This is a genomic window from Sulfitobacter sp. SH24, assembly GCF_965641895.1.
GTDB lineage: Bacteria > Pseudomonadota > Alphaproteobacteria > Rhodobacterales > Rhodobacteraceae > Sulfitobacter > Sulfitobacter dubius.
The window spans coordinates 115,344-173,014 of record NZ_CBFFKK010000002.1 but is presented as its reverse complement, the minus strand read 5'-3'; the positions used below and the strand labels follow the sequence as shown (position 1 = coordinate 173,014).

Sequence of the window (57,671 nt, the reverse complement as noted above, 5' to 3'; positions counted from 1 at the left end):
GCCCTCTGCTCATCGGGAGCCGCGTTGAGATTGCCTATGTCTCGCTCCACTGCCCGCCGCGGCGATGGCACTGCCGGAGTTGCCTTGCGCGCATTGAGAACATCCAGCCAGTCTTTGCAAAGCTGTTTTAACCCTTCTACGCGACCGTTTGTCGCCAGCCAATTGATGTTAGTTCGTGTTCGTCCATTACTTCCGAAAGACTGCGGATAATCGTGTGCTGATGGGTTCTGGGTCTGGTCCCATTAGCTTCAACGGTAGCTCAACATCCCTTCTCCTCACCGAAGATCAAGCGTCCGGAGCGCGCGCTGTGGCAGGCTTGCGGCGCCTCCTTCCAGGGCTTTCCTCAGTGGGCGTTTCCAAGGTCTGGGGTGGCGGCATTGACATCTCTTCGGATCGCCTCCCCTTCTTTCGCACGCGCCCCGGAACGCGCATTCACTACGCAGCTGGTTATTCAGGTCACGGAGTTAACCCGACCTACATTGGGGGCCAGTGCTTGGCGGCTTTGGTGCTGAACTCTAAGGACGAATGGGCCAACTCGTCGTTCTGCCGTCGGGAATCTCCCAAGTTACCACCGGAACCATTTCGGACAGTTGGCGGTCGTTTAGTGCGCCGATCGATCATGGGTTGCGAAGCGGCAGAGGATCGAGGAGAGAAGCCACGGCTTCTCTACCGTGTCGGATCCGCGATCCCTAAAACATTCGGCTTACGTATAGGCACGAGGTGAAGCACGCGCCATCTACTAGCAGCAGGAGGCGCGCTCTATAATCTCTACAACATACTCAGGCCGTGCGGCGTTTCTTTCGAAGAGAATCTTTACCCAAGACGGTCTTACGGATCATGCCCCATATCGTGGTGTAACCCGCGGCTGGCCGGGCGCTCAGGGGGCGAGGGTTGGCCGAGACTTGCTCGAAATACCTGACGCCAAGACAACGCCGATCGCCACCATGACGACACCGACCACCTTCAACGGTGTAATGAGCTCGCCCAGAAAGAACGCTCCGCCCAGCAACGCAAGGATTGGAGTCAGAGCTCCAAAGGCGGCAGTCTCGGCCGCACCAAGGCACTGCACGGCGAAGCCGAAGAGGAACATGGCCAGAATGCCACTTGCAAAGCTTTGAACCAGAATCATTATCGTGATGTCGCTGAAACTAGCCGCTGAAAAACTGACGTTTCCGGTTGCCAGAAGCACTGGCGTGCCAAGCAGCGTTCCCCAGAACAATCCGATGACGAGCCCATGCAAAGGGCTCAATCCACTTTGACGAAAAATTACAGAATATACTGCCCAGAGCGCTGATGCGGCCAAAAATATGATGTACCCCTTCCAAGCATGCTCTTCGGCTCCGGCGAAAACCTGCCATAAGTTTATGACAATCGCCCCGGCCAGAATTATCGCCAGTCCCACTCTCCGTCTCGAGCCGGGAACCTCTCCGGTCATGATGTAGACCGCCAGCGCGGTCCAGAATGGCAGAGTGCCCGGAGCCAGAGCGCCGCCGTCAGAAGCGGGCGCGTAGGCCAACCCCATGGACATGGCGAAGGGAAAGACTGCGCTGGCCCCAATCATCAGCATTGCAGCCCTCTGCCAAGACCGCCCACGTGGCATGACACCCAATCGCCACATGAAAGGGGCCATGACCAGAGCGCCAGGGACCAGGCGAAGGATCATTATTTCCTCAACAGTAAAACTGCTCGCCACGCCGAACCGAGTAATCACAAGGAACCCCGCCCAGATCATAACGGTGGCGAGCGCCGCCCAAAGTCCGAGTATTCTTATCCCGGTGAGGTCCATCAAGCTGGCCTTTCAAGAGCTATAGCGTTGGGCTAAGCCGTATTCATTTGCAGGTCTTCCGCAGCGATGTCAGTGGATGCTCCTAGGGGCTTTAAAAATGCCTCGACACCGTTTTCGTTGACATCGATTAGGTTTCCCGGTTTCCACTTTGGCGCGTGATCTTTATCAACCAACACGGCGCGAATACCCTCCGCGAAATCCTCACGGGCCACCATACGCAGGGCCACGCGATAATCATCCCGCAAGATGGTTTCGATCGATTTATTCCGGCCCTCAACCATGCGTTTCCAAGTCACATGAAGGCTAGTGGGCGCGGACCGCATGATCGTCTCATGCGCGGTAGCAAACCAAGCGCATGCAGCAGCAGCCTTTTCGAGGGTGCATAGCATAGCCTCGAAAGTATCCTGACCAAAGATTTCGTTGATCTGGTCCATTTTTTCTTCGAAGGCACTCTCTTTGATCGACGCACAATGGCGACGGATAATTGAATCCACCGCCCCATGATTAAGCCGCGAATCCGCAACAAGATCGCTCTCCAATGACTGAAAAGAAGAAGCGGGAACATGATGTGTCGCAAATCCAGAGAAAATTGCATCCTCGGTCTGCGAGTTTGTACCCGTGAGTGCTAAGAACCGGCCGAGATGTCCAGGACACCTATTTAGAAACCATGTAGCGCCGACATCCGGAAAGTAACCGATTAGATTTTCGGGCATCCCCATCTTGACGTTTTCGCTGACAACTCGATGGGAACCATGTAAAGAAATCCCTAAACCACCCCCCATGGCGACGCCATCTATCAACGAAATGAATGGTTTTTTAAGCCTGTTGATCCGTTGGTTTAATGCGAACTCTTCACCAAAAAATTCGCGGCCCATGGCAATACGGGCATTCGAATTCGAAAGAGTGCCGATCGCCCGCACATCTCCACCTGCACAGAAGGCGCGACTTGACCCACTACGCAGGAGAATGGCGTCAACGTCGCACTCGCCATCCCACTGTTCGATAGCCCGTGCGATACTTCGCACCATTTCAACGTTCAGTGCATTGAGTGCCCTTGGCCTATTCAGCGTGATGATTCCGAGATGTCCTACCTGCTCCGTAAGGACGTAATCTTCAATCTCATTTGCAAACAAAGTGAAATCTCCTGTTACAGGCGCTGCGCAGCTTGATCGCGCAGAGCAGTTGCTTGAAAAGCGCCGCTTGTGACGATAAGGAAATGAACGTTGAAGACACTATGCTTCAACACTGGGCTCGCCATCGCGTACAGCGGTCAGGCCCAAGCTTGCCGATAAAGCTCCTGGATCTCATCAGCCTGCGGAACGCGGGGGTTATTACCAGGCGAGCCGGAAGCGATAGCCTGTTGCGCCATCATGGGTAGCAAGCCCATCCAACTTGATTGCTCAATCCCGTAGGATTGGGGTGTCGGGACGGCAAGATCGAGGTTAATCTCACGTAGCGCTTCCACTAAAAGCTCTGAAGCTTTTTCATCTGAAACATCATTAGCAACGATATTCATGGCCCGGGCGCAGTCGGCATAACGCCCCTTCGCTGATTCCGCAGACCACGCGGTCACAGTGGGCAGTAGCATCGCGTTAGAAAGTCCGTGGGCGACGTGGAAATGAGCTCCGATAGGACGGCTCATGCCATGAACCAGAGCTACAGACGCATTCGAGAACGCAATTCCAGCCTGAAGCGATCCGACCATCATTGCTTCGCGTGCGGAGCGATCTTCGGGGTCGTCATACACGCGGCGCAGGTTCGGCCAGATCGCACGCATGGCAGCAGTCGCTTGTGCGTCTGAGAATGGATTGGCGAGGCGTGAAACATAAGCCTCTAATGCATGTGTCAATGCGTCGATCCCGGTATCGGCGGTAAGCCGTTGTGGAGCGGTGATTGTCAGTTCATAGTCGACAATGGCGAGCATCGGCATGTATGCCATGCCCCCACACAGCATCTTTTCGTCGGTTTTATCGTCAGTAATGATGGTAAAGCGGGTTGCCTCTGACCCGGTGCCTGCCGTCGTCGGGATGGCGACAATGGGCATTCCGGGAGTATTTTCCTGATGCGGTGCTTTGAGCGAGTGCATGCTTCCGCCTCGCGCGACAAGAACGGCTACGGCTTTTGCTGTATCGATGGAGCTACCGCCTCCAAAGCCGACGACACAATCGTGATCACCCTCTGCAACAAACTGGACAGCGGCATCAACCGATGTGGTTGTCGGGTCCGGGACAACTTTGGAAAATACACGGGCATTCATTCCGTAGTCCGCGAGAATAGCGAGTACGCGATCAGCCGCCCCACTCTTTGCAAGAAAGTCGTCCGTAATGATGACAGGCTTTGTAAGGCCCATTTGCGTCAGCGCCTCTGGCAATTCAGAAAGTGCTCCGGCTCCTATTCTCAGCGCACGCGGCAGTAAAATACTAGGCATCAGTTTCTTTCTCCTATGGGGGGCGTCGATTTTGATATTTCGTTAAGATCTCAGGGTATGGGGCGGCGCTGAGCGAGGCTGAAAGAACGCTCAGGGTGATCTGGCGCAGCGTTCTACAGACAACCCTGCACCATGCAATCAGCGCCCTGAGAATGACGGCTCGCGTTTATTCAAGAACGCATCCATGCCTTCCTTCTGACCTTCAGTTGCAAAAGCCGCCTGAAACAACCGGCGCTCGAACCGCACACCATCAGTAAGAGACAACTCCTGTGCCATGTTCACGGCTTCTTTGGCCATCATCACAGAAGGTCCGTTGTATCTGCAGATGACTGTCGCGGCTTCAAGCGCCGTATCGAGAACTTTGTCATCGGTAACTACCCGTGCGACCAAACCGGCTTGTTTGGCTTCGTCAGCTCCAATCATCCGCCCTGTTAGGATTAAATCCATAGCGAGCGATTTACCGACGAGTGCCGTCAGTCGTTGCGACCCGCCAATTCCAGGCAAAACTCCGAGCTTAATTTCAGGCTGGCCAAATTTTGCGCTTTCGCCGCAGATTATGAAATCACACAGCATAGCCAGTTCGCATCCGCCGCCCAAGGCAAAGCCGCGCACGGCTGCGATGATCGGCTTTCGAGCGCGCGCGACAGTGTCCCATGCCCCGAAGTAATCTTCAGAATACATGTCGACGAAGGATTTCGCCTGCATCTCTTTGATATCCGCCCCGGCGGCAAAAGCTTTTTCCGACCCGGTAATCACAATTGCACCAATGTCGGCATCGGCCTCAAACGACGTAACCGCCGCACGGATTTCCTCCGACAGCAATTCGTTTAGTGCGTTAAGCGCTTTGGTCCGATTGAGAGTAATTAGACCGACAGCGCCCCGTGTTTCGACGAGGATAGTATCATAATTCGTAGGAGTCATTGTGAGACCTTTTGAGTAAAGTTGAACACTCGAAATTTGGCCGCAAAAACTTGCCGCGGGTGGCTGAGCCAAGCGCGGTCTGTGACCAAACAAGCGTATTTCCAGTTTTGATTTAGTCAGGCGCTCATTTTGTGCCTCGACGGTCTGCGCAAGCAGCATCTCGTTGGGTGCGCTTGCGCTCCCAACGAGATATCCTTCACTACGCAACTCTTTTGACGGAACCACCCACCGGAATACCGTTCTTTACTGACATCGCGTTAGGGCTGAAGCCGACAGCTGCTTTTTCGACTTCGGCCAACGTGTCGGCATCTGCGTCGCAATCGACCAAAATCTCGTAGTTCAGCCCTGACATTTCGACTTTCGCGTCATCCCGCAAGTTGAGGAAACCGGCAAGATCCAACCCACCGGTCACCTTGATATCTAGTTTGCGTACTTCAATGCCACGAACACTCGCATTTACAATGAAACCGACCATGATGCAGGCCCCAACGCCGGACATCAGGTATTCTTGCGGGGTGGGGCCTTTGCTTTCACCCAAAAGCTGCGGCGGTTCATCCACAACCCAAGTAAAGTTTCGCGGAATTTCTTCCTCGCCAAGCGACATGGGCAAGGCCGAGACCTCTGCACGAACACCCTCCTGCCAAGATAGATTTACTCCATATTTAGCCAGTCCAGCTTCGGGTGTTTCCCGGATCATTTGGCGTGCGCCGTCCAGCGCGTCAACATCGACTTTATTCAGCATTTTTAGCTCCTATGTTTGAGATAATTGTTGCATTTGCGCGGCGTCACAAAAGAGAACACGCCGCGGAAGGCCCGCGCCGGGAGAGCGCGAGAGGGAGGAAACCGATCAGGCTTTGCCAGTAAGACGCATGAACTCGTGCAACACGTCACCGACGCGGCCAGAGAACTCGGGATCCTGTTGCGAGTATTCATCAATAACTTCCATCGAATGTTCTCGAACCTGGGCGATTACATCCTCGTTCAATCGAGAGATGTTCTTTCCCATTTGGCCGGTGAACTCGTCCATGCGCTTAAAGTCCAGATGCCGGAAGTGGCCGCTAGCCTTCGCACTCATTGCACGCACTCCGTTGTGGATGATGCGCTTGTGGTCGTCCCCCAGCTTATTCCACTGCTCCATGCCGACAATAAACTCGCCGTTGGAATGGCTGAGCAGGTCAGGTGTGACGATATGGTCAGTCACTTCCTGAAGGTTCATGCCCCAACCGGTAGATACGCAACCCCAATGAGCACCGTCTACGACGCCGGTCTGAAGACTCTGGTATAACTCGCCGCCTGGAACGAAGACGGGCGTGGCGCCCATTTTCTCAAAGACTTTTGCCGGCGTGCCTGTCGAGCGAATTTTAAAGCCTTGGAAGTCTTCGACAGTTTCGATTGGCTTCTTGGAGTAGACGGCGAGTCCGGCAAACGAGATCGGCCCAGCCTGATAAATCCCATACTGAGCATATGCTTCGCGGATGATGTCGAGCGCTCCCATATCGTAAAAGAAAAGCTGCATCTCTTCATGGTTGTCCCATGTGGCCAGATTGCCATTGAGATGACCGGCTGCAGGGATGCGTCCAATCCAGTATCCCGGAAAAATAAACGCGGCGTCGAGCAGTCCACGACGCAGAGCCCCAAGAACCTCGCCTGTCGGAGCTACGGTATCGGCTTGAAGCGCTTCGACCTGAACTTCACCTGCGGTTGCTTCAGTGATCCATCGTGCGAACTCGGCATAAACGGAGTCGAAGTATTCTACACCAGGTGTCCAGTGACTCTGAATGCGCCACTTGATCTGCTCTTGTGCTAAGACAGCCGGGGCGGATAGAACAGTCGTCCCAGCTGCGATAGCGCCTCCAGTCAAAACTCTCCGGCGGTTGATCGTTGGTATATTCATTCTTAGTCTCCTCCTTGTTGATCTGGATTACGCATGACGACATGGGCTGGCTAAGCGGGCCCCGGTCAGTTCATGATCTGTGTTAGCGTTATCAGGATATCGGGAACGGCGAGCAGAAGCGTACCGGTGCCAAGCATGATGCCGAGGAATGGAAGAACCGAACGATAGATCTCAGTGATAGGTGTGTCCGGACTCAGACTTTTGAGGTAAAATAAGTTGTACCCAAAGGGTGGCGTAATATAGCCGATGCAGAGGTTAAGCTGAAAAACCACGCAGAACCAAATTGGGTCAAAGCCAAGCTCGACAACGATCGGATAGAAGATCGGAAGCGTCAGTAGGATGATGCCCACCGGATCTAAGAACATCCCCAGTACAAGTGCAGCCACTTGCATAAGGACGATGAGCATCCAAGGCTCAAGCTCTGACCCGCGCAATAGGTCGACCATGAAAGAAATACCGCCTCCGCTAGAATATACCGAGACGAAAGCCCCCGCCCCGAAGATAATCCACACGACCATTCCAGTGACCGATGCGGTGTCGTAGCTAACAGCTTTAATGAATTTGAAGGTAAGTTCGCCCCGCAGCCAAACGGCAAACAGGACGGCGGCGACGCCAACGCCAGCAGCTTCGGTTGGCGTTGCGATTCCGAGAAAGATCGTAACAAGTACCGAAAGTACAATCAAAAGTGGCAGCAAGACTGATTTTAGGGCCTTTAGCTTTTCCTTGAAAGGCGCCGCGACGTTCGCTGACGGTGCGAGATCGGGACGTAGATTTGCCTTAATTACTACGTAGATGATGAAAGCAATTAGGATAAACAGTCCGGCAATCAGGCCGCCAAAAAACAGTTTTCCTACTGAAAGACCTGTCATCATTCCAATTATGATAAGCGTAATGGATGGCGGTATCAGGATTCCCAGCGTACCCGAAGCGCCAATCGTACCGAGCACGAAGCGGTCATCGTATCCGTGGCGCTTCATAGCGGGAATGCCAACCAACCCAGTGGTGATTGTCGATGCCGAACAGTTACCGGTCATAGCCGAAAGCACGGCTGCAAAACCCGATGTGCCTACAAGGAGCCCTCCATTGAGTCGGCCTGACCAGAGATAGAAGGCTTGATAGAGGTCCTCTGCGATCTTGGATCGCCCAAGGGCAATGCCTATTGCGATGAACATTGGGATCGCTGAAAGAAGAATCGACCACATGTTACCAAACGTGCTTGATACTACGGAATAGATCCCCGGCAGACCGTTCATAATCACTGCAAAGATGACGGCGATACCACCCATTGCGAAAGATAATGACACACCTAGAATAATCGCGATGATCAGGCCGCCGAACATGCCTATGGTAAGGATTTCAGGACTCATGACGATACACTCCCCGCACCGACTTCGGAGGTGTTTTGGTATGTTGATGGAACTGCAACGGTGATTAGAGAGCGGATCAGACCCGCAATTGCCTGAAGCATGATTAGCCCGGTTGCAATTACAAGGATCAACTTCACGGGCCAAAGGGGGTGGGCTAGGGCGCTGTCGTCTTTTTCCTGCCAAAGGAGTGCTTCTTGATAGAACTCCCATCCGGAATAGGTCAGCGCCGATGTCCAGATCAGCAAAAAAACGTAATTAAGGCTATCAAAAACTCCAAGCGTTCGAGGCCCTCGTCCGATCATTAAGATATCGACCCTGACGTGACCGCCGCGCAGTAGTGTGTATGCGCCGATCAAAATAAAATAAGATGCAAAAATCCTCTGTGTGTATCCGTGCGCCCAGACTGTGGGGCTGCCGAAGCCATAACGTGACACGACCTCCCAGACGAGAACTCCAGCACCGAACCAAACAACGAAGCTAACAGTTCGACCGACGAGCAAATTAATCTTTTCGATCAAAAGTAATATTTTCATGGATCCCCCCAACTCAAAACCACAGCATCCTCCATGCTTTGGCCTCGAATTTCATATGTTGACCATGCTTTTCGAAAATAAACCACTTGTCAAATACTAAATTTCCATCCAAATTCGATACAGGAACACGATTTTGGAGTAGATGATGGCAACCGCCAATCGAGCCAGTTCATACAATGTAGCAACACGCGGCAACTTGCTTGACGCTGCGGAGCGCCTTTTTGCTATTAAAGGTTATGAGGTCGTTACTCTTAAAGAGATTGCCGAAGCGGCTGCTGCGAATGTTGGGCAGATTTCCTACCATTTCGGACAGAAAGATGAACTCATTAACGCCGTTATCCTGCGTCGCGCTGGCGTCATAAGTGAAGAGCGTATCCAGCTTCTCGAATCCTATGAACGTCTCGTTGGCCATAGAGGGTGTCAACTTGAACCTATCGTGCGCGCGTTTGTGGATCCCTATTTCGCTAAGCTCAAAAGTGATGATCCCGGCTGGCGATGCTATGCGCTCTTCATTGGACGAAATGTTTGGGATGCCAAACTCGCAGAAGCGATTACGGAAGGGTATAATCCCACTGCCCATCGTTACATAGAAGCCATCCGCCGCGCCGTCCCATCACTTACGGAAGTAGATGGCGTGCGCGCGTTCCAATTTCTCCTTGCCGGCCTCTACGGATCAACAACAAACGACAGTAGAATCAATGGCTTACTAGGCGATTCCGGGCTCGATGTCGACTATGACGGATACCAGGAGACCCTTGTGCCCTATGTGGTCGGCGGCATCAGATCGATCGGCGCAATGCGAGTTTCTGCTGGAACAACACGATAGATAGGGGAAGAGAATGGCATTTGAAACCATAGCGCTGGACCGTCAAGGTCCTGTCTGGGTATTGACCCTAAACAGGCCATCGCGACTGAATGCAATGAGCCAGTCGATGTTGGCCGAACTGGTCGCTGTTTGCGATGAAGCGGAGTCCAGCCCCTCGTGTCGCGTAATTGTGGTCACGGGCGCAGGCAAGGCGTTCACGCCCGGCTTCGACCTACAGGATCAGGCAGCGCAAGCGCCGAAAGGTCGTGACGAATGGGGCCCCGTCCTTCGCCGTGATTTTGACAGTGTAATGCGCTTTTGGACATTGTCAAAACCAACTATTGCCGCTGTAAATGGTCCCGCCCTAGCTGGTGGCTGCGAGCTAGCGATGGCCTGCGACATCACGATCGCCGCGGAAAACGCGTTTTTCGGAGAGCCGGAGGTCAAGTTCGGCGCAGGCATCGTCGTTATGCTTCTGCCTTGGATCGTGGGACCCAAAAAGGCGAAGGAGATTTCATTTCTCGGAAAGGACACTCTGAGTTCGCAAGAGGCCCTATCGATCGGGATGGTGAATGAAGTAGTGCCGGACGATCAGGCGCTGAACGTCGCTATGGCTTACGCGCGTAGAATCGCCGTAGTCGATCCGATGGTGATCCAGCGTACGAAAGCGCAGATTAACGAGACCATGGACATCGCGGGAATGTCGAGGGCATTGGAAAGATCGCTCGAGATAGACTTGGACCTCGAGGCTGAGGGTAGCCCCGACAAGAAGGCGTTTCTCGAAGCTCTGCGTACAGGTGGCTTGAAAGGCGCCTTAGCATGGCGCGACGAGAGGTTCTGCATTTGAGCCAGGCAGCTGAAACGCAAGACTTCTATGAAGCTATCATGTGCGCCCGCAGTGGCGGAATTCACGATGATACTGGCTTCTTAGAAATGGCCGAGTTGCAAGCTCAAGTCGTCCGCCTCACGCGCGATTTAGAAAGGCGCGATGCCAAATGCGGAGAACCTATCTTAATCGCGATTTGCGGCAATGCGAATGATGTCGTCGGAATACTTGCCGTCATAGGGGCCGGTGCAGTAGCAGTGCCTATCCATCACAAGTCTCACGCCGATTACACTGATCATGTTCGGAAAATCACCGGTGCGCGATTTTATCTTGATGCGTCGGATCCGGAGAGAGCGCGCGAACCACGCATAAAACAGATTTCCAATCGGTCGCCCTCGTATCATTCCCTACTTGATGGTGCCGCCTTCGTGACCTTCACGTCTGGCTCAACAGGAACCCCCAAAGGTGTCGTTCTGGCGCGCGGGCGTGTGTCGGCGAAGTACCACGCTATCCGCACTGCCATTGATCTGCAGTCCGCGCCCGTCGCGCTTGTTCCGCTGCAACTGCTTTTCAGCTTCGGACAATGGGCCACGTTCCTACCTCTGATGTCGGGAGGTACAATTCACATGACGGGCCGATATAGTCCGCATTGGGTGGGACAAAAACTCGAAACATCCGAGATTAATTACCTAGCAGCCGTCCCAACTATGTTACGCATGTTGGCAGGCTCGGCCATTTCGGAACAGTCCTTTCAAGTGCTAACGGGCGGCGAAGCTGTCGGCAGCCGCCTACGACAAACGCTGTTCGAATCTTGGCCGCACGCCACAATCAATAGCATCTATGGCCTGACCGAAACTGGCACATGTGACCTGTTCCGTCGGGATCAGGCTCCCGATAACGGCGGCAACAGCCTCGGATTTCCTTCTCCAAACGTCGAGGTGGCAATCGATCCTGAAAACCGCGAACTACTCATCAGAAGCCCTTACAATATGCTCGGCTATCTGGAGATGCCCGAGCTCTCTGCGGAAACTCTCTGCGAAGGATGGATACATACCGGCGATCAAGCGGAAATCCTTCCGACCGGAGAGGTTGTGTTGGTTGGGCGTATCAAAGAGCTCATCAACAGGGGCGGCAATAAGGTTTCGCCGCTTGAAGTCGAAACCACGTTTCAGCAACACCCGAATGTGTCCGCCGCACTGGCGACAGCCGTGCCCGACAAACGATTTGGTGAGGCGATTCATTTGCTAATCGTTCCTACCGAAGCAACAGAGATAACCACTTCAGAGCTGATGGACTGGGCTACACCTCGCTTGGAAAGGTTCAAACTGCCGGATGTCATCCACTTCGGAAAAGAGTTGCCGTTGGGGAATACCGGAAAGTCGGACCGAAGCGCTTTGGGGCGACTAATTTTGGAGCAAGGGCGGGCGGAATGATAAACGCCACAACATCTCTAGGACGTATCATATCTAATGTTGGCATACTGATCTTCGCCGAAATTGGCGCGATGTCGCTTTGGTTCGTATCCAACGCGATCATGCCGGAATTGACAGCGGGGACAAACCTCGAGCCTTGGCGGATCGGATTGCTCTCTGCAGCCGTTCAGATCGGTTTTGTCGTGGGCGCACTCGGGCTCGCAGCATTTGGGATACCCGACAGGTTCGACCCCCGCCGTGTTTTTGCTATTGGGGCGACTTTGGCCGCGATCTCAACTGCCGCGCTCGCCTTCGCCGCGCCTGCTGGGAACACGCAAATCGCCCTACGCTTTGCAACCGGCCTCTGTCTCGCCAGCGTGTACCCGGTTGGGATGCAACTGGCGGTCAGTTGGACGGAGAAGCGGCGAGGCCTTCTTGTCGGTCTGCTAGTAGGCGCCCTGACGCTGGGCTCCGCAATGCCTCACGGTTTGGCGTTGCTCGGCGGGGCCGATTGGCGGTTTACTGTGGCACTCGCCAGTGCGCTCGCTCTCGGCGCTGCCGGTCTCATCCTGATGATGAAACTCGGGCCGTATTATACCAGAACACCTGCTTTTTCAGTCCGCGACTTAACCCTTGCCTGGACCCTACGTCCGGTTCGATTGGCATTTGCTGGATACCTTGCTCATATGTGGGAACTCTATGCCTTCTGGGCCTGGATTGCCACAGCACTCTTAGTGTCTTTTCAGGAGCGTGGCATCGCGAGCGCGCCGGATATGGCACGACTTGCCACTTTTATCGCGATTTCAATTGGGGGGATTTTCTGCATCCCGACCGGAGCTCTTGCCGACAGGTTTGGCAAAGCAAAGATTGCGGGTGCCACGATGGGGCTCAGTGCTTCATTCGCCTTTTTCACCGCCCTGAGTTTCCATTATTCCCCCGAATTGACCGTCATATTTGCTATCCTGTGGGGAATTTTCATCATCCCCGATAGTGCCCTTTTTTCCGCGCTTGTCGCAGATGCTGCGCCGGCGGGAAAATCTGGCAGTCTGATGACACTACAGACAGCGCTCGGTTTTCTTATCACCGTTTTAACGATTCAGATGGCCCCCATTTTAGCCGCTTCGTTCAGTTGGCCCGCAGCTCTCGCAATCTTTGGCGTCGGACCTCTCGTAGGAATCGAAGCGATGCGCCGACTGGATCGGCTTTTGCTCCAATCCAATCGTAAATCGAGGCTAGCCACCTTAGAGGAGGAACTTCCGATATGACGGATCACTACGATGCATCCGTGATCAAGCTACCAAACGATCACCCTCCCGCAAAACTGCTGCCGAAAGCACTACAAGGCGTCTGCTTACGGGCAACAAAAAAGTCGATTTTTGGGTAGTAGGGGGAAATTAAGATGAAAAGTACTATGCAGAGGGGAGACCTCGGTGTCGCCCGTGCCTTAAGACATGCCATAAAGACAGGTGCGGACACGCCTGTAACATACCAATCTTCAGCCGGTGCGATATTCGATTCACTGCGGTCCTGCGCAGAACGCGCAGCGCGGTTGGGTGTAGCACTGCGAAGTTTCGGACTTGCTCCCGGTACACCCGTTGCCACTTTCTGTGGAACGACCAGAGAACATTTTGAGGCGTTTCTCGGTGTTCCTGCCTATGGGTTTGTATTGCACCCACTCAACATTCGCATGTCGGATGAGGACCTCGCTCGGATAGTCGCGGAAACTAAAGACGAAGTCCTTATTCTCGATTCCGAACTAGCCGAGAGGTTCGCCACACTCGCTCCGAATCTGACGTCGAGCGATCTGCGTCTCATATTAGTCACCGGCAACCAGGATGTTAGTTTCGTAGGTCTCGAACATGTGCAGGTCTTAGACTATCAGCAGTTCTTCTCCGATTTCAAAACTCCAGAACCTTCAGATATTACTGACGTGCCAGAAGACATGGCGGCCACGATCTGTCACACTGGTGGAACAACAGGAAGGCCGAAAGCGGTGGCGTATTCGCATCGCTCGATCTGGCTGCAGGCTCTTAATCTCTGTCTTGCAGATACACTTGGACTATGCCGAGCCGACAGGGCTCTATTGGCCGTCCCCTTCTATCATGTGAACGGGTGGGGGCTACCCTATGCCTGTGTCATCTCCGGGGCGGGACTGGTCTTGCCTGGCAGCTCATTCAGACCCGGAGTGCTGTGTGAACTGATCAACAGGGCATCAGTCACGATCGCCGCGGGCGTGCCTACCATCTGGACGGACCTTCTTGGACACCTGGATGCGCCGGAAACCCAGCTTGCCGCCGGGCTAAAGCGTATTGCCACCGGAGGCGCTGCAGTTCCTGTGCCACTATCACGAGCGCTGGCAGCACTCGATATCACGCCAGTTCAAGCTTGGGGCATGACCGAAACCTCTTCCATGTCGGCAATCGGCCAGGTTGAGGTCGCAACACATAGCCCAATAGGACGACCGGTGCCGGGGCTCGAGTTACGCACCATTGACGATAAAGGCGTTCCTCTGATGCCGGGAGCGTCGTTGCCTGGTGAAGTACAAGTACGCGGCCCCACGGTAATCTCGCATTATCTTGAAGCTGGCGCCGAAGCGGCGGCACCAGATGGCTGGGTGTCGACCGGCGATATCGGTACGATCGATGCATCGGGCGCACTAACCCTGACGGACCGGCTGAAGGACGCCATTAAATCAGGCGGTGAATGGATACCGGCAGCTGCGCTCGAAAACGCTATCTGCGAAGTCAACTGGGTTCGCGATGTCGCCGTAATTGCGCAACATGACGAACGTTTTCAAGAGCGCCCATTTGGCGTTCTGGTTGTCAGCTCAACGGAGGCGGTCGATCTGGCTGCATTACGTGCGCATCTACAAGCTGTAGTACCTTCATGGTGGATACCCAAAGCATGGAGCATTTTGCCCGCTTTGCCGCGCACAACACTTGGAAAACCGGACAAACGTGAGCTTCGGGAGAGGTTGATAAAGGGCAAGTTGCAGAGCGTCCACCTCACCCAAGCCAAAAACCTCAACGAACCACAATCTTGAACCAAAGGAGAAAACTATGAGTGTAGTCGAAACAAAGATCGCAGAGGGCATCGGCTGGATCACCCTGAACCGGCCCCGCAAGCTCAATGCACTCGCAGCAGAAGTCGTTGCTGCGGCCCGCGAAGCTGTAGAGGCTATGGAAAAAAATGACGAAGTAAAGGTCATCGTTCTGCGCGGCGCAGAGAATAACTTCTCAGTCGGCTACGATATCGCGCAAGAGGTAGAAATGGGGCTGTCCCGTCCCGAAGATTGGCACGCCGCGCTTACTAATAATGTTGGCCTTAGCATGGCTGTGTTTTCCTGTACAAAGCCGACGATTGGGGCCGTTGACGGATGGTGTTTGGCCGGGGCATGCGAACTCGCTATGGCATGCGATATGATCATTGCAACAGATCGAGCAAAGTTTGGCGAACCGGAAATCCGCTTCGGTTCCGGTCCGGTTACGCTTCTGATGCCATTCATTCTTGGTCAGAAAAAAACTATGGAGCTTTTACTGACTGGAGACACCGTAGATGCCCAAACCGCGCTTGAAATTGGGCTTATCAATCGTGTGGTAGCCCCAGAAGACCTCGAACAGACAGTCTCCACGCTAGCTCAGAAAATCGCGCTGACCCCCTTAGTAGTACTGCGTTTGACAAAAACAGCCCTCGTCCGGGCTTATGAGGCCATGGGTCTTCGCAATGCCGTGAACGTAAACCTGGATATTGCAGCAACCCTGAACGCAGCGGAGGCTCCGGAAAAGGCTCAGTTTCAAGAGCTTGTGCGCACCGAAGGTCTTCGTGCAGCACTGAATTTTCGAGACGAGCGTTATGGGGCGCTAACAGCCTAAAATATCTGATCTCGATAAACCTACTCAGTCTTCTGTGTCCGGCTTTCAGCTGGGCACAGCACATGAAACTTTCGCGCTAATCACAGACCTTGGGAAGGTTCGGTTTGTGAGGTCGAGCATGCCGCGCAAATCTGTAACTGACACGTTTTGTCACCGGCGATAACGACCGTTTTTTTGCCAGAGACGGATAGCGCTCCCCTCCTAAGGGGGAAGGTCCGCCCTACGTATCACGAGCCGTCGTTATGCGTACACACCTGCATCTACTGCTGCGAGATAATCGAGAACCTGCTGCACCTCATAGTCATTCACGAGCTGCATTGCAGTCAGACGTTCAAGCCCCGGGGGTAATCCCCCCATTTTTAATGGGGTCCAGCCGTAGAATTCAGGCGGCTTTTTTCAGTTTCGTGGCGGGTGTCATGCCGCCGATACCCATGTTGGGTCGCTCGTTGTTGTAAGTCCAGAGCCATTCAGTTGCTTGGTCTTGTGCCTCCTCGATGGTTACGAAGATGTATTGCCCAAGCCATTCGTCGCGAACGGTGCGGTTGTAGCGTTCAATGTAGGCATTTTGTTGTGGCTTGCCTGGCTGGATGTATTCCAGTCGACCATTGCGTTTTTCGGCCCATTCCATCCGCTGCCGGGCAGTCGATACGAAGTATCGATGAGAGGGAGCTTACCACTAATATATTCTGGGCCATAACACCTTCGGAATGATGCTGATTAAGAGGCTATGACTGCCTGCGCAGCCCCCCAAATTGCGCAGCAGGTGGTCATAGCCGTGCCTCAGGTCCCTACAGTGGTTTTGCACTAACCACACTGCAAAGGAGACCGACTATGACCGAGACCAGCATTGCACAGAACGCGATCATTTTGGTGGCGATCGATATCGCGAAAGCGCGTCATGAAGTTTTGATTGCCATTCCTGGCAAGAAACGACGCCGTAGATTGACGGTTCTTAACCAACGGGACGACTTCAAGCGCTTGATCGCTTTATTGGCCAGTTACGGCTTCCCGGTCCAGGTGGCGTTTGAGGCCACGGGCAATTACCATCGCGCCATAGCTTATCATCTGGCTGCAGCAGGCTTTGAGATGAAGTTGGTATCTTCAGTGTCCTTGGCCCGCACCCGCGAAGCCCTACACAATAGCTGGGACAAAAATGATCCCAAGGACGCCCAAGTCATCCTCCACATGATGGAGATCGGGAACACCCAGTTATATTACGACCCATTGGCCTGCGGCACCAATGACATCCAAGAGCTGTCAAAAACCCATGACATTGTATCCAAGTCGAAGACCGAGCTTTGGCACCGCATCCTGACGCATTATCTGCCACTGTACTTTCCCGAGGCAGACCGGTTTCATCGCAGTTCGCGCGGTGACTGGTTCTTTGCCTTTCTGGAACGTTATCCGTCGCCCCACTTGATCTCAGCGATGGATAGGGCGGCGTTCATCACTGAGGCTTGGGACGTCGTGGGTCGCAAAGTTGCCAAAGAGCGTTTACTTACAGATATCTACGAGACCGCCAAAACATCTGTAGGCCTGCCCGTTGGTCCACATTCTGACGCCGTCAGTATGTTCCGCTTGGTTCTTGGAGAAGGGCGCGGTCTGATCGCGCAGCGCAATCAGATTGAAGCCCGCGCCGTCGAACTGCTCCAAGATTTACCTGATTACCAACTGCTGACATCTGTCCCAGGGATCGGCCCGATCAATGCCCTGACCATTCTGGCCGAGGCTGGTGATCTTCGCCGTTTCAACCATCACCGTCAGTTCTTGAAGTTTTGTGGCATGGACCTCGCCACCATCCAATCGGGCACCTTCCGCGGTCAGACCAAGCTCTCAAAATACGGCAACGCACGTTTGCGCCGAACCCTGTGGATGGCCGGGCAAGTCGCCATTCTCCAAAAAACGAACAGCTTCCGTGACAAGTTCGAGCGCTACATCGCCAAAGATCGTCATAACACCCATTTGCGCCGCAAAGCGTACACAGCAATCGCCGCCAAGATGGCCCGAACCGTACACGGGATCATAAAAAGCGGTGAACCATATCGCCCCTTCTTTGAGGGGTGATCAGCAGCAGTAGGACCTTTCTCTGTAAGGGCCGTGGAGGCAGACATCTGACCTCGTAGATAATGTTTAGGCCTTCTGCTCAACGACCGAAGATCTCGTCTTAAGGACGGTGAGAGCCGCAACAGCGTACTCTGTGTTTGTTATGGGAGAGACAGTTCGTTGACCAAAACGCCAAACTGGGCCATGCTTCAAACGTGTCGAGACATCTCGATGCGACAATAACCTGATGCCAAATCAGCCAATCATTCCGCGCATAGGACGTTATCGATGCGAATTGTCTGCGGTTGACCGCGCCATTCGATGATCGGGTTTAAGCTTCTGACCACTCTCTCTGCGGGCAGCGAGAAGTCCACTTCGATGCATAGGCCCTCACGATTGAAGTCATCCAGCACGTTCAATGTCCTGATCGAGTGCCCATCTGCCAGCTGATCCGCCATGAAATCCCCTCTCACACATGCAGGCATGTGTTGCCGGGCAGTGATCGACCATGTCTCATTGGGCTTATCAGGCACAGACAGGGGATCCGGCTTGTCCCGCTTCAAGAGTTTCTTGGGCTTGATACGCAGGTTTAGCTCCAGTTCACAGTAGATCCGATAGACCCGCTTGTGGTTCCAACCGTAGCCCTGGACGTTGCGCAGATACAGAAAGCACAGGCCGAAGCCCCAGGTCCGCTTATTTGCTGTTAGACGTTCCAGCCAATCGGCGATCTCTTCATTCTCATTGCTCATAGCGGGGCTGTAGCTATAGCAAGTCTCGCTGATCTCGAACGCCCGGTACGCCGACGCGATGCTTACGCCGTGTCGTGCGACCGCATTCCTGGCCATCCGTTGACCGGCAGGGCATTGCGCAGCAATGTCCCGGGAGGTTCTCGTCGCAGAGACGGCCTTAACGCTTTTTTCCAAGGGCTTCCTTCAGCAGATCATTTTGCATGCTCATCTCGGCATACATGCGCTTCAGACGCCGGTTCTGTTCGGCCATGTCTTTCATCTCAGATATCAGTGAAGCATCCATGCCGCCAAACTTGGCACGCCACCTATAGAAACTGGCGCTGCTCATGCCATGCTCACGGCACAGCTCAGAGACCGGCACACCGCCCTCCGCCTGCTTCAACACTACCATGATTTGCGCGTCGCTGTATCGTCCGTTCTTCATCGTAAATCTCCTCAGATATCTTGCCGAGAAAATTCTACTTTTGAACACCGCTAATTTTGGGGGGGGATTACCATATCACCACTAAGTCGCCTGTAGTCAGTTGTCAGACAACTTACCTTTGGTTACCATGATTAATGGAGAGATTCGCTATGCCAAAAAAACCATCAATTATACCTATACGCTCCGTAGGCCGCCGCCGGGTTTCGGACGACATCGCAGAGCAGCTGTCCACAATGATCATCGGTGGACGCTTGCCTGTGGGCGCCAAGCTGCCGACTGAAGCAGAACTGGTGCGAGACTTTGGCGCCGGGCGAAGCGCCGTGCGCGAAGCAATTGCACAATTACGTGAGGCGGGATTGGTCGAAAGTCGCCACGGCGTCGGTGCATTCGTCTGCTCGCCGGTGGCCGCCACGGGATTTAAGATTGACCCGAAAACACTTTCTTCTCTCGCTCACCTGCGTCAGTTGCTTGAGCTTAGGATGGAGATCGAAGTGGGAGGCGCGTCAATGGCTGCGCGTCGTCGCACACTGACTCAGCTGCAAAAAATCGAAATCGCTCTTGCGGACGTGAAAGAAGCGCTCGCTCAGGGCGCGGCCGCTTTGCCGGAGCAACGCGCCTTTCATCAAGCTGTAGCCGTGGCGACGAACAACCCCTATTTCCGCGACCTTTTGCAGTTCCTCTACGAGCGCATCGACGCGGGTATTGCGGAAGATCTCGCCAATTCCGTTCTCAGAGGCGATGGCCCTCAATGTATAGGGCGTGAGTTGAACATTGTTTTCGAAGCGATCCGTATCGGAGATCCAGATAAAGCGCGCCGTGCGGCGTGGAACCATTTGCTGCGCACAGCCGACCGGCTTGGATTGCGTGGCTTGCAAGGCTGGGAGGAAAGCCGGATGACCTCATTGGGGGAAGTCAAAATACCATTCTGTGAAGCGGCAGATCTCGAGCCCTATGCGCCGCAGTTCACCCCGCCACCGGGAGCTACGGACTGTCACGCACATATCTTTGGGCCAGATGCAAAATATCCCTATACCCCGCATCGGACTTATACCCCGCCTGAAGCCAGCGAGGAACAATATTTCCATATGCTCGACAGACTTGGCCTCTCGCGCGGCGTCATCGTGCAGCCTTCGGTGTATGGGCAGGATAATCGCTGCACCTTGGATGTTGTACGCAGGCATCCCGACCGGCTGCGCGCCGTCGTCGTTGTCGATGAGAGTGTTTCAGAAAAAGAGCTTGAGCAGATGCATGATGCTGGGGCTCGAGGGGTACGGCTCAATCTTCTGTTCCGTTCCGGCGTCGAAGTGTCCGACGTGCGCCGGATCGCAGACAAGATCGCGGCTTTGGGCTGGCATCTGCAAATGCTCATTGACGTCTCTGAATTCGCGGACATCCGAGACACGTTGGGTCGGCTGCCCGTGGAAACGGTGTTTGACCATCTGGGTCACATGCCCACTTCCGCTGGCACAAACCACCCGGGCTTTCAGGAGATGCTATCGCTTGTAGCCGATGGGAAGTCTTGGGTGAAATTGTCGGGCAGCTACCGAATTACTGGCGAGAATGAGACGCCTTATTCCGACATCGCCCCGTTTGCCCGCGAGATCATTCGTGCGAACCCAGAGAGGGTTCTTTGGGCTACGGATTGGCCGCATCCATACATCAACGTCGACATGCCGAATGACGGCGCATTGCTCAATATGCTTGACGATTGGGCCCCGGATGCTGCCACGCGGGACCGCATCCTCGCGGATAACCCGGCGCGGCTCTACGGCTTCGACACGACGCAAATTTGATCATCTTTAGGGAGGAAACCACGATGATGACTCTAAGAAAAACTGCCATTGCTACGCTCTCCGCTGCCTTTCTGAGCGCGGCTGCCTTGCCCGCAACCGCAGCGGACACGTTGCGTGTTGGCTGGACGACATCCGACAGCGCCCAAGATCCCTATGCAATCATGGCGCACAACTTGAAGGCCGAGCTGGAAGAGCGTCTGCCAGGCAAGTTCGGCGTGCAGATGTTCCCTAACAATCAGTTGGGTGACGAGAAACAGATGCTCGAAGGTCTGCAATATGGCACGCTTGACGTCGGCATTATAACCAATGCTACGATTGCCAACCTCGATCCGGTGTTTCAGCTCAACGATATGCCATTCCTTTTTGCAGATGAGTCCCAAGCTCACAGCGTTCTGGACGGCGAAATTGGCCAAGAAATGCTCAGCAAGCTTTCAAGCAAAGGCATGATTGGCCTTGGTTTCGCGGAGGGGGGCTTCCGCCACATGATCAACAATACCCGACCAGTCGCGGCGCCAAATGACGTTGAGGGTGTGAAATTTCGCACGATGCAGAACCCTGTCTTCATCGGCATGTTCTCCTCATTGGGCGGCAACCCGACCCCGATGGCATGGTCGGAAACCTTCACCGCGGCGCAGCAAGGTACCATTGATGGGCTTGAGATACCGCTGGCGGTGATCGCTGCGAATAACTACCCTGAGGTCACGAAGTACCTATCGCTGACGAAGCATACCTATTCCGCGCTTGGTATCATCGTGTCAGAGCGGACTTTCGGCAAACTTTCCGAAGAAGAGCAGGCTGCATTCAAGGCAGCCACATCGGCCGCAATCGAAAAACAGCGCACTCAGGTCGCCGAAGCCTCTGCTGCATTGATTGAGCAATTGAAGGCGGCCGGCATGACCGTCAACGATATCGAAGACCCCGCGGCATTCCGCAAAGAGGTTCTCCCAGTCTATGACGAGTTCAAAGGCGCGATCGGCGAAGATCTCTTCGACAAGGCACTGGCGGCCGTTCAAGGCTAAGTCGTTCGGCCAGCGCCTCGCAGAGTCGCGGGGCGCTGAAACCGCACTCCATTACAAACAGCATGACGCGAGGGCCAAGCATGATTCATTTGCTCGACAGACTGTCTTACTGGACGGCGCGGGCCACCAACTGGGTGGTTATTGCGATGGCCGTGGTCATGATGTCCGCCCTCATCATGCAAGTATTCTCACGCTACGTGCTGGGCTCATCACTTGTCTGGTCGGAAGAGCTGGCCCTGATGCTGTTTACATGGACAACCCTTCTGGCCGCTACCAGTGTTCTGCGCGATATGGCACATGTGCGATTGGATGTGCTCATTTCCTATTTACCGCATGGCATTAAGGCGGTTTGGAACCGTCTGATTAGCCTCGTCATCCTGTTCTTTTGCATCGCGCTTGCCGCATCGGGATACGAATACACTGTCAGCACCGTGGGGCAGGTGTCGGCTGCAATGCGGCTGCCCATCGAGGTCCTCCATCTTGCCGCCCCCGTTTGTGGGCTTCTGGGGGCGCTGCATGCACTGGCCCGCTTATTCAAGCCGGTCGAAGAGACCAGTACGCCCAAGGAGATCATCGGATGAGTGCCGTTGCCATTGCCATTCTCGCGACTTTCCTCATCTCCATGTTTGGAGGGGTGCCGATTGCGTTCGGCCTCGGCATCGCTTCGGTTTTGGGGCTCTACATGGCGGATTTCCCGCTGGTGATTCTTGCACAACGTTTGATCGCAGGGACCCAAAGCTTTTCGATCCTCGCGATCCCGGGGTTCATTCTCGCCGGTGATTTAATGATGCATGGCGGTCTCTCGCGACGTTTGGTCAAGTTCTGCCAGTCCCTCGTCCAGCACGTAACGGGCGGTCTTGGCATGGTCACCGTTCTATCGGCAACCTTTTTCGCAGCGATCTCAGGCTCGGCGCCCGCAACTACCGCCACGATCGGCGGGATCATGATCCCAGAGATGGAGCAGCGTGGATGGAAACGTGATTTTTCTGCCGCGCTCTCCGCCGCTTCTGGGCCAATCGGCCAGATGATCCCGCCTTCTATCCCGATGATCATCTGGGGGGTGGTGGCAGAAGAGTCGATTAACCAGCTTTTCCTTGCAGGGATCATCCCTGGTCTCCTAATCGCTCTCGGCTTGATGCTGGTATGCTGGATTGTCGCACGCCGCAGCCCAAATATCCCTCGCGAACGACGCGCGACACGGAAAGAGCTGGGGCAAAGCCTTTGGGACGGGAAATGGTCTCTTCTCGCGCCGGTAGTTATTTTGGGCGGCATCTATGGGTCTGTATTCACCCCAACTGAAGCTTCGGCCATCGCCGTATTCTATGCGCTCATCGTCGGACTTTTTATCCATCGCGAAATCAAGTTCGCCGAGTTGCCGGCCATCATCATAGCTGCGATGCGGACCTCCGCCATTGTCTGTTTCATCATCGCCATTGCCTCCGCGTTCGGCTGGCTCGTGGCGATCGAACAATTGCCTTCAGCAATCGCAAACGGAATCATGTCGATCTCGACCAATCCGATCGTCATCTTGCTAATTCTAAATTTGTTTCTGCTGTTCATCGGTGCGATCATGGATAATATCGCGGCGATGATCATACTTGGGACCACCTTGTCCTCCATCGGTGCCCAATTGGGTCTTGATCCGATCCATCTGGGCGCAATGGTGGTCATCAATCTTGCGATCGGGATGGCGACGCCACCCTTTGGATACTCACTCTTTGTCGCGTCAGCCATCAGCAACCAGTCGATTGAACGGTTGAGCCTTGCACTGTGGCCAATGCTATTGGTGTCCTTCGTGGTGCTGATGCTGGTGACATATGTGCCGACGGTGACCTTGTTATTGCCCTCCTTTATCCGCTGAGCCCCCAGCCCCAAAGGATGAAGCCATGACGCAGAACCCGGCAGTCACCTCCTTTCTACAGGCGCTATCCAGTCTTGGATTTTCAGGCCAGATGCGACCGGGTCGCGCCGCCCGCGTGGTCAATGCGACGGACAACTCGATCTACTACCGCGAACCGGCCTGCGTGGTGGAGCCGCGCAGCAAAACAGATATCCAGGCCGCAGTGACCGCTGCAACCCGCGCGGGCCTGTCACTTACCCCCCGCGGAGGCGGCACGGGCACCAACGGACAGTCGCTTGCCGAGGGCGTCATCCTTGATACCTCCCGTTTCATGAATTGCATCGTGAGCTTTGACGCCGACGCAGGCGTGGTCCGAGTGCAGCCGGGTGTGGTCCTGGACCAGTTAAATGCCTTTTTGAGGCCGCTTGGGTATTTTTTTCCACCTGCCGTCTCAACCGGCTCGCGCGCGACCCTTGGCGGAATGGTAGCCACCGACGCCTCAGGCAAAGGCTCACGCAAACTTGGAAGAACCTCCGACTACTTGCTTTCCGCCGAAGTGGTTTTGGCGAACGGAAGTCTTGCAGAAATTGGTGATGTCGCTCCAGAGGTAAATGGACCTCCCGGGCCTGTCTGCGATGTCGTCGACCTTCTGCGCGGCGCGCTACCGCAATGCTCCACGCAAATTGAGCGGGTCTTTCCGGTGATGAACCGAGGTCTGACCGGCTATAATCTTGACGAGGTACGAGGCACGGACGGGACTCTCCGTTTGGCCAAGTTGATCTCTGGATCCGAAGGCACGTTGGCGATCACCGCGGAACTGTCGCTTAATGTGGCACCGTTGCCGGAATGCAGGGGCATGGCGATTATCGGATACACCGACAGCTTAAATGCTCTCGGCGCCGTGCCCGGATTATTGGCGGCAGATCCACAGGCTATCGAATTTCTCGATGATGTTACTGTTGAGCTCGGCAAGACCACCCCCGCGTGGCCAATACTGGAGCCGGTTTTGGGCGAAAAGCTTGCTCGCAGCGGCGGCTATCTCTTTGCCGAGATCGCAGGAGAGAGCACTGAGGTAGTCGACCGACAACTCGCAGCTATCGAACAACTTGCCCGTCAGGAGGACGCAAATGGCGTGATCGCTACGCGGGACGAGAGGACCATGGATGCCCTGAACGGTCTCCGTAAGGATGCTGTCGGCTTAATGGGCAAAGGCAAAGGCCGCCTGAAAGGCACAGCATTCGTCGAGGATGCTGCTGTGCCACCAGAGAATCTTGTCGCCTTCGTGCGTGGGTTTCGCGATATTCTCGATGCGCATCAGCTGGAGTACGGCATGTATGGCCATGCGGACGTCGGATGCGTCCATGTACGCCCGCTAATGGACATGCGCCTACCAGAACATCGTGCCAAAATTCGCCCGATTTCCGACGCAGTGGCACTTTTGGCGCAGGAACAGGGTGGCCTTATCTGGGGCGAGCACGGCAAGGGGTTCCGGGGAGAATATGTTGCGCAATACTTCGGCCCTGCGCTTTTCGACCTGTTGCGCCAGATTAAGGCGGCCTTTGATCCTGACAATGTCCTTAATTCGGGGAAACTCGTGACCGCTGCAGGCACGTCGCTGCAAGTGGAGCCCATCGACACGATCCCCTTCCGAGGCGCGCGCGATCAGTTGATCGAAGAACGCTCGGCTTACGCCAAGGCGAGTGACTGCAATGGCAACGGCGTCTGTTTCCACTGGGATGCGGCGCAAGAGATGTGCCCATCTTACAAAGCGACACGCGATCGGGTTCAATCGCCGAAAGGACGCGCTGCATTGTTCCGTGACTGGCTACTTGCGCGCGAGACGGGTGGCGAGGTGATGGAGGCAGAGGAGAACTTGGCACAATCTCTCGAGACCTGTCTCTCCTGCAAGGCCTGCACCTCGCAATGTCCTGTAAGGGTCGATATTCCTACGATGAAGGCCTTGTTTTTGGCGGAAACGCAAGGTCATCAACGCAGCCTGAGAGATCGCTTGGTCCGCCGAATGGAAGCCTTAACAATCCTTGCCGCCCAAGTGCCACTTCTCGCTAACATTGGTCTTTCCGCAGGGCCACTTTTGATGTCCCGGGTCTTTAAGCTTGTCGACCTACCTCGTTTCGACCGCACCGGCCTGCATGGACACATGCGCGCCGCAGGATCACAACTGCTCAAGCCGGGTCAGCCTATACCAGGACACATCAACAAAGACCGGGCCGTGATCCTGCTATGTGACAGCTTCCTCGGCCCCTTCGACCCAGCGGTGTTGGCAGCAGCCGCTCGGGTCCTGACCCGCATGGGTTTTGCAGTGCTACACACCCCGATCCTGCGCAACGGCAAGGCAGCACAAATCCGCGGTTATCTCAAAGACTTTGATCTCACCAGAGCACATGCGGCTGCGACGCTCAACCAATTATCGGCGACCGGCTTGCCTCTTATCAATTTGGAACCGGCCGTCTCCATGCACTACCGGCAAGATATTCCTGCGCCACCCGCAGGCTCTGAGCCGGTCCCGATCGATCGCTTCTTAGTAAGATACAAACGGTATCTTCCCCAGGGCTTCCCCGGGGATTTCGAAATGATCGGCCATTGCACCGAAACGTCAGCTGATCCCGAAAGCTTGGGACGATGGGAAGACATATTCTCTGCTGCGGGACTTTCCCTCAAGACCCGACGGGCCGGATGTTGCGGCATGGCTGGACTTTTCGGCCATGAAGCCGAGCACCGCGAGATGTCGCGCGAAATTTTTGGTTTGAGCTGGGCGGAGCGCGTCGCTGAGGCCCAAGGGGCGTTGTTGGCAACGGGGTTCTCATGCAGATCTCAGGCAAAACGCTTTGCGGGAATTTCTCTGCAGCATCCTGTGCAAGCTCTTGAGAGAGCACTTGATACATAGAGCTGCAGGATCGCTGAGTTGGATCTGCCGCTTCATAGCCTCTCGGTACAGGCACATGGGTGACGATCCGCTGTGGGCCGGTCTGTTGATTGTCACTGAGAACTGATGGGGTGGGGGTGCGGACAAAAACTTGGACTGTTTTCACGGCATAAGGCCGAGGCTTTTACGGTACTCGATTGGGCTTCTTTCACCAAGGGACATCTTGACGCGCGTTTCGTTATACCAATGGATGTAGGCACCAACCTCGTCAATAAACTGGGCCACGGTGAAGACTCGCCAGTCACGAGGATAGAAGAACTAAATTTTTCCGCGTTTCCATCGCCTACAGCGTTCGGGCCATCTTGTTGGCCAGTGCGATCGCCGCCAGCTTGCGGGGCTTACGTTGAAGAATGGAATGTAGGCAAGTCCCTGGGGTTGTTCCTTTGCGGGTTGCCCACCGAATAGCTGACATTGCGCCGATGATTAGTAGTCGCCGGATATCCCGTTGCCCCATCTTCGACGTTCGGCCCAAGACCTGTTTGCCGCCAGTAGAATGTTGTCGTGGCACAAGCCCCAACCAAGCAGCGAAATCCCGACTGCGCTTAAAAGCAGAGAGAGATGGAGCAAAAGCCTCTATCGCCATTGCGGTAATGGGGCCAACTCCCGGCATAGTCATCATCCGTAATGAAGCATCAGTTTGGGCGGCTTCTTGTTTCAGCGTCGCCTCCAACTTCAAAAGGCGAGATGATAGATCATCAATTTGCTCAAGATAGGTGCGAGCTGTTTCGACAACCAACGGCTCCACTTCAGCTGCGGCCTCATCAATCAACCGCCGGATATTTGCCAGATTGGACATGCCTTGCGGTGCGATCAACCCGTGTTCTGCCAGATGCGCACGCAGAGCGTTGATCGTTTGCGTTCTTTGCCGGACGAAAAGCTCTCTTGTCCTGAAAACCATAGCGCGCGCTTGTTGTTGCGGCGACTTCGGTTCAACAAATCGCATAGTCGGCCGGCTGGCTGCTTCGGCTATGGCTTCTGCATCAGCGGCATCATTCTTTTGGCGCTTTACGAAAGGCTTAACGTACGCAGGTGGCACCAGCCGTACATTGTATCCCAAAGCATCTATTTCACGGGTCCAGTAATGTGCTGTAGCACAGGCCTCCATCGCCACTACACAGGGCGGCAGGTCCGCGAAAAATGCCAACACCTGGCCCCGAGACAGCTTTTCGCGAATAGCAATGCCGCCATCAGCCGTGGCACCTTCAACCTGGAAAACCCGCTTTGCCAAATCCAACCCAACAATGGTAACTTGTTCCATGGATGCTTCCTCCTATTAGTGATGTGACCCACATCACCTTGGCACATTGCGATGCCGTCGGGAGGGGGTATCCACTCCATCAGTTCTCAGTGACAATCAACAGTTTGCATCAGGTGCGCGGCGGCACCGTAATAGCCATCGCATCCAGGCATGTTTTCGTCCGAGAAATGGTTACGCTTTAGCTCGCGAAATATCGTTGATCTGCAGCGCTTCAGAACGCGCTCCATCTCGTCAACTGGGACCTTCGCGTGTCTCCAGCGTTCTATCTTGCGTCGTTCTGTGATACTGAGTTGGTCGTAAACGGCTCCCATACCGCTTTCTCTCATTAGATAAGCTACTGTTTTCTAACAAGAGTCGCACTTGAGGGTAGCGCGCCCCCGTAAAACAAAATCACCCATAGGGTTAATTATGTAACCTTATCTCCTTCAACCTTAAAAATCTCCGCGCTTGCCGCCTAAGGCCGCCGACCTAAGTCCGGTTTAGCCAATAGCCGGAGGGCTTCGTCCCCTGGCCCCATTTAGCCAGAGGAATTTGCCGTGGAAACCAATCTGACAATCAATGGCACCGAACAGCGGCTGGACCTTGATCCACGCACCACGCTTTTGGATGCGCTGCGCCACCATCTTGGGCTGACCGGCAGCAAAAAGGGCTGCGATCATGGGCAATGCGGCGCTTGTACCGTCATGGTGAACGGTCGCCGGATCAATGCCTGTTTGACGCTGGTGTGTATGCATCACGGCGATGAAGTCACCACTATCGAAGGATTGGGCCAACCCGGCAATCTTAGCCCCCTCCAAGAAGCTTTCGTCAACGAAGACGGTTTTCAATGCGGCTATTGCACCCCCGGTCAGATCTGTTCGGCCACTGCGATGCTCAAAGAGATCTCTGACGGGTGGCCCAGCCATGTGACCGATGATCTGGACGGCAAAGCCAAGCTGACGGCCGAGGAAATTTCAGAACGGATGAGCGGCAATCTCTGCCGTTGCTCGGCCTATCCAAATATCGTCGAAGCGATCCGTAAAGCGGCGGGAGAGAACACATGAGACCATTCGATTATACCCGTGCCGACACCTCCGAATCCGCAGCGCGGCAGGCCGCCAGCGGAGGGACTTTCATCGCCGGAGGCACCAATCTGCTGGACCTGATGAAACTGGAGGTCATGGCACCCGAGGCGTTGATTGATATCAATCGCCTAGACTTGGGAGCGATTGAAGAGACGGATGATGGCGGGCTGCGTATCGGTGCGCTAGTCAGCAACAGTGATCTGGCAAATGACGCCCGTATTCGCAAAGACTGGCCAGTGCTGAGCCGCGCTTTGCTGGCCGGGGCCAGTGGGCAGCTTCGCAACAAGGCGACCACTGGCGGCAATCTATTACAACGAACGCGCTGCCTGTATTTCTATGACCGTGCCATGCCCTGCAACAAACGCGAGCCGGGCGCAGGGTGTTCGGCGAAAGACGGGTTCAACCGCATTCTGGCGGTGCTCGGCACGTCGGAACATTGTATTGCGACCCATCCCAGTGACATGGCCGTGGCCATGCGTGCGCTTGGGGCCGAAGTGGAAACGTTAAATGAAGATGGCAGTACGCGCCGCCTTACGCTTGATGACCTCTATCTGCTGCCGGGCGACCGACCAGATCAAGAGACCGTACTTGAACCGGGCGAGTTAATCACCGCCGTGGTATTGCCCGCCCCCGTGGATGGAAAACAAACCTACCGCAAGGTGCGCGATAGGGCGTCTTATGCCTTTGCTTTGGTGTCTGTCGCCGGGATCGCCAAACTTGAAAATGGGCGGATCGCCTGTGCCAATCTGGCTTTTGGCGGGCTTGCCCCGAAACCCTGGCGCAATGCCGAGGTTGAGGCCTTATTGACCGGCGAAGCCCCATCCGAAGACCTGTTTAACAAAGCCGCCGATCTGCTGCTTGCCGACGCCCAAGGCTATGGGGCGAATGATTTCAAAATCCCCCTAGCTCGTCGCACATTGGTGTCGGTGCTGAACGAACTGACACAGGAGGCACAGCAATGACCGAGCAATTTAAAATGGACGCCCCTGCCACGGCACGCAGGCTTGATGACATGGCCCAGGGTCTTGTCGGTGCGCCGCTTGACCGGCCCGAAGGGCCGCTGAAAGTGACGGGTACCGCGACCTACGCTAATGAATGGCAAGTTGGGGGAATGGTGCATGGTGTCATGGTCCGCGCGCCCGGCAACAGTGGGCGGGTGGTTTTGGCAAACTGCGATGCCGTAGAGAAAATGCCCGGCGTGCTGGCCGTGATCCAAGATGACCGCCTGCTGCGCAATCCCGCGCAGGGCACGGCGAACAAGGCACCGATACAGGGGCCTCAGCATGTAGCTTACCTTGGCCAACTGATCGCCGTGGTGGTGGCCGAAGGCTTTGAGCAGGCCCGACACGCAGCACAGTCCTTGCAGGTGCAGCTAGAAAACGGCGAGGTCATGCCAGTCGACCCCGCCACCGCAGCGGTGGAGCCTCAAGAGGCGAAAACGCTGGATCAAGGCGATCTGGATGGCGCTATGAAAGACGCGGCATTCTCCGTCGATGTGACTTATACCACGCCTTCGCATTCCAGCTCCCCCATGGAGCCGCATGCCTCTATTGCGTCATGGCAAGGCGATGACCTGACCCTGCGTGGCAGCTATCAGATGTTGAAATACAACCGGAATGAGCTGTCGGATGCGCTTGGCATTCACCCCGACCGGCTGCGCATCCTGTCGCCCTATGTCGGCGGCGGCTTTGGCTCGAAACTCGGGATCGCGCCCGAGGCGGTCGCAGCGGCAATTGCAGCGAAAAAGGTGGGCCGCCCAGTATCGGTCGCTTTGCAGCGTCCGCAGGTCTATGAGGCGACGATGCGCCGTTCTGAAACCACACAGCGGGTACGTCTTGCCGCCGATGCAGAGGGGCGTTTGACCGGGCTCGGCCATGATGCGCGCGTCTCGAACCTGCCCGGAGAGACTTTTGCCGAACCGGTTTTGCAGGCGTCGCATTTTCTCTATGCCGGGGAGAACCGCAAAATGTCGATGGATCTAGCGCGGGTGCACCGCCTCTGCGCAGGGTCTGTCCGCGCGCCGGGCGAAGCGGTCGGCGTCACCGTTTTTGAGGGGGCGATGGACGAATTAGCTGTCCAGATCGGCATGGACCCGGTTGAGCTTCGCCGCCGCAACATTCCTGAAAAAGACCCCGAAAGCGGGAAGGAGTTTTCATCCCGCCGTTTCCTCGAAGCGCTCGACAGCGGTGCCGAAACCTTTGGCTGGGCCAACCGGCCCGGCGTCAATGAACGGCGCGAGGGGGAATGGTTGATCGGCTATGGCATGGCTTCGGCGGCACGGGTCAACGTGCTGATGGAAAGCCAAGCGCGGGTGACCTTGACCCCAGAAGGCCGGGTGCGGGTCGAGACGGATATGACCGACATCGGCACTGGCACCTATGCAATCCTCGGGCAAATCGCGGGGGACATGCTAGGTCTGCCGCGCGATGCCGTGGATGTGGTACTGGGCGATACCGCCCTGCCCCCGGCCTCGGGCTCCGGCGGGTCTTGGGGGGCGTCGTCGAGCGGCACCTCGGTTTATCTGGCCTGCGAAGCGATCCGGAAACAATTGGCCGAGCGGCTGGAGGTGGATGAAAACGACCTCACGCTGAAAGACGGCATGGCCACTTTCGACAATCAGGTCCGGAGCCTGAGCGATATCCTTAACGGGGATGAGATTGCCAAGCTCGGTCATGTGCTGCCCGGGGACACTTCAGAGGCGGTACGGCAGGCGACCTTTGGCGCCTATTTCGCCGAAGTCGCAGTGCATGCCGCCTCGGGCGAGACGCGGGTGCGGCGGATGCATGGCACCTTTGCCGCCGGTCGGATCCTGAATGCAAAGACGGCGCGGTCGCAGTGTTTGGGCGGTATGACTTTTGGCATCGGCATCGCGCTGACCGAAGAGATGGCCTTTGACCCGCGCGACGGCCATGTGGCCAACCACAACCTTGCCGAATACCACATCCCGGTGAACGCCGATGTGCCGCAACTGACCGTCGATCTGCTGGAAGAGCGGGACGATTGGGCCAACCCGCTTCAGGCGAAGGGGATCGGTGAGTTAGGCATCTGTGGCGCGGCTGCGGCGATCACCAATGCGATCTACAACGCCACCGGAGTGCGGGTGCGCGACTATCCCGCCACCTTGGACAAGGTGATTGCGGGCATGTGAGTTAGAAGGGGCGGCCTAACCCGCCGCCCCCTGCTCTGCCAACAGATGCGTCAGGTCACAACGGGCCACGGCCTCCTGCAGCTCCTGCGCTGCTGCATCAAGGATTGCCCCCTCGTCCAGCGCCGTGCGGCGGTTTTGCATGCGGATCTCGCCATTCACGATCACCGTATCCACATCCGCCGCATTGGCAAATTGCGCCACGGTCGTCAGAGGCATCATTGGCGGATAGAGATGCGGTTTGCGCCGGTCCAGCAGGATGATATCGGCCTTCTTGCCCACTTCCAGTGACCCGAGCTCATCCTCCAGCCCAATGGCCTTGGCCGCGTCGATGGTGCACATTTCCAAGACGTCGAGCGGCATCATCACCTCGGGGTCGCGGAAGTGGCGGCGGTGGTAGTGCAGGCATTGGGCCATGTGGCGGAACATGTCATAGCCCCGATCCGGTGCCGCCGCGTCAGAGCCAAGGGCGACATTCACCCCCATTTCGCGCAGTTCCGGCGCGGGGCAGCGGCCCAACACCGACATGATAGCCGACGGATTGTGCACAATAGACGCGCCACTGCGTTTTGCGGCCTCCATGTCTTCGGCGGTCAGGTCAACCGAATGCGATAGATAGGCCCAGGGACCGAGGATGCCAAAGCTTTCGGCAAGCGCAATCGAGCCTTCGCGGTGCCCGTCTTGGGTAAAGCGCAGGCCGTGCTTTTCGCGCAAGGCCATGGCCGCGTCGCACATCTGGCAGATCTCGTCGGGGTCTTGCGTGGCCTCCGCGGGGGAGTAGACGGGCATGATCAGGCAGATGCCGGTCCGGCTGTCCAGCAGATCGTTGTGATTTTGCGCCAACTCACCGCAAACCGCCATTTGATCCTCGAATGACAGCGTAATGTCACGCGCCAGATCAAGGCTTGTGTAGCGTTTCGGAAAAGGCCGCCGGTTCAGACCGACAGCAAGCATCGTTCTAATGCCAATCTCACGCGTGGCGGCGCAGTGCAGATCGCCCGCTTCGGTCGTATCGGTGCGGTAATGGTCCGCCCCGCCACCGAGCAGCATGGTGCAGGTGGTGATCCCGGCCTTCAACCGTTCCAGCCCCGACAGCCGTGCTTCGGCCTGCCAGAAACCGGGGGTGGAGCCGCGGGTATAAATGTCTTCGCAGGCCTGAAACCACGCATCGCCATCCCCGCCGCCAAGATTACGGGTCAGCCCGTGGCCCGCATGGGCATGACTGTCAATCAGTCCCGGCAGCGTTATCATATCCTCGCCCGCGATCCGGTCAGCCTCGATCGGCACACTGATTTCTGAGGCAGGGCCAACGGCGGTAATCCGGTCCGCCTCCATTAGGATTGTTGCGTTCTCGATGACGCGGCGGGCGGGGTCCATCGTGATTGCAGTGGTGTTAGTTATCGCGCGTGTGGTCATCACAGTTCCTTGCCCAATGCAGCGCCAAGCACATCGTCCTGCGGGCCGGTGCCATCGCCTGAAGCCTCAAGCTCCAGCAGTCGCTCAGCTTCTATTAGATGCGCGTCCATCGCGGTTTTGGCGGTATCAAAATCGCCTGCCGCCAGTGCTGCGACGATTGCAGCGTGTTCATCCGGGCCGCATTGAGCGTCGCATTTGGGTTGGAACACTGCTGTGACCAGCGTGCTTTTTGATACAAGGTCGCGCAAAATATCGGCCAAATGCGGAGAAGCGGCAAGTTCGGCCAAAAGCATGTGAAACGCCCCAGAAAGACGGATGATCCGCGCGGTGTCACCCTCGGCCAACGCTTCGCGCTCTTCGGCGATATGCGTCTCTAGCGCCGCCAGTTTATCTTGGGCGCCGTGTTTTTGAAGGGCCTCAATCACGCCCCGCTCCACCACCCGGCGGGTAAAGAAAACATCGCGGGCCTCGTCAACCGACGGTGTCGTGACAAAGGCGCCCCGGTTGGGGATGTGACTGACCAATCCATCATGGGTCAACTGATCCAGCGCCCGACGAATGCGCGGGCGACTGACGCCGAAAATCTCGCACAGGCGCTCTTCTTTCAGTCGCGTGCCGGGCGGCAAGCGGCGCTCGGCGATGGATTTCCAGATTCGTTCGTAAATCTGCTTTTCCGTAAGCTTTGCTTCCTTCACCTGCCGACCCCTTATAAATTGTTCTTTTCTGAATCTGCTGCAATTGTCGTCGAAATGCCCGATATTGTGCAAGCAATTTATGTGTTCAAATATTGTTAACAATAATTGTAGACAGAAAATCGGAATCGTGCCAGCCTGTCTTTAGTCGCTGTATTGCAGGCCCGCTATGCCCGCTTGGCAGCATGAACAGGGAGATAATAATGAAACCGCGCAACCTTCTATTAACCTCGGCACTGGCGCTGGCCTGCGCCGGCACCGTACAGGCCGAAACCTTCCGGCTCGGTACGAATGGTGACCTTTACGGCCTTGACCCGCACTCGATGACCGACAGCTTTACCGTGTCGTTCCTGAATCACGTCTATGAGGCGCTGGTGCGTTATGATGCGGATCTCAAGATTGAGCCGGCCTTGGCCACAAGCTGGGAGCAGATCGACGAGACCACCGTGCGCTACACATTGCGCGAAGGGATCAAGTTCCACGACGGTCAGGACTTCTCGGCTGAGGATGTGGTGGCATCGGTGAAACGCGCGGCGCATGAAGACTCGCCCATTCGCGGCAATATCGCCGGGCTGGTCGACGCCAAGATGGTCGATGAAATGACGGTCGATCTGATGCTCGACGGGCCAAACCCGCTTCTGAACAACTTCCTGACCAACGTGCTGATCTTTGACAGCGGCTGGCTCGAAGAGCATGACGCGCTTGACCCGATCGACGCGCAGAAGGGCGAAGAGGGCTACACGACCTCGAATGCCAATGGCACCGGACCCTTCCGGTTTGAATCCCGCACCCCCGACGCGCAGACTGTGCTGACCGTGAACGAAAGCTGGTGGGACGAGCCGCAGCACAACCTGACCCGGATCGAGTTGAACCCGATCAACTCCGACGCGACCCGCGTGGCAGCGATGCTGTCTGGCGAACTCGACATGATCTTCCCCTCCCCCCTACAGGACGCCAAGCGGATCGAGTCCACCGACGGCATGCATGTGTTGGAAGCCCCCGGCCTGCGCGCGATCATGATGGGCATCAACATGTCCGACAAATCCAACAACCCCAACCAAGACGGCAACCCGCTGCAAAAGGTCGAGGTCCGTCAGGCGCTGGTCCATGCGATCAGCTATGACCTGCTGCGCGACAAGATCATGCGCGGCAAATCCCGCAACCTTGGTGGGCTGGTCGCCCCGCAGGTGCCAGGCTTTGACGAAGGTGTCGATGCGATCCCCGCCTATGACCCCGAAAAGGCCAAGCAGATGCTGGCCGATGCGGGCTATCCCGAAGGCTTTAGCTTTAACATGAACTGCCCCAATGACCGCTACGTCAACGACGCGGCGATCTGTCAGGCGCTGGCCGCGATGTTCGCGCGTGTTGGTGTAAAGGCGGATCTCACGGCAGAGACCAAGGCGATCCACTTTGAGCGCGCCCGCGCCAATGAGACCGATATGTTCATGCTGGGCTGGGCGACGCTGCCAATGCTCGACGGCTACTCGGTCCTCTCGGCCATGCTGCACACCCCCGGCGGGCAGATGGGCACATGGAACCCCGGCGGCTATTCCAACGCCGAGGTCGACCGTTTGACCCAAGCTGTGGCCACCGAACTCGACGCCGAGAAACGGCACGAGATGATGGTCGAAGCCTTCCGCATCGCGGATGAGGAAGTGGCTTGGCTGCCCCTGCATGCACAGCCCCTCTCATGGGCCGCGCGGGATGCCGTAAAGATCCCCCAGACCGCGGATGACAAGCCGCGCCTCTGGCTCGCCCGGATCGAGTAACCTCCCCCGGCGGGCGACCTCCCCACGCCCGCCACCCTTTCCTTGCCAGCCGGAGGCCAGCATGTTTGCCTTTCTTATCCGCCGTATCATTCAGGCCGCGCTGGTGATGCTCGTCGTCGCCTCGATCGCCTTTTTGATGTTTCGCTTTCTGGGCGACCCGATTTCCAATCTTCTGCCCGAAGATGCCACCGTTCAGGACCGCGCCGAGATGCGCGAGAAGATGGGGCTGAACGATCCCGTTCTGGTGCAATACGGGCGCTTTATCGTCGATGCCGCCCAAGGTGACTTCGGCCAATCCTACCGCAACAACCGCCCCGTGTCGGACCTTCTGGCCGAACGCTTCCCTGCCACCGCCGAGCTGGTGCTGGTCGCGGCAAGCCTCGCGCTCGCGCTTGGCATCCCCTTGGGCATCTATACCGCGCTGAACCCGCGCGGCTGGCTGAGCCAGGGGTTGCAGGTGGTCTCTCTCTTGGGCATCTCGGTGCCGACATTCGTGACCGGCATCCTGCTGATCCTTGTCTTCTCTGTCACCCTCGGCTGGCTGCCCAGCTTCGGGCGCGGCACGGTGGTTGATCTGGGCTGGTGGACGACGGGTTTCCTCACCACTTCGGGCCTCAAAGCGCTAATTCTGCCCGCGATCATGCTCGCCCTCTTCCAGATGACGCTGATCATGCGGCTGGTGCGCGCCGAGATGCTGGAGGTGCTGCGTGCCGATTACATCAAGTTCGCCAAGGCGCGGGGCATTCCCAACCGGATGCTGCATTTTAAATACGCGCTGAAGAACACGTTGATCCCGGTCATGACGATCTTTGGTCTGCAACTGGGCGGGCTGATCGCCTTTGCCATTATCACCGAGACGGTCTTCCAATGGCCGGGCATGGGTTTCCTGTTCATTCAGGCGGTGAATTTCACCGACGTCCCCGTCATGGCCGCCTATCTGGTGCTGGTGTCCTTCATCTTTGTCGTCATCAACACGCTGGTTGACCTCTTGTACAATGTCGCCGACCCGCGCCTGCGGGCCGAGAGAACGCCCGCGCGCGGCGTCTGAGGAGCAGAATATGTCAAACTTCATGCCCATGCTGTACGCCTTCTGGGACAGCGATATCACCTACAGTTTCCGCAAATCGCGGGTGGCTGTCATCTCGGCGCTGGTGCTGCTGGCGATGTTCCTCACGGCGATCTTCGCCCCAAGCCTCGCGCCTCAGAACCCTTTCGACATTGCAGAGCTGGACCTTTTCGATAGCGAATTGCCCCCGTTTTGGGTCGAGGGCGGCAGTACCGCTTATCTCCTCGGCACCGACACGCAGGCCCGTGATGTGCTGTCGTCGATCATGCATGGGATGCGGATTTCGCTGCTGGTCGGTTTCGCCAGTGTGATCCTCGCCGCTGTGATGGGGGTGGCGCTCGGCCTTCTGGGCGGCTTTCTCGGCGGGATCGTCGATGCGGTGCTGATGCGGATCGCCGACGTGCTGTTGAGCTTCCCGCCGATCCTCGTGGCGCTGCTGATCAATGGCATCCTACGCGGTGCGCTGCCAAGTTCGGCGCAGGCGGAGTCGGCGCTGATCGTGCTGATCCTGTCGATCGGCCTGACCAACTGGGTACAATACGCCCGCACCGTGCGCGGCTCGACCATGGTGGAACGCCGCAAGGAATATATCGAGGCGGCGCGCACGCTCGGCACCGGTAAGCTGGCGATTATGATGAAGCATATCCTGCCCAACGTGCTTGGCCCGGTGCTGGTGATCGCCACCATCAACCTTGGCATGGCAGTGCTGACCGAAGCGACGCTGAGCTTTCTGGGTGTCGGAATGCCGCCCACCCAACCCTCGCTCGGCACGCTGATCCAGATCGGCAACGAATTCCTGTTCTCTGGCATCTGGTGGGTCGTCGTCTTCCCTGCCGCGGCACTGGCGATCCTCGTGTTGGCGGTGAACCTGCTGGGCGACTGGCTGCGCGATGCGCTTAACCCCAAATTGCGGTGAGGTACCCCAATGTCACTTCTTGAACTGGACAATATCGTTGTCGAATTCCCCACCCGCCGCGGCCCGTTGGAAGCCGTCAAGGGGCTGAGCCTTGATCTCGACGAAGGCGAGATCCTCGGGCTGGTCGGTGAATCCGGCGCAGGCAAGTCGATCACCGGGGCGGCGATTACCGGGCTGATCGAACCGCCCGGCTTGATCCGCTCGGGCGAGGTGCGCCTGCGTGGCGCACGGATCGACAACCTGCCCCCCGAAAAGATGCGCCGCATCCGCGGCAAGGAGATCGGCGCGATCTTCCAAGACCCGCTGACCAGCCTCAACCCGGTCTATACCGTGGGCGAGCAACTCGTCGACACGATGCGCGTGCATCTCGGTCTCGACCAGAAGGCGGCCCGCCAGCGCGCCATCGACTGGCTGGCCGAAGTCGGCATCCCGGCCCCCGAGGCGCGGCTCGACCAATATCCGCACCAGTTCTCGGGCGGGATGCGGCAGCGTGTGGTGATCGCGCTGGCGCTTTGTGCCGAGCCGAAGCTGATCATCGCGGACGAGCCGACCACGGCGCTTGATGTGAGCGTGCAGGCGCAGATCCTTGCCCTGCTGAAACGGCTCTGCCGCGAGAATGGCACGGCGGTGGTTCTGGTCACCCACGACATGGGCGTGATCGCCGAGACCGCCGACCGCGTCGCGGTGATGTACGCCGGGCGGCTGGTCGAGATCGGCGACGTTAAACAGGTCATCGAAGAGCCGCTGCACCCCTATACGCGGGGCCTGATGGCCTCGATCCCGCAGATCGGCAACCGCGACCGCCGCCTCACGCAAATCGAGGGCGCGATGCCCGGCCTGCGCAACCCCGCCCCCGGCTGCGCCTTTGCCCCGCGCTGCCCGCGTGCGATGGAACACTGCCACAGCTTGCGCCCCGCGCCACAGGATGCGGGCACCGGCCAAGTCGCCTGCCACCTTTATGGAGAGACAGCATGACCCCACAGATCGCCCCCGATGACATCCTGAGCGTGCAGAACATCTCCAAACGCTTCGACGTGTCCGAACCCTTTCTGAACCGTCTGATCGAACGCCGCCCGCGCCGCATCCTGACGGCGGTGAACGACATCAGCTTTGACGTGCCGCGTGGCAAGACCTTTGCCGTGGTGGGCGAGTCCGGCTGCGGCAAGTCCACCGTGGCGCGGTTGCTGATGGGGCTGCACACGCCAAGCGCGGGCGCCATCCGCTTTGAGGGGACAGACATCACCCATATGCCACCCGGCAATCCCCCCGAACTGCGCCACCGGATGCAGATGATCTTTCAAGACCCTTATGCCTCGCTCAACCCGCGTTGGCGGGTGCGTGACATCATTGGTGAGCCGCTAAAGAACTTCGGCATCTGCAAGACCCGCGCCGAGGTCACCCGCGAAGTGGAAAAACTGCTGAGCCAAGTGGGCCTGAACCCTGCCGACGCCAAGAAGTTTCCGCATGAGTTTTCGGGCGGCCAACGCCAACGCCTCTCGATCGCCCGTGCCCTCACGACACGGCCCGAACTGCTGATCTGTGACGAACCCACCTCAGCGCTGGACGTGAGTGTGCAGAGCCAGATCCTCAACCTGATGAAAGACCTGCAGGATGAGTTCAACATGAGCTACATCTTCATCAGCCACGATCTGGCGGTGGTCTGGTACATGGCCGATGTGCTGGCGGTGATGTATCTTGGTAAGATCGTCGAGGTCGGCCCCAAGGAGCAAATCTTTGAGAACCCGCAGCACCCTTACACGCGTCTGCTGATGGAAACCGTGCCTAAACTCACTGTCGGCGGCACCGAACGGACCCCGGTGGCGGGCGAGGTGCCGAACCCGATCTCGCCCCCGCCCGGCTGTTCGTTCCACCCGCGCTGCCCGCTGGCGAATGACACCTGCCGCAGCGTGGCACCGGCATTGCACCTGCGCGCGGGCGGTCAGAAATCGGCCTGTCACGCGGCGGACGAAGGGCGGCTGCCGACATGGCTGCGGCTGGCGGCGGAGTAGCGGGATGGAATTTGACTTCACCACTCTGCCCGAGCGCGACCGCTACCGCCTGCTGTCCAGCTTCGTCGCCCCGCGCCCCATCGCGCTGGTCACGACGCTTTGCCCCGATGGGGTTGCCAACGCGGCCCCCATGAGCTTTTTCAACGTCTTCTCGCAAGAGCCGCCCATTGTGATCCTTGGCATCCAGACCCGGCCAGATGGCACAGTCAAAGACACGGTGAACAACATCAACGCGCGACAAAGCTTTTGCGTCAACATGGTCGACATGGCGCTGGCCGAAGCGATGATCACCTGCGGCATCAGTTATGAGCCGGACGTGGACGAGATCGCCACCGCCGGGCTGACCATGACGCCGGCCAGCCAGATCGAAGGCGGCTGGATCGCGGAAAGCCCCTGCGCCATGGAATGCGTGGTGGCCGAGACCATCAGATACGAGCGGCGCGAGATCATTCTGGGTCGGGTCATACAGATGCATATCCGCGACAACTGTCTTGATGACGCAGGCCGCTATGTGCGCCCCGAGAACTACCAGCCGATCGCGCGGCTGCATGCTGACAATTACATCACCTCTGACCGACAGTTCGAGCTGAGGGCCCCCGCCCAGCCTCCCGCTGGCGTGACACGGAAAGCCGCCCCATGAAAATCCACCTCATCAATCCAAACTCGACCGTGGGGATGACCGAAGCCATCGCCCGCACCGCCCGCGCCCATGCCGGGCCGGGGATCGAGATCATGGCCGTGACCGCGCACGGCACGCCGCCCAGCATCGAAGGCTATGCCGACGAGGCCCGCGCCGTGCCCGCCATGCTCGACGCCATTATCGCCGCTGAAGCGCAGGGCGCCGTGGCCCATGTGATCGCCTGTTTCGACGATCCCGGCCTTGACGCCGCGCGCGCCGTGGCCATGGGGCCGGTGATCGGCCTGTGTGAAGCCGCGCTGATCGCGGCCGGAAGGATCGCCAAGCGCTTTTCCGTGGTCACAACCCTGCCCCGCGCCGTGCCGATCATCGAAGACCTTGGGGATCGCTATGGCTGTGGCCGGGCGCTCTGCGCGGTCCATGCCGCCGACATCCCGGTGCTCGACCTTGAGTTCGCCCCCGTGCAAACTCTGCCCCTCATTGCCCGCAAGATCCGCCAGTCGGTCGAAGAAGATCGGGCCGAAGCCGTGGTCCTGGGTTGCGCAGGCATGAGCGCGCATTTGGAGCAACTGGGCCGCGACGCCGGGGTGCCGGTGATCGACGGCGTGGGCTTTGCCATTCGCATGGCCGCAGGCTTGGCCGCCACGGGGCTGTTGACCAGCAAGGCAGGTGCCTACGCCCTGCCCCGCGTGAAACAAGCCGCTGAAGCGCCGCCGCGCCTAGCCCCCCTGACAAGATAGACTGGACCAGAAAATGACCAAGCCCCTGCTGCTCAAGAACCTGCGCCTGATGGGTGCCGCGAAAACCGACGTATTGATCGAAGACGGGCGCATTGCCCGGATCGCTTCTGAGGTCACGCCCTCTGGCGATGTCACCGTCGAAGACTGCGACGGTGCGCTCGTCCTGCCCGGCCTTATCGACGCCCACGCGCATCTCGACAAGACGCTTTGGGGCATGCCATGGCATCCGCACCAGCAGGGCAAAAGCCTACAGCAGATGATCGACACCGAGCGTCATCTGCGCCACGAGCTGGACATGGACGCGGAGCGCCAATCGTCGCGGCAGGTGGCACTGGCGCTGTCCAAAGGCACCACGGCGATCCGCAGTCATGTCGATATCGACACCGATCATGGGTTGACCCTGTTCGAAGGGGTCGCCGCGACGCGGGACCGCTACGCCGAGGTGATGCAGATCGAGATCGTCGCCTTCCCGCAATCGGGCATGATGATCCGCCCCGGCACGTTTGAGTTGATGGACCAAGCCCTGCGCGACGGGGCCGAGATTGTCGGCGGGTTGGACCCCTGCGGCATTGACCGTGACCCCAAAGGACAGCTTGATGCCGTTTTTGGCTTGGCCGAGAAACACGGCAAGCAGATCGACATTCACCTGCACGAGCCGGGTGAGATGGGCGCATTCAGCCTTGAGATGATCCTCGATCGGACCGAGGCGCTGGCGATGCAGGGTAAGGTGACGGTCAGCCATGCCTTCTGCCTTGGCATGAACGATCAGGCGCGGGTCGCCGCACTGCTTGACCGGATCGCGGCGTTGGACGTGTCGCTGGCCACCACCGCGCCTGCCTCGCGCCCGGTGCCTTCGGTCGCGGCCTGCCGTGAACGGGGCATCGCGATCTGCGCGGGTAATGATGGCATCCGCGATACGTGGACGCCTTACGGCAACGCCTGCATGTTGGAACGCGCAATGCTCGTCGGCCTGCGCAACAATTTCCGCGCCGATGTTGAGGTCGCCTGGTCGCTCGACACCTGCACGACTGAGGGCGCGCGAGTGATGGGGCTTGAGGGCTACGGCCTCACCGAAAGCAGCCGCGCCGATCTGGTGCTGGTGGATGTTGAGGCAGTCTCGGAAGCGATCACTCTGCGCCCGCCGCGCCGGTTGGTCATTTCCGGAGGTCAGATCGTGGCGCGTGACGGCGTGGCGGAGGCGACATGGCAAACGGCATGAAGCGCACGGCTCTGACCGCCGCTTGGGTCGTCGGCCACGCAGACGGTCAGCACTGTCTCTACCGCAACGGTACCGTCGTCGTTGAAGGTGAGAAAGTACTGTACGTCGGCCATGACTTCGACGGCGAGGTGGCAGAAACCATAGACTTTGGAGAGGCGGTGATCGGGCCGGGGTTCATCGACCTAGACGCGCTGGCCGACCTCGACACCACGGTGTTGAGCTATGACAACCATCCGCCAGAGTTGAAGGGCCGGGTCTGGCCAGAAAGCTACATGCGGGCCGGGCCGCGCGAGATGTATTCGCCCGACGAACTGGCCTTTCAAAAACGCTACGCCTTCACACGGCTTATTCGCAACGGCATCACCACGGCACTGCCCATCGCTTCGCTGTTCTACCGCGCTTGGGGAGAGACTGCGGAAGAGTTTGACGCCGCGGCGGATGCAGCAGCGGACCTCGGGCTGCGGGTCTACCTTGGCCCCGCCTATCGCAGCGGCAATCTGGTGGTGAATGCGGAGCGGCAGATCGGTTTTCACTATGACGAAGCGCGCGGGTTTCAGGGGCTTGCAGATGCCGAAGCCTTCATCACCCGCCATGAGAACACCCACGGCGGGCTGATCCGCACGATGCTGGCGCCCGACCGGATCGAAACCTGTACGCCCGACCTCCTGGCCCGAAGCGGTGCCGCCGCACGCGCCCATAACGTACCGATCCGGCTGCATTGCTGCCAGTCGCGGCTGGAATACGATCTGGTGTTGCAACAGCACGGCAAAAGCCCGCTGGAATTGCTGCGGGACACCGCCTTCTTCGCCCCAGCAACGATCCTGCCGCATGGTCTGTTCCTATCGGGCGTCAACGGGATCACCCATGACGCGCCGGACCATGACATTCTGTGCCAATCAGGCGCGGCCTTGGTGCATTGCCCGCTGGTAATGGCGCGGGGCGGGAAGGTGATGCAGTCCTTTCCACGCTTCCGCGACCTTGGGGTGACCATTGGCATGGGCACCGATACGCATCCGGCGGATATGATACAGAATATGGCGATTGGCGTGATGACGGCCCGGATTGCCGAAGGGAATGCGACCTGTGTGAGCGCCGCCGATTTCTACAATGCCGCCACTTTGGGTGGAGCGGAGGCGTTGAACAGGCCAGATCTGGGGCGGCTCGTCCCCGGTGCGGCAGCGGATCTGAATGTGATCCGCCTTGATAACCCCGACATCGGCCAGCGCATCGACCCGATCCAAACCCTGCTGCTGAACGGCTCGGGCCGTGATGTGTCTGACGTGATGATTGCCGGGCGATTCGTCATGCGCGATGGCATCATCCCCGGTGTCGATGAGGGGGAGTATCACCGCCGCGCGCAGGCGCAGTTCGATGGCATGGTGGCACAATATCCTGATCGGACGCTGTTTCATCCGCCGGTCGAGGAGATCTTCCCCACAAGCTATCCGCTAGGTTGACGCCCCATTCCAAGCGGCACGGTAGGCTGCGTAGCCTCTCGCATAGGCTGGTTTGAGTGCGGGATTGGGAGCGATACTCTTGCGGATTTTCGGGGGCACAATCACTTCTGGTTGCGCCACCTCACCGCTGCCCAGCATCGCCAGCCGCGCCGCCCCAAGCGCTGCCCCCTGCGCGCCACTTTCGGGCACGTCAAGGGTCAGGCCAGTGATATCGGCGATCATCTGAAGCCAGGTTTCCGACTTGCTGCCCCCACCCGCCACGCAGACACGCTCAGGCAGGGAGCCACAGTGTTCGAGCGCACGACAGCAATCGGCAAAGGCGAAGCCGACCCCTTCCATCACCGCTTGCACCATATCGGGCAACCCATGCGCGCGGCGCAGACCGTGGAAGGCACCGGTGGCATTGGGTGCGTTATGCGGGGTCCGTTCGCCCGAAAGATAGGGCAAGAAAGTGATTGGCGAGGGCTGCGCCACGTCCCCCACCATGCCCGCCAGCGCCGCCGGGTTCTGCCCGGTGATCTGCCCCAGCCAAGCCAGCGCATCCGTGGCCGATAAGATCACGCCCATCTGGTGCCATGTCTCGGGCACCGCATGGCAGAAACTATGCACTGCACTCTCGGTGTTACTGGCGAAACGGTCAGTCACGGTGAACAGCACGCCCGAGGTGCCGAGCGACAAAAACCCCTGCCCCGGTTGCACCAGCCCCAGCCCCACGGCGGTGGCAGCGTTGTCGCCTGCACCGCCCGCAACGGCGACGTTGCTGACACCCCAGTCGGCGGCCAGATCCGCCCGAAGCCCGCCCGCCCGCGCGCTGCCTTCGACCAAGCGTGGCATGTGATCGCGGGTCAGGTTCGCGGCGGCGAGCAATTCATCAGACCAATCGCGCTTTGCCACATCGAGCCACAGCGTGCCTGCCGCGTCAGACATTTCCGAGACGTGTTCGCCCGTCAGCCAAAGACCAACGTAGTCCTTGGGCAACAGAACTTTGCGGACCTGTGCGAAAACCTCAGGCTCATGTTTCTGCACCCACCGCAACTTGGGCGCGGTGAAGCCCGCCATGACGATATTGCCACCGAGCCCGCGAAAATCGGCACGCTCCTCCAGTTCCGCGCATTCGGCATGGGCGCGTCCATCGTTCCATAGGATTGCCGGACGCAGGGGCCGGTCATTTGCGTCAAGCAAGGTAGCTCCGTGCATCTGCCCTGAAACAGCAATGCCACGTAGGGCTGCGAATTCGGCGGGGGCGGCGGCGCGGACCTGCGCAATTGCACTCTCGCAGGCGGTGATCCATGAACGGGGGTCTTGCTCGCTCCACATCGGGTGCGGGCGCTGAACCTCCAAGGGGGCATGACCCTCGGCCAAGGGCCGTTGGCCTTCGTCGATCAAAAGCGCTTTGACGCCAGAGGTGCCAAGGTCCAAGCCGAGATAGGTCATGCGGTACTCGTTACTTCACAAATGAGAGGGAGCCACCGGCAGGCTGCCGGTGGCCTTGGCCATTAGAACGGGCTGTCGGGATAGTAGAAATCCATCGCGTTCTCTTGCGTCACCAGCACCGAGCCGATGACGAAAGTGCCCGAGACCGGCGCGTTGGAGGTGAGGCCCACGGCGGTCAGTTCAATCGCGGTGGCGATCATCGACGGTGGATAGGTCACATTGGCCGGGATCATCGCATCGCCATCGGCTGTGCGCTTGATCATCTCTTTCATGCCGGCACCGCCGAGTACGAATTTCACATCATCGCGCCCTGCGGCCTCAATCGCGGCCAGCACGCCAATCGCCATATCATCGTCAGACGCCCACACCGCGTCGATGTTGGGATACTTCGACAGGAAATCCTGCATCACGGTAAAGCTGTCGTCGCGGTTCCAGTTGCCGTGCTCCATGTCGAGCACATTGATGCCGGAGCCTTCGATCGCCGCGTTGAACCCCTCGACGCGCTCATTGTCGATGGTGGTGGGGATGCCGCGCAGCACGACGATATCGCCGCCATCGGGCATTTGCTGGGCCATAAACTCACCCGAAACCCTGCCAAAGCCGCTGTTGTCGCCCGCGACATAGAGGTCTTGAATGCCCTCGACGGAAAGACCACGGTCCACCACGGTGACCCATGCACCGCTATCGGCCACGGCTTGCACTGGCGGGGTCAGCGGGTCGGATTCAAAGGGCAGCACCACCAGCGCGTCGATGTTGCGCGTGGCGACCATGTCTTCGATATCATTCACCTGCTTGCCGGGGTCCGACGCGGTGGCGAGGACGAAGTCGAGATCGGAATAGACCTCTTCCAGACGTTCGACGGTTTCCTTGGCGTGGTAATTCATGCCCCCCGCCCAACCGTGGGTCGCCGCCGGGATCGACACGCCGATGACTTTGGTCTCTTGGGCAAAGGCGCCCGTACCGACAGCCGTGGCCAGCGCTGTGGCAATGAATGTTTTGGTAAATGTCATTTTTGCTCCTCCCATGAAGCGTTCAACTACGGCTTAAAGCGCCGTCTTCCTTTCGCGCTGTAGGATCACAGCGAGAATGATGATAATCCCTTGGATCGCACCGTTCAGATAGGGTGACACGAAATCGGTGAGGTTCAGGATATTGCCGATCAGGCTGAGGATCAGCACGCCGATGACGGTGCCCCAGACCCGGCCAAAACCGCCCTTGAGCACGGTGCCGCCTATGATAACGGCGGCGATGGCCTCCAGCTCCCACAGCACCCCGGTCGAGGCCGAGGCCGAGCCGAGGCGCGGCACATACATGATCGTGGCGATGCCCACCAAGATGCCCAGAGCGGCATAAGAGATCAGCCGCGTGCGGTTGACGTTCACATTGGAATAATGCGCGACATGTTCGTTGGAGCCCGTGGCGGCGCAGTGGCGGCCATAGACGGTGCGCGACATGATGATTTCGCCGATGATGACCACCAGCGCAAAAACGATGATCGGCCAACTGATCCCGAGGATCCCGTCAAAGTAAACGGGCCGGTAGAAACTGCGCAGACCAAAATCGAGCGACAGGGTGCCGCCATCGGCCAGCCACGTCACCAGCGAGCGGTAGATGCCCATGGACCCGAGCGTGACGATGAACGCCTCAATGCCAAGCGCGGTGATCAAAAAGCCGTTCAACAACCCCGCCAGTAGCCCCGCGACGATGGCCGTGAACATCCCCAACAGGATAATCGGCACGCCGACGCCGAGGCTTGGCAAAGCGGCGTTCATCACCAAGATCATCAGCCCCGCGATAAAGGCCGCCATCGACCCCACCGAAAGGTCGAGCCCCCCGGCGGTAATGACAAAGGTCATGCCCACCGCGATGATCCCGATGAAGGCCGAGCGGGCAAGCACGTTGGTGATATTCGCCGCACTTAGAAAGTTTGAGTTCATCAGCGCGCCGATGACCAAAAGGACGATCAGCGCGATGATTGGCCCGAGGACGGACATCGACGGCATCCGGAAGCTTTTGGTGTGAGGTGTGGTTGCATCTGTCATCTTCGGTTTCCTTAGGCCGTCATCGGCATTTGTTCGGCGCGCAGCCCCATCGAGAGGCGGACAATCGCGTCTTCCGTGATCTCACCTGCGTTCAGCGTGCCGCTGACCTCGCCCAACCGCATGACCATCACACGGTCGGCAAGGCCGATGAGTTCGGGCATTTCAGAGGTGATCACGATAATGGCGTGGCCCTGATCGGCCAATTTGCGCAGGAAGGCATAGATTTGCTGCTTGGTGCCGATGTCGATGCCTCGCGTCGGCTCATCGACGATCAGGATGCGCGGCTCAGAGAGCATGATCTTGGCCAGCAGCAGTTTCTGCTGATTGCCGCCCGACATATTGCCGACGCGCACGTCACGGCTGCCTGCGCGAATGTCGAACTCGCCAATGGCCTCCGTTAGGGCGTTTTCCTCTGCGTTGCGGTCGATCAGGAAGCCGCCGAATTTATGCAGGTTTTGCAGGGTCAGGTTCTCACGCATGCCGCGGTCCAGCAGCAGGCCGCGTAGCTTGCGGTCTTCGGTGAGGTAGCAAAGCCCGGCCCGCTGCGCGTCGCTCGGCTTCTTGAACTGCACCGGCTCCCCAAAGAGGGTGATACGATCGGCGCTTGCCGGGCGCAGCGCGGCCAAACCCTCCATCACCTCGGTCCGCCCAGAGCCGATCAGCCCGCCGAGCCCGAGGATCTCCCCCTGTCGCAGCGAAAATGAGACGTTGCGGGCAAAGTCCGGCACGCTGAGGTTTTCGACCGAGAGCACCTCTGGCGCGCCCCGCTCCACGCCGGGCTTCGCCGGATAGAGGTCCGATACATCCCGGCCCACCATAGCGGTGGCCATCTCGTCTTCGGTGATGTCCGAGCTTGGCCCCGAATGCACCACTGCCCCGTCACGCATGATGGTCACATGGTCCGAGATCTCGGCCACTTCATCGAGTTTATGCGAGGTGAACAGTACCGCCGTGCCCGCCGCGCGCAGGGCCGCGACCTGTTTAAACAGCACATCGGTCTCGCGTTTGGTCAGTACCGCCGTCGGCTCATCCATGATCAACACCCGCGCATCGCGCGACAGGGCCTTGGCGATCTCGACCATCTGCTTGTCGGAGTTCGACAGGCTCGACACCAGCGCATCCGGAGAGACATTGCAAGCTACCCGGTCAAGATAGTCCCGCGTGCGCCGCCGCATCTCAGCTTTGTCGAGCAGCGGTCCGCGTTTTAACTCACGTCCCAGAAAGATGTTCTGCTCCACGGTCAACTGCTCGGCCAGATTGAACTCCTGATGGATAATAACGATCCCGGCCATCTCGCCTTCGTGCAGGCTGTTGAACCGCACAGGCGCGCCGTCGAGTTGCACATCGCCCTTGCTGGGCAGTTGATAGCCCGCCATGATCTTCATCGTGGTGGACTTGCCCGCCCCGTTCTCACCGATCAGCGCATGCACGGTCCCCGGCTCCAGCGCGAGGGTCACGCCGTGCAGCACTTCGATCGAGCCGAAGCTTTTGCTCACGTCGCGCAGGGCAAGAACGGGGCTGATGCTCATAGCTTGGTCCACGCCGCATCATTGGCCGAAGAGGTGACACAGGCGTTGATGAAACGCATCCCCGCCATGCCCGCAGTGATGTCTGGCAGCACGCCCATAGCGCTTTCGCGGCTGGCCCCGCCCTGCACCGCGCGGATCGCATCGGCGGCTTCGTTATAGATTGTGGCGAACCCTTCGAGGTAGCCTTCGGGGTGGCCGCCGGGAATGCGGCTCACGGATTGCGACGCCTCAGACGCCCCTGCCCCGTTGCGGGTGATCAGGCGTTTCGGCTCTCCCAATGGCGTGAACCAGAGGTAGTTGGGATCCTCTTGCGACCATTCCAAGCCGCCTTTTTCCCCATAGACCCGCAGCTTCAGCGCGTTTTCGTTGCCGGGGGCGACTTGGCTTGACCACAGCATGCCGCGCGCGCCGCCAGCAAAACGCAGCATCATATGGGCGTTGTCGTCGAGCTTGCGCCCCTTGCCCCAGCTTTGCAGATCGGCGGCGAGGCTTTCGACCTGCAAGCCGCTTACAAAGCACGCAAGGTTATGGGCATGGGTGCCGATATCGCCCACAGAGCCGCCCGCGCCGGAGCGTGCGGGATCGGTCCGCCATTCGGCCTGTTTGACGCCTTCGTTCTCCATCGGAGCGGTCAGCCAATCCTGCGGGTACTCTGCCTGAACGATGCGGATATCGCCCAGATCACCCGACGCCACCATGGCCCGCGCTTGGCGGATCATCGGATAGCCGGTGTAATTGTGGGTGAGGATGAAAAGCGCCTCGGCCTCCGCGACGCTGGCCGCCAACGCCTCCGCATCCTCCAATGTGGAGGTCAGGGGCTTGTCGCAGATCACATGGATGCCCTTGGCCAAGAAAGCCTTCGCGGCAGCGGCATGAACGTGGTTGGGCGTGACGATCGAGACCGCCTCGATCCCGTCTTCGCGGGCGGCTTCGGCCTCGGCCATCTCTTCGAAACTGCCGTAGGAGCGCGGGATGCCCAAAGCCTCCGCACTCGCGGCGGATTTCTCGGGGGTCGAAGACAGCGCGCCTGCGACCAGTTCAAACCGGTCGTCGATGCGCGAGGCGATGCGGTGCACCCCGCCGATAAAGGCGTCATTGCCGCCGCCCACCATGCCAAGTTGAATACGTGCCATCAGTCGATCCCCAGCATCTTGCGGTTTGCCGCCTCATCGGTGCCGCCATCGGCGAAGTCGTCAAAGGCTTTGTCGGTCACGCGAATGATGTGATCGGAGACGAATTGCGCCCCCTCGCGCGCGCCGTCCTCGGGATGTTTCAGGCAGCATTCCCATTCCACCACGGCCCAGCCATCAAAATCATTCGCCGCCATTTTGGAAAAGACCGCGCCGAAATCAACCTGTCCGTCGCCCAGCGACCGGAACCGCCCGGCGCGGTCTGTCCAGCTTTGGTAACCCGAATAGACCCCCTGACGACCCGTCGGATTGAACTCGGCATCCTTGACGTGGAACATCTTGATCCGGTCTTTATAGATGTCGATGTTATCAATGTAGTCAAGACATTGCAGCACATAGTGGCTGGGATCATAGAGCATGTTGGCCCGTACGTGATTGCCCGTGCGTTCCAAGAACATCTCATAGGTGATGCCATCATGCAGGTCTTCGCCGGGGTGGATCTCATAGCAGACATCGACACCGCAATCCTCGGCGTGGTTCAGGATCGGCAACCAGCGCGCGGCCAACTCGTCAAAGGCCGTCTCGATCAACCCCGCAGGGCGCTGTGGCCATGGGTAGACATAGGGCCAAGCCAAAGCGCCCGAAAAGGTCGCATGTGCGCCGATCCCCATGTTTTTCGACGCCGAAAGGGCCATCTTAACCTGCTCGACGGCCCATTCCTGACGCGCCTTCGGATTACCGCGCACTTCTTCAGCGGCGAAGCCATCGAATGCGGTGTCGTAGGCCGGGTGCACGGCAACCAATTGGCCCTGAAGGTGGGTCGAAAGCTCGGTGACCTCTACGCCATTCTCGACTGCCTTGCCCTTGAACTCATCGCAGTAATCCTTGCTCGACGCCGCTTTGGCCAAGTCGATCAGCCGCGCGTCCCAACTGGGCACCTGCAAGCCTTTGTACCCACAATCGGCAGCCCATTTGGTGATGCTGTCCCAAGAATTAAACGGCGCTTCGTCGCCTGCAAACTGCGCCAGAAACAGCGCTGGTCCCTTAATCGTTTTCATGGTGGTCCTCCCTCCTCGCTTACACGAAGCGATTTACGATATTCTCCAGAATTTCCTGCCGGCCCGAGCGGGGCTGCGGATTGATGCCCTCTTTGGCAACCCGCGCCGCGATGCTGGCCAGATCCCCCTCCAGCATCGCCTTGGCGTTGGAGCTCTCCCACCCCGCGTAGCGTTCATCGCGCATGGCCTCGAGCGTGCCATCCTCCAACATCGCGACGGCGGCTTTGAAGCCCCGCGCGCAGACATCCATCGCGCCTGCATGGGCCGCGACCAGATCGACCGGGTCAAGCGATTGCCGCCGCAGCTTGGCGTCGAAATTGGTGCCGCCGGTGGTGAAACCGCCCGCTTTGAGCACCTCGTAATAGGCCAGCGCCACTTCGGGGACGTTATTAGGGAACTGGTCCGTGTCCCAGCCCGATTGGTAGTCGTTGCGGTTCATGTCAATCGAGCCGAAAATGCCCAGAGAGGACGCCAGCGCCAATTCATGTTCGAACGAATGGCCCGCAAGGATCGCGTGGCCTTGTTCGATATTCATCTGAACCTCGCTCTCAAGCCCGAACTCCTTAAGGAAACCGTAAACGGTGGCGACGTCGAAATCATACTGGTGTTTGGTCGGCTCTTGCGGCTTCGGCTCCACCAGAATGGCGCCTTTGAAGCCGATCTTGTGTTTGTACTCCACCGCCATCTGCAAGAACCGCCCGGCCTGCTGGCGTTCGCGTTTCAGGTCGGTGTTCAGCAGGGTTTCATAGCCCTCGCGCCCGCCCCAAAGCACATAGTTCTGGCCGTCCAGCTTGTGGGTCGCATCCATGCAGGCTTTGACCGTGGCGGCGGACCAAGCGAAAATCTCCGGGTCGGGGTTTGTGGCCGCGCCCGACATGAAGCGGCGGTGACCAAAGAGGTTCGCCGTGCCCCAAAGCAGCTTGGTCTTGGAGCTTTCCATCTTGGTGCCGAGGTAGTCGATGATCTCTTCGAAATTACGCAGGCTCTCGGCGAATGTATCGCCTTCGGGGCGGATATCGGCATCGTGCCAGCAGAAAAAAGGCGCGTTCAAAAGGTCGAACATCTCAAACGCCACATCGGCCTTGAGGCGTGCCATGTCCATCGTCTCGCCAAACCACGGGCGGTCGAATGTCTGGCCGCCGAAGGGATCGCCGCCGGGCCACGCAAAGGAATGCCAATAGGCCACGGCAAAACGCAGGTGGTCTTCCATCCGCTTGCCCATAAACACTTCGTCGGGGTTGTAGTGGCGAAAGCCCAGATCAGACCCGTCTGGATCATAGGAAAGTGGCTTAATATTTTTGAAGAAATCACTCATGTGTCTTGGGCTTTCATCTTATCGGTCAATGTGTCGGCGGGCAGATTGTCCCGCACATAAACTGTCGGAACGAGGTCCGGCATCGGTGGCAAATCTTTCGCGTCAATCAGGGCGCGCAGGACGGTAAAGGCGCGGTTGATTTCAACGTCTGGGCGCTGGTCGATGACCAGATCAATCTGCCGCTCCATCAGCGCTTGGCGGGAATGGGCGACAAGCTCATGCACCACGCAAAAGGGGCGTGTTCCCTGATCGCCATCAAGCGCTGCGATTAGGCCACTGTTGCCCGCGCCGACGTTATAAATCGCTGTCAGCCCTTGCTGGCTTAGCACCTTTTGCATCTGCGCTTGAAGGACCTGCGCTTCGTCCTTGGTCATGATCGGATCAAGCACCGTAATCTGCGGGAAATCGGCGCTGAGCACTTCGCGAAAACCAGCAAGGCGCTCTGCGTGGTCGCGCGCGTTGAGCGAACCTGCAAAAGTTTGCACCTTCCCACCCTGCCCGCCGTGGGCAAGGCCTACCATCCGGCCAGCGGTGCGCCCGGCGGCGATGTTGTCGATGCCGATATAGGCCGCGCGGGCGGCGTGTGGCAGGTCGGAGACAAGGCCCACCACGGCCACCCCTTTGGCGCGCAATTCGGCCAAAGGCGCTTCAAGCGCAGCGCTTTGCAGCCCGACGATGGCAACACCGTCGAAATCGCGCTCAAGCAGGGCCAAGATACTGTCTTGCAGCCCTTCTACCGCGAAGGCTGCAACCTCGATCACCTCGGCGGTCACACGCTCGCTGGCCTGATGGGCGGCGGCGTGGTCGATGTGCTGGCGGATACGGTTGAAGAAAGCGTTGGAGCCGCGGGGGATCAAAAATGCGAGCCGGTAGATGCGACCCCGCGAAAGGTTTGCCGCTGCAACATTGCGCACATAGCCAAGAGAGGTGACCGCTTCGCGTACCTTAGCGATGGACTTCTCAGCCACATTGCCGCGGTTGTTGATCACCCGATCTGCGGTGGCATAGCTCACCCCGGCAGCACGTGCGACATCGCTTAGCGTTGGACTTGTCATGATCCCTCCCCCATCGCGCCAACCCTCCCAAGCGGCGCGTCTTGACCATATCTATGAGGATATTTTGATATACGTCAATCATTTTTGATAGACGTATATCATTTTCTTAGGATGAGAAGTCGCTGCCCGATTGCAAGAGTGTGGGTAGCGCGTTGTTATAAAGGGGTTTAAATCAACAGAAGGGCGTTAGTTCCCTGCTGTCATTTCTTTTTCCCGCATCGGGCCGGGGTGGATGCAAGCCACCTGATGCTCATCGCTGCCCGCCTCTGGTATCACCTCGGCGCAATCTGCCTGTGCGCGGGGGCAGCGGCCACGAAAGACACAGCCCGAAGGCGGATTCATCGGTGACGGCATATCGCCAGTCATCGGCACGATCTTTTTGGCGCGTTCAGCCACCGGATCGGGGATCGGAACGGCGGACAGCAAGGCCTGCGTATAGGGGTGCTGCGGATTGTCGTAGAGTTCCGCCTTGGGAGCTTTTTCCATGATGCGTCCGAGATAGAGCACCATGACCTCGTCCGAAATGTTCTTCACCACGCTGAGGTCATGGGCGATAAAGAGCATCGCCAGCCCGAGATCGCGCTGCAACTCTTTGAGCAGTTCAATCACCTGCGCCTGAATCGATACATCAAGGGCTGAAACCGGCTCGTCGCAGATCAGGAGTTTTGGCTCAACGATCAGAGCACGGGCGATGCCGATACGCTGACACTGCCCGCCCGAGAATTCATGCGGGTAGCGATTGATCATTTGCGGCAGCAGGCCCACACGCTCCATCATCTGTGCCACGCGGGCGCGGCGCTCCTTCGCCGAAACGTCTGGCCGGTGGGTCCGAAGCGGTTCTGCGATGATCTGCCCCAGCGTCATGCGCGGGTTGAGAGAGGCGAGCGGGTCTTGGAACACCATCTGAATCTCAGAGCGGTAGGGCTTCATCTGCCGTGGGCTCAGCGACAACAAATCGGTCTCTCCGCGCCAGCGCACCTGCCCCGTCGCCGGGACCATCTGGATCAAGCCCCGCGCGAGGGTGGACTTACCACAACCGGATTCGCCGACCACGCCAAGCGTTTTGCCCGGCTCCAGATCAAAGCTTACCCCGTTCACAGCATGTAGGAAACGCGGCTTCGTCCAAGGCATATCGCCAGCGCGGGTGATGGGGAAACGCACGTTGAGGTCGCGCACTGAGAGAAGCGGGCTCATGCGGTGACCTCCGCTATCGGGCGGTGGCAGGCACGGGCACGGCCTGCGGCAAAAGGCGCAAGGGGTGGCATCACGCGGCAATCTTCGCCTGCGTAAGTGCAGCGCGGGCGGAACGGGCAGCCTTGGGGTGGGGCGGCCATGTTGGGCGGGTTGCCGGGGATCGCCTTCATGGCGGCGTCTTCGTCATCGACGCGCGGCACGGCGGCCAAAAGGCCACGGGTATAAGGGTGCGTCGGCTCGGCAAAGAGCGGCTCGGTCGGGCCTTGCTCCATCACGCGACCACCGTACATCACCAGCACCCGCTCGCAGAAGCCCGCCACGACGCCAAGGTCATGGGTAATAAGGATCGTGGCCATGCCGAAATCCTTTTGCAAATCGCCCAAAAGGTCCATGATCTGCGCCTGCACTGTCACATCGAGCGCGGTGGTCGGTTCGTCCGCGATCAGCAGGTCGGGCTTGCACAGCAGCGACATGGCGATCATCACCCGCTGGCGCATCCCGCCGGAAAACTCATGGGGGAAGAGGCGGATGCGTTCCTTGGCAGCCGGGATCTTCACTGCGTCGAGCATCCGTACCGATTCAGCCAATGCTGCACGTTTGGACATGCCGTGGTGCAGGGTCAGCACCTCGGTCATCTGGTCCGCGATACGCATGTAAGGATTGAGCGAGGTCATCGGATCTTGAAAGATCATCGCAATCCGCTCAGCCCTGATCTTGTTCAAAACTTTCGGCTTTGCGCCCAAAATCTCCTGCCCGTCAAAGCGCACCGACCCGCCCGTGCGCCCGTTCGGCGCGAGCAGCCCCATGATCGAGAAGGCGGTCTGGCTCTTGCCCGAGCCGCTTTCGCCGACGATGCCCAAGGTCTCGCCCCGGTTGATCGAGAGCGACAGGTCGTTGACCGCATGCACGGGGCCGTCGTCGCCCTCGAAGGTGACAGAGAGCTTGTCGATTTCCAGCAGAGACATCAGCGATCCTTGGGGTCGAGGGCGTCACGCAATCCATCGCCGATAAAGAATAGGCCGAACAGCGTGAGACAGAAGAACAGCAGCGGGAAACCCAACTGCCAAGTGGTGCCATAGGCAATGGTGCCCGCCCCTTCAGAGATCAGCGCCCCGAGGGAGGTCAGCGGTTCCTGAATGCCAAGCCCGAGAAAAGAGATGAAGCTTTCCGTCAGGATCATCAGCGGGACCAGCAGCGTGGCGTAAACCGCGATGACGCCCAAGAGGTTGGGCACGATATGGCGCAGGATGATGACCGGGGCCGAAACGCCGGTGGCGCGGGCAGCTTCGACAAACTCGCGGCCCTTGATGGTCAGGGTCTGGCCCCGCACGATGCGGGCCATCTCCATCCATGAAATCAGCCCGACGCCAGCGAACAGGATGGTGATCGAACGGCCATACATGACCAAGAGCAGGATCAGCACGAACATGTAAGGCACGGCCATGAAAATATCGACGAGCCGCATCATGATGCTGTCGGTGCGCCCGCCGAAATAGCCCGCCACCGCGCCGTAGAGCGTGCCGACGACACAGGCGATCAACGCGCCGACGAGGCCCACGGCGAGGCTGATCTGGGTGCCCTGCACGGTGCGCGCGAAGAGGTCGCGGCCCAAATCGTCGGTGCCGAAGTAATGGCCACTCTCGAAGGACGGTCCGCCCAGTTCGACGATCTGGCCCATGACGTTGTAGTCGAGTTCTTCGTTCGACCATTGCGCGAGGCTGTTGCCAAAAAGCGCAAAGGCCACGACGAAGCCGAGGATTACCAGCCCCATCAGCGCCGCCTTGTTGCGGAAGAACCGCCGCCGCGCGTCGGCCCAAGGGGAACGCCCCTTGCCCGCAAGCTCGCTGGCTTCGACCCGTTGTTCGGATGTCATCACCATGTCAGTACCGGATCTTGGGGTCGATCCATCCGTAGAGGATATCGACCACGAGGTTAAAGAAGATGGTCAGCGCGCCGACGAGGATCGTCACCCCCATCATCACCGCGTAGTCGCGGTTCAGCGCAGAATCGACAAAGGCTTTGCCGATGCCACCTGTCGAAAAATAGATGTCGACCACGACGGAGCCCGTGATCATCGCCACGAAAGCGGGCCCCAGATAGGAAATCACTGGCAGCATCGCGGGTTTCAGCGCATGGCGCAGGATCACCCGGCGCTCGGGCAGGCCCTTGGCGCGGGCGGTGCGGATGTGGTTCGAGGTCAGCACCTCCAACATCGACGAGCGCGTGATCCGCGCGATGGAGGCCATGAAAGACGTCGACAGCGCGATCACCGGCATGATCCAATATTCCGGCCCCTGCCAGCCACCACCGGGCAACCAGCCGAGCCAGAGCGTGAAGACCAGCACGAGGATCGGTGCCATGACGAAGTTCGGCAGCACCTGCGCCCCGATGGAAACCCCAACCGCGACATAATCGAGCAGCGAGTTGTGCCGCACGGCGGCGGCCACGCCAAGGCCAACGCCAACAATCACCGCCACGGCAAAGGACAACAGCCCATAGGTCAGTGTGATCGGGAAACCTTGGGCAATAATCTCATTCACGGAACGGTCTTTGTAGACAAAGCTTGGCCCGAAATCGAAGTCAGAGACGATGCCCCAGACATAACTGCCGATCTGTTTCCACAACGGATCATCCAACCCGTATTTCGCATTGAGGTTCGCCAGCACCTGCGGCGGCAATTCCCGCTCGGATGTGAACGGCCCGCCGGGGGCGGAATGCATCAGCAGGAAGGAAATCACGATCAACACCAAAAGTGTCGGGATCGCAATCGCAAGGCGCTTGAGAATGTAACTGAGCAAGAGGCGTGCGCTCCGGATACGGGGGGTTGTGGGGGTGTAGAATAGAATCGGGCAGCCCGTGCCTTAACCGCC

General features: G+C 58.2%; 47 protein-coding genes and 5 pseudogenes. 25 read left to right on the top strand and 27 right to left on the bottom strand.

Annotated features, from left to right (window positions below; genetic code table 11):
• Window positions 1–175: 175 nt before the first annotated feature.
• Window positions 176–724 (top strand): NAD(P)/FAD-dependent oxidoreductase, encoded by a 549-nt coding sequence (locus ACSQ16_RS01815; RefSeq protein WP_435988469.1) that lies wholly within the window; start codon window positions 176–178, stop codon window positions 722–724.
• Window positions 725–877: 153 nt separating this feature from the next.
• On the opposite strand, the gene ACSQ16_RS01810 is transcribed toward ACSQ16_RS01815, so the two are convergent.
• The 8 genes from ACSQ16_RS01810 to ACSQ16_RS01775 all read right to left on the bottom strand — a co-directional run bounded on the left by ACSQ16_RS01810 (window position 878) and on the right by ACSQ16_RS01775 (window position 8,929).
• Window positions 878–1,786, bottom strand: a complete 909-nt coding sequence (locus ACSQ16_RS01810; protein ID WP_435988468.1) for a DMT family transporter — start codon at window positions 1,784–1,786, stop codon at window positions 878–880.
• A 32-nt stretch (window positions 1,787–1,818) separates the two neighbouring features.
• Entirely contained in the window at window positions 1,819–2,919 is a 1,101-nt protein-coding gene (locus ACSQ16_RS01805; RefSeq protein ID WP_435988467.1) for an enoyl-CoA hydratase/isomerase family protein, read from the bottom strand.
• A 137-nt stretch (window positions 2,920–3,056) separates the two neighbouring features.
• Window positions 3,057–4,214, bottom strand: coding sequence for an iron-containing alcohol dehydrogenase (locus ACSQ16_RS01800; protein ID WP_435988466.1), 1,158 nt, complete (start codon window positions 4,212–4,214; stop codon window positions 3,057–3,059).
• 138 nt (window positions 4,215–4,352) lie between these two features.
• Complete coding sequence (locus tag ACSQ16_RS01795) at window positions 4,353–5,135, bottom strand: enoyl-CoA hydratase (protein ID WP_435988465.1); 783 nt, start codon at window positions 5,133–5,135, stop codon at window positions 4,353–4,355.
• A gap of 199 nt (window positions 5,136–5,334) precedes the next feature.
• Complete coding sequence (locus ACSQ16_RS01790; protein ID WP_435988464.1) at window positions 5,335–5,877, bottom strand: OsmC family protein; 543 nt, start codon at window positions 5,875–5,877, stop codon at window positions 5,335–5,337.
• 105 nt (window positions 5,878–5,982) lie between these two features.
• Complete coding sequence (gene dctP / locus ACSQ16_RS01785) at window positions 5,983–7,029, bottom strand: TRAP transporter substrate-binding protein DctP (RefSeq protein WP_435988463.1); 1,047 nt, start codon at window positions 7,027–7,029, stop codon at window positions 5,983–5,985.
• Window positions 7,030–7,094: 65 nt separating this feature from the next.
• A complete protein-coding gene (locus tag ACSQ16_RS01780; RefSeq protein WP_435988462.1) occupies window positions 7,095–8,396 on the bottom strand; it encodes a TRAP transporter large permease in 1,302 nt (433 codons plus the stop codon).
• The gene (locus ACSQ16_RS01775) at window positions 8,393–8,929 is read right to left on the bottom strand and encodes a TRAP transporter small permease subunit (protein WP_435988461.1); all 537 of its coding nucleotides are present in this window, start codon (window positions 8,927–8,929) and stop codon (window positions 8,393–8,395) included. The genes ACSQ16_RS01780 and ACSQ16_RS01775 overlap by 4 nt, the downstream gene beginning before the upstream one ends.
• 145 nt (window positions 8,930–9,074) lie before the next feature.
• Here ACSQ16_RS01775 and ACSQ16_RS01770 point away from each other — a divergent pair, with 145 nt between their 5' ends.
• The 6 genes from ACSQ16_RS01770 (at window position 9,075) to ACSQ16_RS01745 (ending at window position 15,844) form a co-directional block, all read left to right on the top strand.
• Complete coding sequence (locus ACSQ16_RS01770) at window positions 9,075–9,755, top strand: TetR/AcrR family transcriptional regulator (protein WP_435988460.1); 681 nt, start codon at window positions 9,075–9,077, stop codon at window positions 9,753–9,755.
• A gap of 13 nt (window positions 9,756–9,768) precedes the next feature.
• Window positions 9,769–10,581: an enoyl-CoA hydratase/isomerase family protein gene (locus tag ACSQ16_RS01765; RefSeq protein WP_435988459.1), complete on the top strand. Its 813-nt coding sequence runs from the start codon at window positions 9,769–9,771 to the stop codon at window positions 10,579–10,581.
• Entirely contained in the window at window positions 10,554–11,993 is a 1,440-nt protein-coding gene (locus ACSQ16_RS01760) for a class I adenylate-forming enzyme family protein (RefSeq protein WP_435988458.1), read from the top strand. Before ACSQ16_RS01765 ends, ACSQ16_RS01760 begins: the two co-directional genes overlap by 28 nt.
• The gene (locus tag ACSQ16_RS01755) at window positions 11,990–13,237 is read left to right on the top strand and encodes an MFS transporter (RefSeq protein ID WP_435988457.1); all 1,248 of its coding nucleotides are present in this window, start codon (window positions 11,990–11,992) and stop codon (window positions 13,235–13,237) included. The genes ACSQ16_RS01760 and ACSQ16_RS01755 overlap by 4 nt, the downstream gene beginning before the upstream one ends.
• A 134-nt stretch (window positions 13,238–13,371) precedes the next feature.
• The gene (locus tag ACSQ16_RS01750; protein WP_435988456.1) at window positions 13,372–15,015 is read left to right on the top strand and encodes an AMP-binding protein; all 1,644 of its coding nucleotides are present in this window, start codon (window positions 13,372–13,374) and stop codon (window positions 15,013–15,015) included.
• Between the two features lie 16 nt (window positions 15,016–15,031).
• Complete coding sequence (locus ACSQ16_RS01745) at window positions 15,032–15,844, top strand: enoyl-CoA hydratase/isomerase family protein (RefSeq protein WP_394415594.1); 813 nt, start codon at window positions 15,032–15,034, stop codon at window positions 15,842–15,844.
• A 382-nt stretch (window positions 15,845–16,226) separates the two neighbouring features.
• Here the strand turns inward: ACSQ16_RS01745 and ACSQ16_RS01740 are convergent.
• Window positions 16,227–16,466, bottom strand: a pseudogene (locus tag ACSQ16_RS01740) (integrase core domain-containing protein); the annotation flags it as partial.
• A 209-nt stretch (window positions 16,467–16,675) separates the two neighbouring features.
• On the opposite strand from ACSQ16_RS01740, the pseudogene ACSQ16_RS01735 reads away from it, so the two are divergent.
• Window positions 16,676–17,967 (top strand): annotated as a pseudogene (locus tag ACSQ16_RS01735) (IS110 family transposase).
• 201 nt (window positions 17,968–18,168) lie between these two features.
• On the opposite strand, the pseudogene ACSQ16_RS01730 reads toward ACSQ16_RS01735, so the two are convergent.
• Window positions 18,169–19,060 (bottom strand): annotated as a pseudogene (locus ACSQ16_RS01730) (transposase); the annotation flags it as partial.
• A gap of 134 nt (window positions 19,061–19,194) precedes the next feature.
• On the opposite strand from ACSQ16_RS01730, the gene ACSQ16_RS01725 reads away from it, so the two are divergent.
• The 5 genes from ACSQ16_RS01725 (at window position 19,195) to ACSQ16_RS01705 (ending at window position 26,617) form a co-directional block, all read left to right on the top strand.
• Complete coding sequence (locus ACSQ16_RS01725) at window positions 19,195–20,853, top strand: amidohydrolase family protein (protein ID WP_435988455.1); 1,659 nt, start codon at window positions 19,195–19,197, stop codon at window positions 20,851–20,853.
• A gap of 23 nt (window positions 20,854–20,876) precedes the next feature.
• On the top strand, window positions 20,877–21,872 hold the full coding sequence (locus ACSQ16_RS01720) for a TRAP transporter substrate-binding protein (RefSeq protein ID WP_435988454.1): 996 nt from the start codon (window positions 20,877–20,879) through the stop codon (window positions 21,870–21,872).
• Window positions 21,873–21,952: 80 nt separating this feature from the next.
• Complete coding sequence (locus tag ACSQ16_RS01715) at window positions 21,953–22,453, top strand: TRAP transporter small permease (protein ID WP_435988453.1); 501 nt, start codon at window positions 21,953–21,955, stop codon at window positions 22,451–22,453.
• On the top strand, window positions 22,450–23,733 hold the full coding sequence (locus tag ACSQ16_RS01710) for a TRAP transporter large permease (protein ID WP_067629432.1): 1,284 nt from the start codon (window positions 22,450–22,452) through the stop codon (window positions 23,731–23,733). The genes ACSQ16_RS01715 and ACSQ16_RS01710 overlap by 4 nt, the downstream gene beginning before the upstream one ends.
• Window positions 23,734–23,758: 25 nt before the next feature.
• Window positions 23,759–26,617, top strand: a complete 2,859-nt coding sequence (locus ACSQ16_RS01705; RefSeq protein ID WP_435988452.1) for an FAD-binding and (Fe-S)-binding domain-containing protein — start codon at window positions 23,759–23,761, stop codon at window positions 26,615–26,617.
• Window positions 26,618–26,758: 141 nt separating this feature from the next.
• Here ACSQ16_RS01705 and ACSQ16_RS01700 read toward each other — a convergent pair.
• From ACSQ16_RS01700 to ACSQ16_RS01690, 3 genes and pseudogenes are all read right to left on the bottom strand, one after another.
• A pseudogene (locus ACSQ16_RS01700) lies at window positions 26,759–26,911 on the bottom strand (IS3 family transposase); the annotation flags it as partial.
• Between the two features lie 28 nt (window positions 26,912–26,939).
• Window positions 26,940–27,914: an IS110 family transposase gene (locus ACSQ16_RS01695; RefSeq protein WP_435988451.1), complete on the bottom strand. Its 975-nt coding sequence runs from the start codon at window positions 27,912–27,914 to the stop codon at window positions 26,940–26,942.
• 110 nt (window positions 27,915–28,024) lie between these two features.
• A pseudogene (locus ACSQ16_RS01690) lies at window positions 28,025–28,225 on the bottom strand (helix-turn-helix domain-containing protein); the annotation flags it as partial.
• A 225-nt stretch (window positions 28,226–28,450) separates the two neighbouring features.
• Between ACSQ16_RS01690 and ACSQ16_RS01685 the strand changes: the two are divergent.
• From ACSQ16_RS01685 to ACSQ16_RS01675, 3 genes are read left to right on the top strand one after another with little or no spacing between them, the layout of a single operon-like run.
• Window positions 28,451–28,957 carry a 2Fe-2S iron-sulfur cluster-binding protein gene (locus tag ACSQ16_RS01685; protein ID WP_243263557.1) on the top strand — a complete coding sequence of 169 codons (507 nt, stop codon included), beginning with the start codon at window positions 28,451–28,453 and terminating at the stop codon, window positions 28,955–28,957.
• Complete coding sequence (locus ACSQ16_RS01680; protein ID WP_243263556.1) at window positions 28,954–29,940, top strand: FAD binding domain-containing protein; 987 nt, start codon at window positions 28,954–28,956, stop codon at window positions 29,938–29,940. Before ACSQ16_RS01685 ends, ACSQ16_RS01680 begins: the two co-directional genes overlap by 4 nt.
• On the top strand, window positions 29,937–32,126 hold the full coding sequence (locus ACSQ16_RS01675) for a xanthine dehydrogenase family protein molybdopterin-binding subunit (RefSeq protein ID WP_243263555.1): 2,190 nt from the start codon (window positions 29,937–29,939) through the stop codon (window positions 32,124–32,126). Before ACSQ16_RS01680 ends, ACSQ16_RS01675 begins: the two co-directional genes overlap by 4 nt.
• A 15-nt stretch (window positions 32,127–32,141) precedes the next feature.
• On the opposite strand, the gene ACSQ16_RS01670 is transcribed toward ACSQ16_RS01675, so the two are convergent.
• Entirely contained in the window at window positions 32,142–33,539 is a 1,398-nt protein-coding gene (locus tag ACSQ16_RS01670; protein ID WP_243263554.1) for an amidohydrolase family protein, read from the bottom strand.
• Window positions 33,539–34,234: a GntR family transcriptional regulator gene (locus ACSQ16_RS01665; protein ID WP_243263552.1), complete on the bottom strand. Its 696-nt coding sequence runs from the start codon at window positions 34,232–34,234 to the stop codon at window positions 33,539–33,541. Before ACSQ16_RS01665 ends, ACSQ16_RS01670 begins: the two co-directional genes overlap by 1 nt.
• A gap of 200 nt (window positions 34,235–34,434) precedes the next feature.
• On the opposite strand from ACSQ16_RS01665, the gene ACSQ16_RS01660 reads away from it, so the two are divergent.
• The 9 genes from ACSQ16_RS01660 (at window position 34,435) to ACSQ16_RS01620 (ending at window position 44,044) form a co-directional block, all read left to right on the top strand.
• Window positions 34,435–36,000 carry an ABC transporter substrate-binding protein gene (locus tag ACSQ16_RS01660; protein WP_243263551.1) on the top strand — a complete coding sequence of 522 codons (1,566 nt, stop codon included), beginning with the start codon at window positions 34,435–34,437 and terminating at the stop codon, window positions 35,998–36,000.
• 61 nt (window positions 36,001–36,061) lie between these two features.
• Window positions 36,062–37,048, top strand: coding sequence for an ABC transporter permease (locus tag ACSQ16_RS01655; RefSeq protein WP_093928663.1), 987 nt, complete (start codon window positions 36,062–36,064; stop codon window positions 37,046–37,048).
• Between the two features lie 10 nt (window positions 37,049–37,058).
• A complete protein-coding gene (locus tag ACSQ16_RS01650; RefSeq protein ID WP_243263548.1) occupies window positions 37,059–37,982 on the top strand; it encodes an ABC transporter permease in 924 nt (307 codons plus the stop codon).
• A gap of 9 nt (window positions 37,983–37,991) precedes the next feature.
• Window positions 37,992–38,957, top strand: a complete 966-nt coding sequence (locus tag ACSQ16_RS01645) for an ABC transporter ATP-binding protein (RefSeq protein ID WP_243263547.1) — start codon at window positions 37,992–37,994, stop codon at window positions 38,955–38,957.
• Window positions 38,954–39,991, top strand: a complete 1,038-nt coding sequence (locus ACSQ16_RS01640; protein WP_243263546.1) for an ABC transporter ATP-binding protein — start codon at window positions 38,954–38,956, stop codon at window positions 39,989–39,991. Before ACSQ16_RS01645 ends, ACSQ16_RS01640 begins: the two co-directional genes overlap by 4 nt.
• 4 nt (window positions 39,992–39,995) lie before the next feature.
• On the top strand, window positions 39,996–40,631 hold the full coding sequence (locus tag ACSQ16_RS01635; RefSeq protein WP_243263545.1) for a flavin reductase family protein: 636 nt from the start codon (window positions 39,996–39,998) through the stop codon (window positions 40,629–40,631).
• Window positions 40,628–41,368 (top strand): aspartate/glutamate racemase family protein, encoded by a 741-nt coding sequence (locus ACSQ16_RS01630; protein ID WP_243263544.1) that lies wholly within the window; start codon window positions 40,628–40,630, stop codon window positions 41,366–41,368. Before ACSQ16_RS01635 ends, ACSQ16_RS01630 begins: the two co-directional genes overlap by 4 nt.
• A gap of 13 nt (window positions 41,369–41,381) precedes the next feature.
• A complete protein-coding gene (locus ACSQ16_RS01625) occupies window positions 41,382–42,587 on the top strand; it encodes an amidohydrolase family protein (RefSeq protein ID WP_435988450.1) in 1,206 nt (401 codons plus the stop codon).
• Entirely contained in the window at window positions 42,572–44,044 is a 1,473-nt protein-coding gene (locus ACSQ16_RS01620) for an amidohydrolase family protein (protein ID WP_243263542.1), read from the top strand. The genes ACSQ16_RS01625 and ACSQ16_RS01620 overlap by 16 nt, the downstream gene beginning before the upstream one ends.
• Here the strand turns inward: ACSQ16_RS01620 and xylB are convergent.
• From xylB to oppB, 12 genes are all read right to left on the bottom strand, one after another.
• Window positions 44,036–45,478 carry a xylulokinase gene (xylB, locus tag ACSQ16_RS01615; protein ID WP_243263541.1) on the bottom strand — a complete coding sequence of 481 codons (1,443 nt, stop codon included), beginning with the start codon at window positions 45,476–45,478 and terminating at the stop codon, window positions 44,036–44,038. The two genes, ACSQ16_RS01620 and xylB, sit on opposite strands and share 9 nt — an antisense overlap.
• A 62-nt stretch (window positions 45,479–45,540) precedes the next feature.
• On the bottom strand, window positions 45,541–46,488 hold the full coding sequence (locus ACSQ16_RS01610) for an ABC transporter substrate-binding protein (protein ID WP_243263540.1): 948 nt from the start codon (window positions 46,486–46,488) through the stop codon (window positions 45,541–45,543).
• 33 nt (window positions 46,489–46,521) lie between these two features.
• Window positions 46,522–47,520, bottom strand: coding sequence for an ABC transporter permease (locus tag ACSQ16_RS01605; protein WP_243263539.1), 999 nt, complete (start codon window positions 47,518–47,520; stop codon window positions 46,522–46,524).
• An 11-nt stretch (window positions 47,521–47,531) separates the two neighbouring features.
• Complete coding sequence (locus tag ACSQ16_RS01600; protein ID WP_243263538.1) at window positions 47,532–49,049, bottom strand: sugar ABC transporter ATP-binding protein; 1,518 nt, start codon at window positions 49,047–49,049, stop codon at window positions 47,532–47,534.
• Window positions 49,046–50,182 carry a Gfo/Idh/MocA family protein gene (locus ACSQ16_RS01595; RefSeq protein WP_317406448.1) on the bottom strand — a complete coding sequence of 379 codons (1,137 nt, stop codon included), beginning with the start codon at window positions 50,180–50,182 and terminating at the stop codon, window positions 49,046–49,048. The genes ACSQ16_RS01600 and ACSQ16_RS01595 overlap by 4 nt, the downstream gene beginning before the upstream one ends.
• The gene (locus ACSQ16_RS01590) at window positions 50,182–51,237 is read right to left on the bottom strand and encodes a sugar phosphate isomerase/epimerase family protein (RefSeq protein ID WP_243263755.1); all 1,056 of its coding nucleotides are present in this window, start codon (window positions 51,235–51,237) and stop codon (window positions 50,182–50,184) included. Before ACSQ16_RS01590 ends, ACSQ16_RS01595 begins: the two co-directional genes overlap by 1 nt.
• Window positions 51,238–51,256: 19 nt before the next feature.
• Entirely contained in the window at window positions 51,257–52,552 is a 1,296-nt protein-coding gene (xylA, locus tag ACSQ16_RS01585; RefSeq protein WP_243263754.1) for a xylose isomerase, read from the bottom strand.
• Window positions 52,549–53,607 carry a LacI family DNA-binding transcriptional regulator gene (locus tag ACSQ16_RS01580; RefSeq protein WP_243263753.1) on the bottom strand — a complete coding sequence of 353 codons (1,059 nt, stop codon included), beginning with the start codon at window positions 53,605–53,607 and terminating at the stop codon, window positions 52,549–52,551. Before ACSQ16_RS01580 ends, xylA begins: the two co-directional genes overlap by 4 nt.
• A gap of 186 nt (window positions 53,608–53,793) precedes the next feature.
• Window positions 53,794–54,801: an ABC transporter ATP-binding protein gene (locus ACSQ16_RS01575; protein ID WP_243263752.1), complete on the bottom strand. Its 1,008-nt coding sequence runs from the start codon at window positions 54,799–54,801 to the stop codon at window positions 53,794–53,796.
• Window positions 54,798–55,766, bottom strand: coding sequence for an oligopeptide/dipeptide ABC transporter ATP-binding protein (locus ACSQ16_RS01570; protein WP_243263751.1), 969 nt, complete (start codon window positions 55,764–55,766; stop codon window positions 54,798–54,800). Before ACSQ16_RS01570 ends, ACSQ16_RS01575 begins: the two co-directional genes overlap by 4 nt.
• The gene (locus tag ACSQ16_RS01565) at window positions 55,766–56,680 is read right to left on the bottom strand and encodes an ABC transporter permease subunit (RefSeq protein ID WP_093928646.1); all 915 of its coding nucleotides are present in this window, start codon (window positions 56,678–56,680) and stop codon (window positions 55,766–55,768) included. Before ACSQ16_RS01565 ends, ACSQ16_RS01570 begins: the two co-directional genes overlap by 1 nt.
• A gap of 1 nt (window position 56,681) precedes the next feature.
• Entirely contained in the window at window positions 56,682–57,599 is a 918-nt protein-coding gene (gene oppB / locus ACSQ16_RS01560; protein WP_093928645.1) for an oligopeptide ABC transporter permease OppB, read from the bottom strand.
• Window positions 57,600–57,671 lie beyond the last annotated feature (72 nt).

Coding starts and splice junctions, on each gene's coding strand:
- ACSQ16_RS01810 (WP_435988468.1), bottom strand. CDS start 1,786: ATGGACCTCACCGGGATAAGAATACTCGGACTTTGGGCGGCGCTCGCC.
- ACSQ16_RS01800 (WP_435988466.1), bottom strand. CDS start 4,214: ATGCCTAGTATTTTACTGCCGCGTGCGCTGAGAATAGGAGCCGGAGCA.
- ACSQ16_RS01795 (WP_435988465.1), bottom strand. CDS start 5,135: ATGACTCCTACGAATTATGATACTATCCTCGTCGAAACACGGGGCGCT.
- ACSQ16_RS01790 (WP_435988464.1), bottom strand. CDS start 5,877: ATGCTGAATAAAGTCGATGTTGACGCGCTGGACGGCGCACGCCAAATG.
- dctP (WP_435988463.1), bottom strand. CDS start 7,029: ATGAATATACCAACGATCAACCGCCGGAGAGTTTTGACTGGAGGCGCT.
- ACSQ16_RS01780 (WP_435988462.1), bottom strand. CDS start 8,396: ATGAGTCCTGAAATCCTTACCATAGGCATGTTCGGCGGCCTGATCATC.
- ACSQ16_RS01775 (WP_435988461.1), bottom strand. CDS start 8,929: ATGAAAATATTACTTTTGATCGAAAAGATTAATTTGCTCGTCGGTCGA.
- ACSQ16_RS01770 (WP_435988460.1), top strand. CDS start 9,075: ATGGCAACCGCCAATCGAGCCAGTTCATACAATGTAGCAACACGCGGC.
- ACSQ16_RS01765 (WP_435988459.1), top strand. CDS start 9,769: ATGGCATTTGAAACCATAGCGCTGGACCGTCAAGGTCCTGTCTGGGTA.
- ACSQ16_RS01760 (WP_435988458.1), top strand. CDS start 10,554: ATGGCGCGACGAGAGGTTCTGCATTTGAGCCAGGCAGCTGAAACGCAA.
- ACSQ16_RS01755 (WP_435988457.1), top strand. CDS start 11,990: ATGATAAACGCCACAACATCTCTAGGACGTATCATATCTAATGTTGGC.
- ACSQ16_RS01750 (WP_435988456.1), top strand. CDS start 13,372: ATGAAAAGTACTATGCAGAGGGGAGACCTCGGTGTCGCCCGTGCCTTA.
- ACSQ16_RS01745 (WP_394415594.1), top strand. CDS start 15,032: ATGAGTGTAGTCGAAACAAAGATCGCAGAGGGCATCGGCTGGATCACC.
- ACSQ16_RS01725 (WP_435988455.1), top strand. CDS start 19,195: ATGGAGAGATTCGCTATGCCAAAAAAACCATCAATTATACCTATACGC.
- ACSQ16_RS01720 (WP_435988454.1), top strand. CDS start 20,877: ATGATGACTCTAAGAAAAACTGCCATTGCTACGCTCTCCGCTGCCTTT.
- ACSQ16_RS01715 (WP_435988453.1), top strand. CDS start 21,953: ATGATTCATTTGCTCGACAGACTGTCTTACTGGACGGCGCGGGCCACC.
- ACSQ16_RS01710 (WP_067629432.1), top strand. CDS start 22,450: ATGAGTGCCGTTGCCATTGCCATTCTCGCGACTTTCCTCATCTCCATG.
- ACSQ16_RS01705 (WP_435988452.1), top strand. CDS start 23,759: ATGACGCAGAACCCGGCAGTCACCTCCTTTCTACAGGCGCTATCCAGT.
- ACSQ16_RS01695 (WP_435988451.1), bottom strand. CDS start 27,914: ATGGAACAAGTTACCATTGTTGGGTTGGATTTGGCAAAGCGGGTTTTC.
- ACSQ16_RS01680 (WP_243263556.1), top strand. CDS start 28,954: ATGAGACCATTCGATTATACCCGTGCCGACACCTCCGAATCCGCAGCG.
- ACSQ16_RS01675 (WP_243263555.1), top strand. CDS start 29,937: ATGACCGAGCAATTTAAAATGGACGCCCCTGCCACGGCACGCAGGCTT.
- ACSQ16_RS01670 (WP_243263554.1), bottom strand. CDS start 33,539: ATGACCACACGCGCGATAACTAACACCACTGCAATCACGATGGACCCC.
- ACSQ16_RS01660 (WP_243263551.1), top strand. CDS start 34,435: ATGAAACCGCGCAACCTTCTATTAACCTCGGCACTGGCGCTGGCCTGC.
- ACSQ16_RS01655 (WP_093928663.1), top strand. CDS start 36,062: ATGTTTGCCTTTCTTATCCGCCGTATCATTCAGGCCGCGCTGGTGATG.
- ACSQ16_RS01650 (WP_243263548.1), top strand. CDS start 37,059: ATGTCAAACTTCATGCCCATGCTGTACGCCTTCTGGGACAGCGATATC.
- ACSQ16_RS01645 (WP_243263547.1), top strand. CDS start 37,992: ATGTCACTTCTTGAACTGGACAATATCGTTGTCGAATTCCCCACCCGC.
- ACSQ16_RS01640 (WP_243263546.1), top strand. CDS start 38,954: ATGACCCCACAGATCGCCCCCGATGACATCCTGAGCGTGCAGAACATC.
- ACSQ16_RS01635 (WP_243263545.1), top strand. CDS start 39,996: ATGGAATTTGACTTCACCACTCTGCCCGAGCGCGACCGCTACCGCCTG.
- ACSQ16_RS01630 (WP_243263544.1), top strand. CDS start 40,628: ATGAAAATCCACCTCATCAATCCAAACTCGACCGTGGGGATGACCGAA.
- ACSQ16_RS01625 (WP_435988450.1), top strand. CDS start 41,382: ATGACCAAGCCCCTGCTGCTCAAGAACCTGCGCCTGATGGGTGCCGCG.
- ACSQ16_RS01620 (WP_243263542.1), top strand. CDS start 42,572: ATGGCAAACGGCATGAAGCGCACGGCTCTGACCGCCGCTTGGGTCGTC.
- xylB (WP_243263541.1), bottom strand. CDS start 45,478: ATGACCTATCTCGGCTTGGACCTTGGCACCTCTGGCGTCAAAGCGCTT.
- ACSQ16_RS01610 (WP_243263540.1), bottom strand. CDS start 46,488: ATGACATTTACCAAAACATTCATTGCCACAGCGCTGGCCACGGCTGTC.
- ACSQ16_RS01605 (WP_243263539.1), bottom strand. CDS start 47,520: ATGACAGATGCAACCACACCTCACACCAAAAGCTTCCGGATGCCGTCG.
- ACSQ16_RS01600 (WP_243263538.1), bottom strand. CDS start 49,049: ATGAGCATCAGCCCCGTTCTTGCCCTGCGCGACGTGAGCAAAAGCTTC.
- ACSQ16_RS01595 (WP_317406448.1), bottom strand. CDS start 50,182: ATGGCACGTATTCAACTTGGCATGGTGGGCGGCGGCAATGACGCCTTT.
- ACSQ16_RS01590 (WP_243263755.1), bottom strand. CDS start 51,237: ATGAAAACGATTAAGGGACCAGCGCTGTTTCTGGCGCAGTTTGCAGGC.
- xylA (WP_243263754.1), bottom strand. CDS start 52,552: ATGAGTGATTTCTTCAAAAATATTAAGCCACTTTCCTATGATCCAGAC.
- ACSQ16_RS01580 (WP_243263753.1), bottom strand. CDS start 53,607: ATGACAAGTCCAACGCTAAGCGATGTCGCACGTGCTGCCGGGGTGAGC.
- ACSQ16_RS01575 (WP_243263752.1), bottom strand. CDS start 54,801: ATGAGCCCGCTTCTCTCAGTGCGCGACCTCAACGTGCGTTTCCCCATC.
- ACSQ16_RS01570 (WP_243263751.1), bottom strand. CDS start 55,766: ATGTCTCTGCTGGAAATCGACAAGCTCTCTGTCACCTTCGAGGGCGAC.
- ACSQ16_RS01565 (WP_093928646.1), bottom strand. CDS start 56,680: ATGGTGATGACATCCGAACAACGGGTCGAAGCCAGCGAGCTTGCGGGC.